The following is a 57,671-nucleotide window of genomic DNA, read 5'->3' as shown; positions in this document are numbered from 1 at the left end:
ACAAGAACACGCCATCTGGGTTCATTGCCAGTACGTCTTCTGCAGGCGTCTGCGCTGGCACAACCGTCAAGCGGCAACCGCGGTCAACCAACATACGAAGGATGTTGCGCTTCGCACCAAAGTCATATGCCACTACGTGGTATGGCAATTCGCTATCATCTTTCGCTTCTGGCAGGCCACCTTCTAGTGTCCATGAGCCTTGCTTCCACTCATACGCTTCAGCAGTCGTCACTTCTTTTGCCAGATCCATGCCTTTCAAACCTGGGAAATCTTTTGCTTTGGCGAGCGCCAGCGCTTCATCAATACTGTCGGCGGCAACGATACAACCATTCTGTGTCCCTTTTTCGCGCAGCAGACGGGTCAACTTACGCGTGTCGATTTCAGCGATGCCAACGATGTTTTGAGATTTGAGATAATCAGAAAGGGATTGCTGACTGCGGAAGTTTGAAGCCATAAGCGGGAGGTCGCGGATTACCAAGCCTTGAGCGTGGATTTTGGAGGATTCTTCGTCTTCGGTATTCGTACCGGTATTGCCAATGTGGGGATAAGTGAGAGTAACAATTTGCTGGGAATAGGACGGGTCAGTGAGAATTTCTTGGTACCCCGTCATCGAGGTATTAAAAACAACTTCACCAACAGCAGTTCCATCAGCACCGATGGATTCACCGTGGAATACAGTCCCATCTTCCAGGACTAAGAGCGCAAACTTGCTCAAGACAACCTCCAAATCAATAAAAATGCAAAAAAAATAGATAGTTTTGCATCAAGTCATTCCATAGAAATGCCTAGTTCCGAAAAGCGGAATTTAGACAAATTGCGCGCATTTTAGATATTGCGGTCGAAAGTGTCAACAAGGAGTGAAAAAAGAATATGCTTTATAGCCAATAGATGGCAATTAGCGCATCAAGCAGACAAAAGACAGGCTTAACCTCTATAACTCAGCGGTTTTACATCCACGGAGCTAACACTTTTACCTCTTTGTCGACCACGGCGGTAAAAACACAACCAGCTCACTCCGCAACCGTTTACATGTTACCACTAAAGCCAAACTTTTAGCCATCACAGCGAGGTATTATAGCGTAACCCAATAAATAGCAGGTCAATGAGAGTGATATTCAGACTAGCGGCAGTCACATACTTGAAGAGTCGTTAGGGACAGGAATATGCAGCAAGTATTCACTTACTGCATAGGTAGGCATTATAGCTGATCGAGTTCCAATACATCTTGCATGGTAAAAAAGCCCGTATCTTTAGCTGCAACCCACTTGCCAGCGCGTACAGCGCCATTGGCAAACGTCATGCGGTTTGAGGCCTTATGGGTAATTTCAACACGCTCGCCGATGTCAGCAAACATGGCAGTGTGTTCACCAACGATGTCTCCCGCGCGAATGGTTGCAAAACCAATTTCGTCGCGAGTACGTTCACCCGTTATCCCTTCACGGGCATAAACAGCAACATCGCTCAGTTTGTTGCCCATTGCTCCGGCAATAGCCTCGCCCATGCCGATTGCAGTACCAGATGGCGCATCAACTTTGTGGCGGTGGTGGGCTTCAATGATTTCAATATCGCAGTAGTCACCCATTACTTTGGCGGCTTTTTCTAACAGCTTAAAAACCAAGTTAACACCGACACTGTAATTAGGTGCCATCACTAACGCGACATCACTTGCTGCTGCATCTATTTCAGCTCGCTGCTCTTCAGAAAAGCCCGTTGTGCCGATCACCAGTTTTTTGCCATGCTCTCTGCACAATGCTAAGTTCGCGAGTGTTGCAACTGGCGCAGTAAAATCAATGATGACATCAAAGTCATCAGCAACTTTCGCGAGATTATCGACAATCGCTATATCGCGTTTGCCTATACCAGCAAGTTCGCCTGCATCCGCACCAATTAAGCTTGATTCAGAGCGCTCGCTGGCCGCAGTAAAGACAACGCCTTCCATTGCGTCCGTGGCTTGAATTAGCTGTCGGCCCATTCGACCTGCAGCGCCCGCAATTGCTATGCGAACCATCATTTTCCCCTTGTTAACGTCCTGTTCATGCCGGATCACCGACACCAAATAATAATTTGTTATTCACTCTACCCTTTTCGCCACACGATGTATATTGGTGACGAAATCAAGAAAAAGGGAGCCATTAGCTCCCTTCAAAATGCGTTGCGATGCTTATTGCACCTGCTTGACTTGCAGTTCACGAGGCACTTCAAAGAACATATTTTCTTCACGTCCTTTTAGCTCTTCAACTGACGTTCCACCCAAAGCTTCAATGCGCGCAATGATCAGATTAACCAGTTCTTCCGGCGCAGATGCCCCTGCGGTCACACCAATTTTAGCTTTGCCATCAAACCATTCCGGTATCACGTCTTCAGCACAATCAATCAAGTAACCCGGCGTACCCAGCTTTTCACTCAGCTCGCGCAAACGATTCGAGTTCGAGCTGTTTTTCGAGCCAACAACGACCAATACATCACACTGGGTCGCGAGATCGCGCACGGCATCTTGTCTGTTTTGGGTTGCATAGCAAATGTCATCTTTACGCGGGCCTTGGATATCAGGGAACACTTGACGCAGGGTATCAATGACATCCGCAGTTTCATCCACAGACAACGTTGTTTGGCTGACATAATGAAGATTGGTTGGGTCTTTGACGACGAGCTTATAGACGTCTTCTGGTCGCTCGACCAAATACATACCGCCAGTATCGCTTGCGTACTGACCCATGGTTCCTTCCACTTCAGGATGACCTGCGTGACCAATCAGAACCACCTCCATATCACGGCGGCTTGCGCGTGCGACTTCCATATGGACTTTGGTCACCAACGGACAGGTAGCATCAAACACGGTCAGGCTGCGTGATTTCGCTTCCTGACGAACGGCTTGAGATACACCATGCGCAGAGAAAATCACGATGCTGTCATCGGGAACTTCACTCAGTTCTTCAACAAACACTGCGCCACGAGATTTCAGGCCCTCCACCACAAAGCGGTTGTGTACCACTTCATGACGCACATAAATTGGCGGTTGATAAAGTTCGAGTGCACGTTCAACAATGCTGATAGCACGGTCTACACCGGCACAAAACCCTCTTGGGTTTGCAAGCATGATTTTCATTGGGTTGCCTTTTGACCAACTTGTACTTTAACTGACGCTGATGATTTCAACGTCAAAGATAACACGGTGTCCTGCCAATGGATGGTTGAAATCCACGGTAACTGATTCGCCAGCCACTTCGGTGATCACGCCGGGGATCTCTTGGCCGCCAGGACCTGCAAAAGCAATAATGGTGCCTTCTTCTGCAGACGCGTCACCAACAAATAGCGTGCGATCCATATGCTGAACGTTATCTGGGTTAGGCATGCCGAACGCATCGGCAGGTTCAAGTGTGAAACTTCCCGCTTCGCCTTCGCTCAGACCCAGCAAACATTTCTCAAAATTTTCAGTCAGGCTGCCATCGCCCATCACCATCTTAGCGGGCTTACCTGAGGTTTTCGTGCTGTCTGCGACAGAACCATCTTCCATCTTAATAGTGAAATGCATGATCACTTCACTGTTTGCGATAATTTGCGTCATTCACTCAGATCCTTGAATTAGAAGGTGCGCCAAACAAACGTAGAAACACCCAAAACCACAAAATATATTGGGTTTTAAAACACTCATTATAAGAAAGCGCCGCTCGCAATTGCGAGCAGCGCCATCAATGTATTAACAGTCGAAAAGCACGGTGCTTATTCGGCCTCAGCGTGCGGCTTTTTTGATGCTCTCACGCTATCCAACACGATTAACCCTGCACCTACACAGATTGCTGCGTCGGCAAGATTGAATGCTGGCCAATGGCTGTTGCCGATATAGAAATCAAGAAAATCGACAACATATCCATGAACGAGACGATCAAACAAATTACCAATGGCGCCGCCGATCACGAGGGCATAAGCTACGTTCAAAATTCTGTTACTGGCAGGCGTACAACGCATCCAGTAAATCAATAGTCCCGACACGCCAAGTGCAATCGCTGCAAAGAACCAGCGTTGCCAACCGCCTGCATCACTCAAAAAGCTGAACGCTGCGCCATAGTTATGAACATATAACAGGTTAAAGAAAGGCAAAATCTCAATGCGGTTTGCCCAACCATATCCCATGGTATCCATCACGAACAACTTGGTGCCAATATCGAGAACGAACACCAGAAGCGCTAGCCAAAGCCAACGTACCCCTGATTGTTTCGTTGTCAGATCTTTCATCCAACCTTCCTACTATCGTTGAGCAAAAAGCTGGTGAACCAAGTCAGCCAGCTTTTGTCTTTGCTACTGTGTGATTAAACGAACCCGCAATTACGCGAATTGACGTTTTTCGCCTTCACCATCGATGTTGCTCACGCAACGGCCACAAAGTTCTTCGTGCCCTGCAATCGTGCCCACATCAGGCACATGGTGCCAGCAACGTTCACACTTCGCCGCTTCTGATTTCTCAACGACAACCGCCAGCCCATCAACATCAGTGACAACGGCTGATTCAGGTGCGGCATCCGTCGCAACCACAACGGCTTTCGACGTCAACAGAACAAAACGCAGTTCATCACCCATGGCTTGCAATTTAGCAGCGAACTCAGGGTTTGCATAAAGCGTGATTTCCGCTTCAAGTGAGCCACCAATTTTCTTGTCGTTACGTGCTTGCTCCAACACTTTGTTGACCGCACCACGTACGCGAAGCAATTCCGCCCAGAACGCGTTGTTCAGTTGCTCGTCATCGCTCAAACCAAACAGACCGTCGTACCATACTTCTGTGAATACGTACTTAGCACGGTTACCTGGCATCTCGTTCCAGATTTCATCCGCTGTGAACGACATGATAGGTGCCATCCAGCGAACCAGCGCTTCCATGATATGGAACAAGGCTGTTTGACAGCTACGGTGTGCGAGACCACCTGCTTTCGCGGTGTACTGACGGTCTTTGATGATGTCCAAATAGAATGAACCCATCTCAACCGAGCAGAATTGCATCAAACGCTGTGTGACTTGGTGGAAGTTACACTCTTCAAATGCTTTCAGCATTTCTTCTTGCGCTTCTAGTGCTTTACCTACCGCCCAGCGATCTGCAATCACCATATCTTGTGCAGCAACCATGTCCGTTTCTGGGTTGAAACCATTAAGGTTCGCCAGAAGGAAACGCGCCGTGTTACGGATACGACGGTAAGCGTCAGCACTACGCTTTAGGATTTCATCAGACACCGTCATTTCACCGGTGTAGTCTGTTGAAGCAACCCACAAACGCAGAATGTCACCACCCAGTTTGTTCATCACTTCTTGTGGTGAAACCACATTACCGATCGACTTCGACATCTTACGGCCCTGACCATCAACGGTGAAACCGTGGGTCAGCACTTGCTTGTAAGGGGCGTGATTTTTAATCGCCACTGACGTTAGCAGTGATGATTGGAACCAACCACGGTGTTGATCAGAACCTTCCAAGTACATGTCCGCTTCGTGACCGTTAAATTCAGGACGCTGATTCACAACCGCATAGTGCGTTGCGCCTGAATCGAACCATACATCCAGCGTATCCAGCACTTTTTCGTAATGCGCTGCATCGTCGCCAAGCAGCTCGTCGATGTTAAGATCCCACCAAGCTTGAATGCCTGATTGTTCAACTTTTTGAGCCACTTGCTCAATCAATTCAACCGTATTCGGGTGCAGCTCTGATGTTTCTTTATGAACAAACAAAGCAATGGGTACGCCCCAAGTGCGTTGACGAGAGATACACCAATCAGGGCGACCATCTACCATCGATTCAATACGGTTTTGACCCCATTCAGGGATCCACTGTACATTTTTGATTTCTTCCAGCGCTTTCGCACGCAGACCCGCTTTCTCCATTGAGATAAACCACTGCGGGGTTGCACGGAAAATGATCGGCGTTTTATGGCGCCAGCAATGCGGGTAGCTGTGCTCAAACGCATGATGATGCAGCAATGCACCGTGCTCTTTCAGCACGTCAATCACGTTGTTGTTAGCTTTTAAAACGTGTTGACCCGCAAACAGCTCAGTGTCTGGCAGGTAAACGCCGTTGCTGCCAACAGGGTTTGCGACTTCTAGTCCGTATTTTTGACCAACAACAAAGTCTTCTTGACCGTGGCCTGGTGCGGTGTGAACCACGCCTGTACCTGATTCAGTCGTTACGTGTTCACCGCAAACAACTGGCACATCAAAGTTGTAGAACGGGTGGTTGAAGCGCAATAACTCCAACGCATCACCATTACAGAAACCCAGATTATGGAAGTGTTCGATACCGACACGATCCATCACTGACTTCACAAGTTCTGCAGCCATGATCAAACGACGTGGTGTTTCACCTTCTACCTGAACCAGCACATATTCCAGTGCACTAGCGACAGCAACCGCACGGTTAGCTGGCAGCGTCCAAGGTGTTGTGGTCCAGATAACGATAGACACATCGCCGTGACCTTCATGACCTTCCGCCAAGTTTAACTTAGACAGCACAGCCGCTTCGTCCGTGGCACGGAACATCACATCAATCGATGGTGACACTTTGTTCTCGTATTCTACTTCTGCTTCTGCCAATGCGGAGCCACAGTCTGTACACCAGTGAACAGGTTTGAAACCTTTGTGTAAGTGACCATTGCCAGCAATTTTGCCCAGTGCACGAATGATGTTGGCTTCGGTACCGAAGTCCATGGTCAAGTAGGGCTTGTCCCACTCGCCCAATACACCTAGACGTTTGAAGTCAGCTTTCTGGCCTTCAACTTGCTTGGCGGCATACTCACGGCATTTTTGACGAAACTCAGCAGCAGACACTTTTTGGCCTGGCTTACCGATTTTCTTCTCAACCATCAGTTCAATTGGCAAACCATGACAATCCCAACCAGGGATGTAAGGCGCGTCAAAATCAGACAGCGTTTTAGACTTAACAATAATGTCTTTAAGAATTTTGTTTACTGAGTGACCAATGTGAATATTGCCATTCGCATACGGAGGGCCGTCATGCAAAATGAAGGATTTCTTACCCTTCTTCGCTTTACGGATCTCGCCGTAAAGATCTTCCTCATACCAACGCTTAAGCATTTGTGGCTCGCGCTGAGCAAGATTACCTCGCATCGGAAACGCGGTTTCCGGCAGGTTTAAGGTATCTTTAAAGTCACTCATTGATTGTTCATTCCGTATATGGACATTATTTATTAGACGGCTCAGACAACCATGCACGCGCTGTCTGAGCATCAAGTTCAATTTGGGCTTTCAACTCGTCAAGCGAGCCGAATTTCATCTCGTCACGCAGCTTATGAAGAAGCTGGACTTCGATATGTCGACCATAGAGATCTTCCTCAAGGTCGAAAAGATGTACTTCAAGTTGTTGACGCACACCGTTAACTGTTGGCCGAGTGCCGACGTTAGCCACACCGCCTAGCCATTGGTTTGTTTCGATACCGCCAACCTTGACCACATAGACACCGGACACGGGTGTCACTCGGCGTTTCAATGGCACATTGGCAGTCGGGAAGCCAATCGTCCTCCCCAATTTTTTACCGTGTGAGACTCGCCCACTGATGCTGTAGGGTCTGCCGAGCATGTCCTCAGTAGCTAACTGATTACCATCCGCCAATTCATTTCGGATAGCGGTGCTACTCACACGCTGCGTAGAAACGGTAAAGCTTTGAGTGCTGACCACTTCAAAACCTACACTCCGCGCTTCATCTTGCAGATAACAAAAATCGCCCTGACGCTCAGCGCCAAAGCGAAAGTCATCGCCGACCACGAGAAACTTAACACCCAATTGTTCAGCCAACAAGCGATGAACAAAGTCATACGGTGTCATGGCAGCAAACTTCGCATTGAAATTCACCACCAATAGACGCTCAACGCCCAATTTGGCTAACTGGGTGTACTTATCACGCAAACGCGTCAGTCTAGCGGGCGCTTGCTCTTGGGAGAACAGTTCTCTTGGTTGAGGTTCAAATACCATCACGGTTGATGGCAGCCCTAGCCCACGTGCTTTTTCAACCACGCGTTTTAGCACTTTTTGATGCCCCAAATGCACACCATCAAAGTTGCCGATAGTCAGTACACATCCACGGTGCCTGTCTCGGATGTTATGAATACCTCGGATCAATTCCATAGTGCTAAAACTGCTTTCCCCTCAAAAAAACCGACGGATTATATACTAATCGCCTCAATCAATCAGCCTTCTATGCGAAGTTGATGGGGTCTTAGACCCAAAACCAGTAATGATACGAGGTAAGTGACTGCACCTGCGCCAATTATTCCTGACAGCATATAAATTCTCTGCCACAAATCCATTGCCAACCAGCGGTCATTTTCTGGCATCAATCCCAAAATCAGGCCCCCCATCAGCACCACCGCGATCATCAAACGTAACGTAAAGATCACCGTCTCTTTGCTAATGCGATAAACCCCCTGCTTGTGCAGTCCGCGATACAACAAACCTGCATTAATCAGCGCTGAGAGTGCCGTTGCCATTGCCAGCCCCACATAGCCATAGAAGTATGCAAATATTAGGTTAAAGACCATATTACTAACCATAGCAATAATGCCGTATCGAACGGGTGTTTTGGTATCTTGACGTGCGTAATATCCAGGGGCGAGAACCTTGATGAGCATAAAATTCAACAAACCTGATGAATAGGCAACCAGCGACAATGACGCGGCGTTGACATCATCCACTCCAAATTCACCGCGCATGAACAACACCATCAGCATGGGTTTGGCCAATATCATCATGCCAATCATCGCAGGAGCGCCCAAAAGCAGCACCATGCGAATGCCCCAGTCCATGGTGCTTGCAAACTGCCCCGATGTTTGTTCAACGTGCTTTTTGGATAACGCTGGCAAGATCACCGTTGCGATCGCGATGCCGAACAAACCCAGAGGAAACTCCAACAAACGGTCTGAGTAATACAACCAACTGATGGAGCCTGTTGCTAAGAAACTGGCAATAAATGTATCCAGCAACAAATTAATCTGACTTACCGACACACCAAACAGCGCAGGGATCATCAAGGTGCGAATTTTCACCACACCGGGATGTTTCCAGCCCCATTTAGGGCGGACAAGCATGCCTTCGCGATAAAGAAATGGGATCTGAAACGCAAACTGAATCAAACCACCCAGAAAAACGCCAATACCCAATCCGACTTCGGGCTGATCCATGCTGGGTGCTATCCAGATCGCGGCTGAAATCATCGCAATATTGAGAAATACTGGCGTAAAGGACGAAACTGCAAAACGGCCAAGGGTGTTTAAAATTGAACCCGCTAACGCCACAAAACTAATAAACCACAGATAGGGAAACGTGATTTTTAGTACCAGTGATGCCAATTCAAATTTATATGCCGACGGGCCATCATTCCACCAATCAACAAACCACCCCATACCAAAAAGTGCGGTAATCACTGGCGATGCGATGACACCAATCACCGTCACAATAGTGACCAACACACCTAATGTGCCTGAAACATAGGCAATTAATTCACGCGTTTTGTTTTTGTCATCACTGGCCTGATACTCAGCAAGTACAGGCACAAAGGCTTGCGAAAAAGCACCTTCGGCAAATAACCGACGCAAAAAATTAGGGATTTTATTAGCAAAAAAGAAAACATCTGCGGCGGCGCCAGCGCCCATAAGATTCGCAATAACAACATCACGAACCAAACCCATGACACGCGATACCATGGTCATAAAGCTGACAATCATCCCCGATCGAAGCAATCGCTTTGACACCTGTAACCCCTTAATACGAAAAATAAAGTAAGATGCATTCGACCGCTGATGTTAACACGTCTTTTTTTATTGAGTTTTAGACGTTGTGACAACTGCGAAAAGACAGATAAAAGGCTTACTTCATACTGAGAATGCTGGTAGAATCTGCCGCCATATTAACCGCGATGTTCGTCACATGCCATTGCAATGGCAATGCGGCGGATTATTGCACAAATGAATTGACAACTAGGGTAAAACGGGGCATATTCCTCGGCCTTAAATTGTCACCGAATATAAGATTTGGGAGTTAGACCCTTGGCGAATATCAAATCTGCTAAGAAGCGTGCAATCCAATCTGAGAAGCGCCGTCAGCACAATGCAAGCCGTCGCTCAATGATGCGCACTTATCTGAAAAAAACCATCACCGCTATTGCAGCTGGTGATAAAGAAGCAGCTACTAAAGCATTTGCTGAAGCTCAACCTATTCTTGACCGTATGGCTACTAAAGGCCTTATCCACAAGAACAAGGCCGCTCGTCATAAAGCTAGCCTAGTTGCTCAAATCAAAGCTCTGTAATAAGCGCTAAGATTTGAAATAAAAAAAACCGGCCTAAAGCCGGTTTTTTTTATTTCTATTTTCTACCGCGTCACTTATTTGTCTTTGCAATAGAGTTGATGCAAGGTCATCATAATGGTCTGCACCTCAATGCTCTTCAATGAGTAGTAGACCGTCTGTGCCTCTTTACGCGTTGCCACTAAGCCATCACGTCGCAACCATGCCAGATGTTGAGATAGAGCCGACTGACTCAGCTCAAGCTTATCACTGAGCGTCCCCACAGACATTTCCCCTTCCAGCAAATAACAAAGTATGAATAGTCTGCGCTCATTTGCCATTGCTTTAAGCAATTGCACTGCCTTGGGCCCAGTTTCCTGCATTTGTTTTAATTCCATACTTACTGCCTATTCACCTACATCTAAAAGGTTGTTCACGTTGATTTAAGTGTATCATTCAACATATGAGCAACAATGCCTTGCGTTTAAGAAATCCATTTCATAAGGTAAGACTAATGGAACAGTTTGCTAAAGTCAGCCTCACAGATGCGTTTTACCGCAGGATGTTGGATCATCCTTTCCGCAAATATAACGTAATACTCTTCTTTTAATTCCTCTACTTGGGCAATCTCTTGAATGTCCGGCAAGTCGAGTATGTCAGCCGAGTACAACGTTGGTGCAACAAACATTGCCCGATGATTCGCCCCAAAAGCTTTCATTAATGCGGCATCATCAAACTCACCCAGTATCGTTGGTGTTATACCTTGGCTATCAAACCAGTGCATCAGCTTGCGTCCCATCGCTGTCCGACTGCCAGGAATGAGCAACTTATGTTCTTCAATTATGGCAGGGAATCTTTCTTTTGATACAGCACCTGAGCAAAAGAAGCTCATGATGCTTTCGCCTATCTTTACGCTAAACAATCCAGGGCTTTGACTTGAATCCACTGGACAGTCAGACAAAATCATATCCAGCTTATGCTGCCTCAGTTGCTCAAGAAGCAGTTCATGGGTCGATTCATAGCAACGAAGGTGAATACCATCATCGTCGGGAATCGCTTTTAGCAGTACACGACTCACCAGGCTTTTCGACAATGCATCGGCCACGCCAACATCAAATAGCTCATTCTCTCGCTGACTATAGTTAATGATATCTAACATTTCGTAGCTAATACCGAACATCTTGTCAGCGTACTTGTAAACCAACTGACCGAGCTCAGTTGGTTCGACATGCCTACCTGAACGTTTAGTCAGTTTACCGTTCAGACGGTCTTCTAAGGTACGTATTTGGCCGGTTACTGTCTGCGGTGTCAGGAATAATGCTTCAGCCGCTTTTGAGACTGAGCCTTTTTTGCAGACCATCCAGAAATAATAGAGGTGGTTGTAGTTTAAATGCGACATAGCTTCTCAACGTAAAAAGCGCCTCACCACGAGGACGTAGTGATGGCGCTTTTTGATTAGGTCATGATCTGGTTTTCTTCAGTGAGGTTAGAGCCACAATAATGCTGACCTCACATGCTAATCTGCCTCAATGATCATCTTTACTCGATGCGTTTAACACAGCCAGTTTGAGTCAGCACAACCAGTCCTGCTATCAAAGATGCAGTGAAATACACGCTTTAATAATCAATACTCACTTTTTCCCCATCGCCATCTTCTTCCGCCGCTGGTGATTTAGGCAGTACCGCACTCAATAGTGCGTAGCCAGCAAGCGCGGAAACCGTAGACCCAATCAAAATACCCAATCGAGAGAACGTGATGTAGCTTTGGTCCACACCCACAAACGCGAGCGAAGAGATGAATATCGACATCGTAAAGCCGATACCACATAGCAGTGAAACCGCAAAGATTTGCTTAAAGTTGACGTTTTCAGGTAATCGCGCCACACCTGTTTTTACAGCAATCCAGCTGAAGGTAAAAATACCTAACGGCTTACCAATCAGCAGACCCAACGCAATCCCTAGCGGCAGCATGTTAGTCAGGCTTGCCAGTGACACACCTTCCAACGAGACACCCGCATTAGCAAATGCGAACAAAGGAAGAATCAGAAATGCCGCGTAGGGATGAATGGCATGCTCTAGCGTTTTTAGCGGGGATTTTCCGTCTTTGCCACCCGCCAGAGGGATAGCAAAACCAAGCACCACACCCGCCAACGTCGCATGCACGCCGGATTTCAACACACTGAACCAGAGAATCGCGCCAACCAGCAAGTACCATTTCACGCCAGTGACGTTCTTGGTGTTCATTAAGAACAATACGGCGGTAGAAATAAAGGCAACCACTAACGCAGTAATAGAAAGATCGCTGCTATAAAACAGCGCGATCACGACAATGACGCCTAAATCATCAATAATCGCCAGCGCGAGCAAGAAAACTTTCAGAGACAAAGGCACACGCTTACCGAGCAATGCCATCACGCCGAGTGCGAAAGCGATGTCTGTTGCTGCGGGGATAGCCCAACCATTTATGGTCACAGGATCTGAATAGTTAAATGCCAAATAAACCAAAGCAGGTGCCAGCATGCCACCTACGGCAGCAATAGCAGGAAAAATCGCTTTTTCTTTCGTATTAAGGGCACCCTCAATGAGTTCCCTTTTCACTTCGAGTCCGATCAGCATAAAGAAGATAGCCATCAGACCATCATTGATCCAATGCGCGACCGATAAACCAGCTATGTAGCTATGAAGAGCGCCATCATATAGCGGCTGCAAGGGTGAGTTGGCAATCACAATCGCCAATATTGCAGCAATGATCAGCACCAAACCGCCGGCTGATTCCATCTTCATAAACTGACGAATCGCATCAGTCATTTAAAGCACTCCGTTAAAATTAAGTAATCCCTATTAGTCTAGTCACCAATCATCATTAAAGAAAAATCGGTTCTTTGGAGATTAAACCTCGGAATATCCGAAGTTTCCACCAAAAAGTGACACTTTTTTCGTGGTGTGAAACATGACCCTGTCATAAATGCCCCTCAATGTGACATCTTTTACGATAAATATCGCGCGTTTGGGCGCTTTTTAACCACTTGAAAAATACCACACAAAAACAATTAAATCATTGTTTCTATTAATCAAAACACAGGATGAACATGTAGCTTTACACCTATTCTTATCATTGGTCAGCAGTCAGAATTAAAACTGTAATATTAGTGAAATATTTCCTACCTACTATTCGCTCAGATTAATTCATTGACACAAATCTGACATACAACTGTCTCGGAGATTTCCTTATGACATCCCAAGCTTCTACTGCTGCTCCAATTAACAGCTCTAAGAATTGGGTACGTTGGGCCAACCTGGCACTGATGCTTTATATTCTGCTTGTTGCAGTTTCCATGGTTGGTAGTGGTTTTAAATGGGCGGCAGGTGACGAAGCGAGAACCCTGTTTGAATTCGCCTCTCACCCTGTAGCGGGTCTGATGATCGGTATCGTTGCAACCGCACTGATCCAATCTTCAAGCACAGTCACATCGATTATTGTTGGTCTGGTTGCCGGTGGCCTACCAGTCGAAACAGCTATTCCTATGATTATGGGTGCCAACATTGGTACGACCGTAACCAATACCTTGGTGAGCCTAGGCCACGCGCGCTGTAAAGAAGAATTCCGCCGAGCATTCACCTGCGCAACCGTTCATGATTTCTTTAACTTAATGGCTGTCTCCATTTTCCTTCCTTTGGAAATGATGTTTGGTCTGTTAGACAAAATTTCGAGCTGGTTGGTTGCACCTCTAATGTTTGATGGCAACCTGAGCATGAAAGGTCTGGACTTCATGGGTCCATTGACTAAGCCTTTGGTTAACGGCACGAAAGGTCTGTTCTCTTCACTGCCTGGTGACTGGGGTGGCGTAGCGCTTATCTTCCTAGGTATTGCATTGATCTTTGCTGCTATTACCATGATGGGTAAATTGATGCGCAAACTAATGGTTGGTCGTGCAAAAGAGCTTCTTCACAATGCCATCGGTCGTGGCCCTCTGCACGGCATCGCATCAGGCACCTTAGTGACGATTCTGGTTCAGTCTTCTTCAACAACGACAAGCTTGATGGTTCCTTTGGTTGGCACCAATGTTCTCAAGGTACGTGATGTTTATCCCTTCACCCTTGGTGCAAACATCGGTACCTGTATCACTGCGCTACTTGCCGCGACAGCAGTGACGGGTCCTAACGCGGTATTTGCTCTGCAAATCGCGCTGGTACACCTTGTGTTCAACGTACTTGCTACACTGCTTATCTTTGGTACGCCATTCTTGCGCGAAATCCCATTGAAGTGCGCAGAGAAGCTGGGCGAGGTTGCAGCGAAGAACAAGCTGGCTGTGGTTGCGTACCTTGGTTTGGTATTTGTTGCGATTCCATCAATCGTTATGTTAGCGACACAGTAAGTCAAAACACATTCGATAAAACGCCCGCTGATGCGGGCGTTTTTTTTGGGGAAAATAGAGCAGGTCTTGGGTACTGGGTACTGCGATATGTTGATACCTGCATTTTCTACATTAAGCACTTGCTTGTGCTTTTCCTAGGATCTGAGTCCTGCTCCTCCTAGTCTCTGCGCTTTATTTCCCACAAAAAAACCGGGAAATCCCCGGCTTCTGAATACTTGCTGTTCAAACCTGACTGATTAAATCGCGATCGGCGCCTTAATGCTTGGCTGCGCGTCATATCCTTCGATAACAAAGTCTTCCAACGTGTAATCAAAGATTGAGTCAGGCTTACGTGCGATCGTTAGCGTCGGCTTGTTGCCAGGCACACGCTTGAGCTGCTCATAGACGATATCGTCAGTTAAATGGTTATGATAAAGATGCACATCACCGAAGGTATGCACAAAATCTCCCACTTCCAAATCACATTGCTGCGCAATCATATGCGTGAACAAAGCGTAACTGGCGATATTGAATGGCACACCGAGAAAGTAATCTGCACTGCGCTGATATAGCTGGCATGACAGTTTTCCGTCAGCCACATAGAACTGGAATAAACAGTGGCAAGGAGCCAGCGCCATTTTCCCCTGTTCGACATTGGCTTGAGGGCCTATGCTCTCATCCGGCAAATCTGCTGGATTCCATGCGGTGATAATATGACGACGTGAATTAGGTTTGATTTTAATTTGCTCAATGAGCTCGGCAATTTGATCAACAGTAGAGCCATCAGGACACGCCCACGAACGCCATTGAGCGCCATAGACAGGGCCAAGGTCACCGCTTTCTGTCGCCCACTCATCCCAAATACTGACATTGTTGTCCTGTAAATACTTGATGTTGGTGTCACCGTTTAAGAACCAAAGCAACTCTTGAATAATGGCACGCGTATACAGCTTCTTGGTCGTCAGCATCGGGAAACCTTCGCTGAGATCAAAACGCAACTGTCGACCAAAGACAGAGCGCGTACCCACACCCGTGCGATCGCCACGATCGCTGCCGTTATCAATGATATCCTGCATCAAATCAAGATACTGCTTCATGACTATTCCTTACATTACCCATCCACCAGCAGGCTGAATGGCAGATTAAAGACAAAGAAAACCGCAGACAGGCTGCGGCTTAAGAATGCAAAATTAGGCTGAGCGGGTCGCGTTTTTCGCGCGACGATATGCCCAAACCATCATGAGTGCCCCACCAATGATCATCGGTGTCGACAAAATTTGTCCCATGCTTATCCAATCACCAAATAGGCCGAGGTGCGCATCGGGTTCACGGAAGAATTCGACGATAAAACGGAACGAACCATACCCAATCAAGAACAAGCCTGATATTGCACCAGCAGGACGAGGATGACGCGCAAACCAGTTAAGGATCAGGAACAGCACCACACCTTCAAGCGCGAACTCATACAGCTGCGAAGGGTGACGCGCAATCGGACCACCCGTAGGAAATATTACGCCCCACGGTGCATCAGTAGCGCGTCCCCACAATTCACCATTGATGAAGTTACCCAGTCGTCCGGCGCCCAATCCAAATGGTACCAGCGGCGCAATGAAATCAGACACGGTGAAAAAGGTGCGCTTGGTTTTGCGTGCAAACCAAAACATGGCGGTAATAACACCGAGCAAGCCACCATGGAAAGACATACCGCCCGTCCACACTTTGAACAAAAAAATAGGATCAGCAAGGAAAGCATCAAATTGATAGAAGAGCACATAGCCAATGCGCCCGCCTAGCACAACGCCTAAGAATCCCGCAAACAGTAAGTCACTGACCTCATCACGTGTCCAGCCACTACCAGCCTTGTCAGCACGACGATTAGCTAACCAAAGGGCAAACGCAAAGCCCGCTAGATACATTAAACCGTACCAACGAATCGCAAGCGGGCCAATTTCAATCAGGATGGGATCAATTTGGGGAAATGTCAGAGACATAGAGTTGTCTTCCTTAGCTTAAAAACATACTTGCCCCAACCAAGAGCAAGAACACGGCAAAAACACGTTTAATGATTGGCGTCGGCAACCGTGAAGTCAGCCTCGCTCCATATCGCGTTGTAAAAACAGAGGTGACTACAATACCAATCAACGCAGGTAAGTAAACATATCCCACGCTGAACCTTGGTAAGGTTTCAGTTTGTGTCAGCCCAAAAAAGATAAAACCCGCCATACCTGCTAGCGCGAGAAAAACACCACATAAAGAGGCACTGCCGATCGCTTGGCGCATTTCAACGCCATAGTAATTGAGGTAAGGCACAGTCAGCGACCCACCTCCAATACCCGCAAGGCTAGCAATCATGCCTATCAGACCGCCACTGAACACATTTCTTACAGGCGAAGGGAACGGCTTAGCGGGCTTAACGCGTAATGACAGCGCCATTTGAAGCGCCAACAAAAGCACAATAACGCCAAACACACGAGGCAGGTATTCCGCAGGTAATCGATCGGCGATCGCGCTACCCAATAAACCGCCAAGCAATACGCCGGGCAACAGGCTTCGCACAACAGCAGGCAGTACATTGCCTAAACGGTAATGGGTATAAGCGGAAGAAGAAGAAGTAATAACAATGCTGGCCAGCGATGTGGCAAGTGCCATTGGCATAACCAATGAAGGTGTGATGCCCGCCCACGGCAAAAGTACCGATAGCGCAGGCACAACGATCAAGCCACCACCAATGCCAAGCAAACCTGCTAGCAAACCGACGCAGCTGCCGAGTACAAGGCATGCCCCGAACAGCCACAAGGTGGCATCAACCATGAAAATGTTCCTATTTGCCGACTCGGATGAGGCCACCCAAGCTATAACGTTCTAAAAAGTCTTCTGAGGCTTTTCGTATCTCGCCAGTTAAAGACAACTGCTGCATCGCGAGAACATGTTTCTGCAACGCCTCTGACGGGATATGACGAAGTACATATTTGATCTTGGCAACGCTACGCGTATTCATACTGAGCTGTCGATAACCCATACCCACCAGCAATGCAGCGCCTATGGGATCACCTGCGAATTCACCACACACGCTCACAGGTAACTTCAATCGTTGGCTGCTCATCAAGATCTGGTGAAGCACAGCCAGCACTGAAGGATGAAATGTATCATAGACGTCCGCCACACGGGCATTGTTTCGATCTACAGCTAACAGATACTGAGTCAAATCATTGGTACCGACAGACAGAAAATCGATATGCGGAGCAATTGCATCAAACTGGTAAAGCACCGATGGCACTTCAACCATAATACCAAGACGCGGCTTGTTGAGTTTCTTCCCTTGTGACACGGCTATTTCAGACACTTCATTAAATGCCCGATTCACCAGCGTTTTTGCTTCTAGTAGCTCCGAAAGCCCTGAAATCATCGGCAGAAGAATAGCGAGATTGTCTCGCCCAATACTGGCACGCAGCATGGCTCTGACTTGAATAAGGAAGATATCGGGGTGATCGAGCGTGAAACGAATGCCTCGCCAACCCAAAAACGGATTGTCTTCTTCGATTTTCAGATAAGGAAGCGGCTTGTCTCCGCCAATGTCGAGTGTTCGCATCACGACAGATTGCTTTGGGTAGCAATCCAGTATCGACTGGTACTGCTTTACCTGATCCTCTTCTGAAGGAAAGCTGCGTTGCATCAAGAACGGCACTTCCGTTCGGTATAAACCCACGCCGTCAACACCACGGTTAATCGCAATACTCGTATCGGCACTGAGCCCCGCATTGAGGTGGATCTCCACCCTCACGCCATCTGCAGTTTCTGTGCGCCGAGTAAACGCACTGTCCACCTCTTGTTGCAGCTCCAGTTCTTCATCGCGAAGGCGCTTGTACTCTTTAAGAATGTGCGCAGAGGGCTCAACCAGCACGCGACCTTTAAAGCCATCCAGCACCACTTTTTTCTGGTGAATGATTTGTGGGTTAAATTCCACCCCCATCACGGCAGGAATACCTAATGCTCGCGCTAAAATTGCAGCATGCGCATTCACCGCGCCCTCTTCTGCCACCACACCTGCCAAGCAGTCTCGTGGAATGGCAGCCAACATCGCCGCGGTCAGCTCTCGGGCAAACAAAATGACGGGCTCATCAAGGTTCCACTGCTTGGTTTCCTGATTCTCGAGGAAATACAACAAACGCTGACCAAGCTCTTTTACGTCATTAGCACGATCACGAAGATAGGGATCGGACATGTTTTGGAAACGTTCAGCAAAAGAATCAATCGTTTGCTTAACAGCCCACTCCGCGAGATCGCCCTGCTGAATGTGCTCGTTCATGGCTTTGCGAAGCACAGGATCGTTCAGTAAATGGATAAAAAGATCGAAGATCGCCAGCGTGTCTTGATTCAACTCATTGTCAAAACGCTTTCTCAGGCGACGGAAATCAGAAATCGCAGCACTTAACGCACCCTCTAAGCGATCACGCTCTTTTTGGTTATCCAGACAAGAAGCAGGAGAAACAAGATCGAGGCGAGGCTGGGAAACATCACACCACGCTTTTGCAATTGCGACACCGGGAGACGCTGCGGCACCTTCCAATAGCAAAGAGCCTTTGACATCGCTCGGCCACAAGCCTTGCGCTTTAGCATGGGCAAACACCACAGCCAACTGCGCAGCTAAGGTTACAAGAAAAGACTCTTCGCTTTCGTTGAACTGACGGGAATCTCGTTGCTGCACAACCAGCACACCGAGAACCTGACGACGATAAATGATTGGGGTGCCAAGAAACGCATTAAAAACGTCTTCACCGATATCAGGGAAATGTTTAAAGTCGACATGCCCACTGGCAAAGGCAAGATTGATGGGTTCTGCTCGACGGCCAACAAGGCCGATGAGACCTTCGTTGAAAGACAGCGCCACACGACGCGATTTCGCATTGAGGCCTTGGGTGGCCATCAATTCATAGACTTGGCGATCGTGATCGGCGATGTAAACAGAGCAACACTCTGTATCCATCGCAGAGCAGGTCTCACTCACTAAAGTATTGAGCGCTTGCTTAACGTCACTGGATGACGCCACGTTATTAACGATATCTCGCAGTTTCGTCAGCATCGGCGCCCTCTAAGCCTTCCTTTAGTTTTTAGCTGAGCCTCGTTTACCTTTACTGCGCTTCACTTTTCGCTCACGAAAAGGCATCGCAATCGCTGCAAACTCTTTCATTGCGCGTCGGTAAACATCGCGTTTAAACGACACCACCTGCCTGACCGGATACCAGTAGCTGACCCAACGCCAACCATCAAATTCTGGCGTACCACTCCGTTGCATGTTCACTTTTGACTCGTCACATTCCAGCTTGAGCAAAAACCATTTTTGCTTTTGCCCAATACACACTGGTTTTGAATCCCAACGAACCAGACGTTTTGGCAACTTGTATCGCAACCAATGGCGACTTGTCGCCAGGATCTTTACGTCTTTTTTCGAGAGCCCTACTTCCTCGTATAACTCTCGGTACATGGCTTGTTCCGGCGTTTCACCGTCATCAATACCACCTTGGGGGAATTGCCAGGAATGTTGTCCATATCGACGAGCCCAGAGAACCTGACCGTGGCTGTTGCATATTACTATCCCTACATTAGGACGGTAACCATCGCCATCTATCACTGGACGACCTCAAATATAAATCTCTATTAACAGTGATTTTTTCACACTATGTACACAGTGGTAAACAAACATTGTGAATGAAACGCATTTTTTGGGGAGTTCAACCGCCTTTAGGGATAAAACAAGCCCTCACCATAAGTTATAAACAACTTGATGAGACCAAGCGCACATTTATTCACGCTTTCTGTGGATAGATTTGTGAAGAACACCGTTTAAACTGTAATAAAGCATGATGTGATGGCCATACATGATTTTACGCCCATTTGAGAAACCAAAAATAAACCATTTAATATCAATGCTTTGAATGAGAAAAAAAACAAACCACATTCTATTTCCTCCTTGGAGAATCAATAAGATCTTAAAGTGCTCAAAGATCCACCAAAATGAGAGTTACCCACACCATTCGTACACTTCCTCATCAATAATGGACGATCGCTCTATAATCAACACATTAAAAGCACTGTATATGCATCCATGACACTAGGGAGTCATGATTATCGCTTGATCCTTGTGGATAACATTGGAAAATACTCATTACTGAGTGATCCCATTGTCAGTCCCATACAAACACTGGTGTTTTCAGTGTTTGGCTGATAGCGTTCTGACGATTAACATTGAATGGATAGCCCCATGATCCCCGCGCCAACAACCGAACAAGAATTGCTCGATCGTGCTTATGCTCTGGCAGGATTTACCCTTGGCGAGCTTGCTTCGCAACGAGACATTGCTTGTCCTGCCGATCTTCGTCGTGAAAAAGGCTGGGTCGGTATGTTGTTGGAAAACTGTCTGGGTGCGACAGCTGGGAGCAAGCCAGAGCAAGATTTTCAGGATCTTGGTATTGAGCTGAAATCGATCCCCATTAGCCACAGTGGTAAACCGCTAGAAACCACCTTTGTATGCGTTGCGCCGCTAACTGGTGTTCATGGACTGACATGGGAAAGTAGCCACATCCGCAATAAGTTGTCCAAAGTGTTGTGGGTGCCTGTTGAAGGCGAACGCGAAATCCCGGTGTCAGAACGCCGCGTTGGAATGCCGCTTATCTGGCAACCATCACAAGAGGAAGAGAAACAACTTAAGGCAGATTGGGAAGAATTAATGGAGTTTATTGTGCTAGGCAAGATCCACGAGATTTCAGCAAAACACGGTGAATTTATGCAGCTACGCCCGAAAGCGGCTAACAGCAAAGTGAAGACAGAAGCTTACGGGGCAAATGGTCAACCTATCAAAACGTTACCTAGAGGCTTTTATTTACGAACCCAATTCACCGCAAGGATACTCGCCCGACATTTCTTATTATCAGATAGCGAGTAACCGAAAGATACAGAGTCTATTGCAGTTGGCGTGTTCGTTGACCCGCTAGAGCGAGATCTCCATGTCTTCTTTGCACGAGGCATCGGCAGGACCAAATTCATCATAGGGGTCAAGTAAGCGCATCGTTACCTTTCTAATACCGAGCTTTTTCAGCTTGGCACTGACTTGCTCCATGTTGTCAAAGTGCATCACTTCATCGGTTTTATCATCTCTCAAAGGTTCTAGTTGATGCCTAACTTCCACTTCCACAATATGTTGTGCCCCGCCAGCATGTGCCACCACATAGCAATGCGGCACATTGTCAGGGTGAGCCTGTATCCAATTTTTCAATTGCTTTAATTTCATCTCGCCTCCCGCATTGTTAACCAAATGTTAATCCTAGTATAAAAATGGGGCTGACTGACAGATTATCTTGATGAAATTTCTGTTTATGCTGTGTGATTTTCACTCTTGGTGCATCTTGCTGACTGTCTTTTACTCAACGAGTTGAAGTCGTACAAGCTTTCACTGTTTTTGAAGCTTGTACCTGAGGCAGAATCTCCTAAGATGGAAGTTCAAACCTCTTCTCTCGACAATGAGCCAAATCAACCTCATTGGGCGATAAGCGAAATCCAAGGAGAACGGATGCAATTTCATACTCTTCCTCATACCAGCTTAGACGTCAGTAAAATATGCCTCGGTACCATGACGTTTGGTCAACAAAACTCAGAAGCTGATGCCCATGAACAACTGTCGTTAGCATTGGATCTTGGTGTGAACTTTATTGATACGGCCGAAATGTATGCCGTTCCCCCCACCCAAGAGACTCAAGGGTTAACAGAGAAATACATCGGTAGCTGGCTGCAAAAATCAGGTAAGCGCGACAAAGTGGTCATTGCAACCAAAGTGGCGGGGCCACGTGGTGTTCCTTACATTCGCGATAACATGTCGCTCGATCGCCGCAATGTACGTCAGGCGGTTGATGACAGTCTTGCTCGCCTACAAACTGACTACATCGACTTGTATCAAGTTCACTGGCCACAACGCCATGTGAATAGCTTCGGCCAACTTAACTATACACATCAAGATGAAAACTCAGGTGTCAGTTTGCTCGATACGCTAGATGCGCTATCGGAACTGGTGCGTGAAGGAAAAATTCGCTATATCGGTGTATCGAATGAAACGCCTTGGGGTGTCATGAGCTATCTGCGATTGGCGGAAAAACACAGCCTAACTCGCATTGTTTCAATCCAAAACCCTTACAACTTGCTCAACCGCAGCTTTGAAGTGGGCCTGTCAGAAATCAGCCATCAAGAAGGTGTTGAGTTGCTGGCTTATTCGCCACTGGCGTTTGGTGTACTCACGGGTAAGTATCTGAATGGCGCTCGTCCAGAAGGGGCTCGTTGTACCCGATGGGAACGGTTTGCACGTTATTTCACAGAGCAAGGACAAGCCGCAACAAAAGCCTACGTTGACCTCGCCAACGAGTTTTCGCTCGACCCCGCGCAAATGGCATTAGCGTTTGTGAACAGTCGTTCTTTCGTTGCCAGTAACATCATTGGTGCGACGACACTCGACCAGTTAAAAACCAATATCGAATCTATCGATATTCAATTGCCAGAAGAGCTGTTAATTCGCATCGATGAAGTGAGCGCGAAATACTCAAACCCTTGCCCTTAGTTCGCATCAGCAAGCGACTGCTTGGCTGAGTCATTCAGCACTGAGTCGCGTGGTGCTAATGAGCACAAGACGAGGCATAACTGGTTTGTCTTTAAGATAAGAAAAGCGCCAATTGGCGCTTTTTCTTTCGTCACACGCACATAGACTCAGCCGTCGAACACTATAATTGATGCCGACTTCACACAGGGTGGACAAGGCATGAAAGCAAATCATATCGGTGTATTTTGTATTTCCATATTGGCACTAGGAACAGCAGGTTGCACATCTCCAAACCCCTACGGCGATTCCTACGGCACAACAGATACACGTACCATTCAAGACGTGTATTACGGCACGGTGATTAAGGCAGAGCCAGTGACTCTCGACAGCTCTAGTCAAACCAATCTCATTGGCACCATCGCAGGGGCAGCCATTGGTGGAATACTAGGCTCCAAAGTTGGAGGCGGCACAGGCTCTGAAATCGCAGCGATTGGTGGGGGGTTGCTTGGCGGTTATGCCGGCAGTGAAGCTGCTGCAAAAGCTGGGGAAAGTAACGGGGTGAACCTCACGATTAAACTCGATGACAGTGGAAAGATCATTTCGATCGTTCAGGCGGTCAACCCAGATATGATTTTCCAAGATGGTCAGCAAGTGCAGGTCAATGTGGATGGCGATACAGCGCGGGTGGTTCCGCGCTAGCTATATATATGACTGGCTGCGACTCAGTGTCATTCATCACAGACTAAAAAGGATAGGGAGCCTTCCCAGCAAAGAAGGCTCCCTTTTGCTACGTGGTAGGGTTCAACCTCAACCGGCGACGCATACGTGCCACTTCGCGTTGTGCTTTAAACTGAGGCGCGACAGTGTGACCAATGGAAAAGCCATCTTTCTCGAAACCGATGTCACGCATTAAATGCTCAGACATAGGATCTCCAACGTAGCGGATACGTCGATGTGCTTTTCGCCATTGTGCTTCTTCATGCTTAATATCTAAACGAACGAACATAACGGCTAGACGAAGGTAAAGTGATTGGTTCATTGTGGACTCCATATTGTGTTTAGGAGGCCTTGGATAATCTGCGGGGAAATGAGAGTTGTTGCTTTCACATTTGGCCGCAGAAATATCCGCGGCCCACTTTCGAGGGGTGCGGAATTACTGTACAGGTTTTCGCATATCTGCGCACAAATTGGAGGCGCAGGTCATAACGGTTGTAAAAGTATGATTTTTCATTCGTTGCCTCCTTAAATTCGTTAACCTGAGTGATAACCGCGTTTGTAAATTCACTGTTAATATTAATGACAGAGATCAATATATCAACAAGTTATTTCATATAACGATCAATTTGAAGTCATTGTCTCCATTCAACATTCTGTACAAACTTTCACCATGCCATTCACTTTATTTTGCCTAATAATTGGTACATTTCACTGTTCGAGATTTATTCACTATCATTAGCTGTCTGCATCGTTTTTATTCGCTTTTTACTTCGAAAACATACGTCGATGATTGAATCGCTCATTTCAATGTCTTACTCATTATACTCCCCCTCTCATCAATCCGAATATCGGATAGGTTTTAACTTTTATCAATCTATTAATTGGATATTATGACACCATCTTTTAGGAGGAACGCTCAATGAGAACAATGACAGACCGTATTCGACATGCCATCGCATTTGAAGTGATTGGCTTGATTCTCATCGTCAGCATCCTGTCCCAATTTGGTTTTGATGCCGCCCACACAGGTGTGATGGGCATTGCGTTTTCAGTCATCGCGACAGGATGGAACTACATCTACAACGTGTGGTTTGACAAAGCGATGATGAAGCGGACAGGAACAACCAAGAAAACACAAAAACAGCGTATCTTACATGCCGTACTATTTGAGTTGGGTTTGCTGTGGATAACGCTTCCTGCAATGGCTTGGTGGCTAAACATTGGCTTGTGGCAGGCATTTGTCATGGATATCGGCCTTGTGGCTTTCTATCTGGTTTACGCTTACGTGTTCAACCTCGCTTATGACAAGTTGTTCCCGGTGCAAACAGAAGAACTGACAAATCACTAACAGCGAGCCCTATACTGAACAATAAAAAAAACCGCCTAGGGCGGTTTTTTTATTGCGGTTGAAACATGGGCTAATTAGCGAAAGCTACGAGGCGCAGGGATCAAGCTATGTTTGTTCAGCAGGCGATACATGGTCGCGCGCGATACTCCCAGCTCTTTAGCTGCTGCAGACACTTGACCATTGTTGCTTTCCAGCACGGCCAGCAAGGCATCACGTTCAGACTCTTCACGGATTTTGCGCAGGCTTTGCTTGTAATCCCCCTGACGTGGAAGATCCAAGTGCTCTGCTTCAATCACCAGATTATCTGCCAGCAACACCGCACGTTTTACCTGATTAATCAGTTCACGTACGTTACCTGGCCAGCTGTAGTTGGTCAGGATCTTATTGCCCTCTTCTGAGAAAGTGCGTGCCTGTGTGTTGTACTGGCGAGCAAATTTCAGCAGGAAGTGTTCAGCAAGGTCTGGAATATCAGCACTGCGTTCTTTCAAGGAAGGCACAGAGATGCGCAATACGTTTAGACGGTAGAATAAGTCTTCACGGAATAGACCTTCAGCAACCGCTTTTTCCAAATCCATATGTGTTGCCGCAATCACACGAACATCGATTTCTTTCGCGTATTTGTCATCATGGGATTCCACCGTGCCGTCTTGCAGCAAGTGAAGTAAGTTTGCCTGAAGGTTAAGCGGTAGGTCGCCAATTTCATCAAGGAACAACGTTCCCTGGTGCGCTTGCTGTACCTTCCCTTCGCTCGTACCATCACCAAATAGCTCTGATGAGATCAGCTTTTCTGGCAATGCACTGCATTTGACTGAAACAAACGGGCCTTTCGCGCGGGTAGAGGCATTATGAATTGCCATACCCACTAACTCTTTACCGGTACCGCTTTCCCCATGAATAAGCACGGAGACATCGGTCGGCGCAACACGACGCACTTGGTCACGCAGCTTCTTCATTACTGAGGTTTTGCCAAGCAAGCCCATGTCACTGTGATCGCCCAACTGCGGCCATACATGGCGCTCCAGTTTCAACATACCCAACTGGTGGCCAATGGTGCTCATCAACTGGCTATCTGGAATAGGAGACGTGAAGTAGTCGATGCAGAAGCTCACAATGAACTGACAAATTGCATCATTGTTGAGTTGATCTTCGCGGATAAGCGCCAGCCAACGCACTTGCTTATTACGGTTGACGAGAGACGCCACACCATTGAGACTAAAGTCATCGTGACTGATATCAACAATACCGATACAAGGACCGATATCTTGTAGAAGAGATTGAGCAGCTCTAAGGTCATAACAACGGTGGCAACGCCAACCCGCTTGCTCCAACGTTGCTAACCATGGTTCGTAGGTTCCCCCCACGACAACGAGAGAACTTGGAACTGCCTCAGATCTGAATTGCATACCCATAACGCCTGCCTTTAGTCATCCATTAACGACATGTGTTCAAAATGTTGTGAGTTCATTATATTTTGTAAGACAACTTAGTCTGTCTCAGTATAGATACAACCTAGCTCTCAATTCAGCTAGCATCCTAAAATAGACATTTCAGCTATCGCTAACCCTGACAAACAGACATCAAAAATCGACAACTAACCTTTTTAAATTCATCAGGTTAATTGATTGCACTGAACAATGGCGACTACATATTGAACATGGGATTTTTTGATGATCTCATTTATAAGAAAAAATATTTTCTCTTTTATTTTTCTTAAATCATAGACGATGACCCGCTTTCGTGAGGGTATCTATTGATAGAGAATCAGTGGAAAATCAAAACCGTGCCCCGATGAGACACGGTCTTTTAGTTAAGGCAGGGGAGTAAAGAGTTAAAGTGCTAGCGCACCTCTTCGCCGCTCGCAATGACAGTTTCACGCACTTTGTCTGCAAACAGCAACGCTTCTTCACGAACGGAATCTTCGTCTACGGTCAGTATGTCTCGGTTCTGCATTAAAACCTTACCATCGACAATGGCGTGTTTTACATTTGTCGCATAGGCCGAATACACCAATGCGGAGTAAGGGTTGTACATTGGCACCATATTTGGTGCTTGAGTATCAATGACGATGATATCCGCTAACTTGCCTATCTCCAGCGAACCGATCGTATCTTCCATATGTAGCGCTCGTGCCGCGCCAATGGTCGCCATTTCAATCACCTTAACGGGCGGCATAGCAGCGCGGTCTTGGTTCACCAACTTATGGACCTTTGCAACCTGATTGAATTCATCGATCGTACTCAAAGTATTGCCAGACATTGGCCCGTCGGTTCCTAACCCAATACGAAGACCATCATCAAACATCTTCAATGCCGGAGACACGCCTTTGGCAGATTTGATGTTGGCACTCATATTGTGCGCAATACCCACATCATATTTTTGCAGCAATGCAATATCAGCGTCGTCCACATTGATCACGTGAGCACCGACCAAGTTTGGCGTTAATGCACCAATGTCTGCCATATAGGCAACTGGCGATTTACCACCACTGCGCTCCGCAATCACTTCATTTTCACGGTCTGATTCAGCAAGATGGATCATCACAGGCACATCATGCTCTAGCGATAGCTTGGTGATTTTCTGCAGCACTTCCGTGGTGTTGGTATAGGGTGCATGCGGTGCAAACGCAGGGGTGATGCGTGGGTGATCTTTGTATTGCTCAATAAAATTAAGCGCGTACTGGATCCCTTCTTCTGCATTCGCAGCATCAGCAACCGGATACTTAATCACGGTTTCACCCAGCACAGCACGCATACCGATTTGATCGACGGTTTTTGCCACTTCATCTTCAAAGTAGTACATGTCTGCGTAAGTGGTCACGCCGCCTTTGAGCATTTCAACATTACCCAGTTGCGCACCAATACGCACCATGTCGCGACTCACCAACTTCTTCTCTAATGGGAAGATGTAACGGTGCAAGCGATCAGGCACATCGTCACCCAGCGAACGAAACACGGTCATCGACGCATGGGTATGAGTATTGATTAGGCCGGGCATCACGATGTCACCGTCGACATCTAATACACGTTTCGCTTTGTAGTCATCGGCAAGAGAGGCCTCCCCGACTGCAACGATCTTATTCCCTTTCACAGCAACAACACCTTGCTGATAAACCGTTTTATCGGCATTCATTGTCAGCACAGTCGCATCAGTGATCAGCAAATCAACATTTTCAGCGGCAAAGGCTGTTGTCGACATCATGGTCGCAAGCGCGACACTGGCAGAAAGTAGCGTTTTTTTAAGCATCATTTTCATCATCATTCAGCGGCAAGGGAAAACGCGAGCATCATGGGGGGCGAGGGACAAAAGCGGAACAAAAACGTTATTTGGATCGCAAAAAGTGTGAGCTATGCCAAACGATTGCTTATGGAATTTAGCGCATAAAAAAACACCGGATAAATCCGGTGTTTTGATGTCTCACAGACGTCTTAAATTCGTCTCACAACCAAGGCAATTACGCTTTGTTGGGGTTCTGTGGACGCATCGCAGGGAACAAAATCACGTCACGAATCGTGTGCGTGTTGGTAAACAGCATCGCCAAACGGTCAATACCAATACCTTGACCCGCCGTTGGTGGCAAGCCGTGTTCCAATGCAGTGATGTAGTCAGCGTCGTAGAACATCGCTTCGTCATCACCCGACTCTTTCGCGTCAACCTGTGCTTTAAAGCGCGCATCTTGATCTTCAGCGTCATTCAGCTCAGAGAAGCCATTTGCCACTTCGCGACCGCCGATGAAGAACTCAAAACGATCAGTGAAGAATGGATTGCTATCGCTACGACGCGCCAGCGGAGAAATGTCTGCTGGGTAGCCAGTGATAAAGGTCGGCTGGATCAACTTAGGTTCTGCGGTTTCACCGAAGATTTCTTCAAGCAGCTGACCACATGTCCAGAACTTCTCAACGTAGATTTCCAATGACGTCGCAATAGAAACCATCAGATCACGATTCTGAACACCTTCTTCATCCAATGCTTGGATAGCTTCATGCTCAGGATTGTATTGCTTGATCGCCTCTAGCATGGTCATACGCGCATACTTACCGCCGAACTCAACGGTATGCTCGCCGTAAGGCATGGCAGAATTACCAAGCACCTCGATGGCTACCGTGCGCAGCATGTCTTCAGTCAGATCTATCAGATCGTTGTAATCCGCGTATGCCATGTAGAATTCGATCATGGTGAATTCTGGATTGTGGCGCGGAGACAAACCTTCGTTACGGAAGTTACGGTTGATTTCGAACACACGCTCAAAACCGCCCACAACCAAACGCTTCAGGTATAGCTCAGGCGCAATACGCAGGTACATTTCCTGATCGAGTGCGTTGTGGTGAGTGATGAATGGACGTGCAGACGCACCGCCAGGGATCACTTGCATCATTGGCGTTTCCACTTCCATAAAGTCTTTTGACTCCATGTAGCGGCGAATCGCTGAAATGAGCTTTGAACGTACTTTAAACGCATTACGTGAATCTTCGTTCACGATAAGGTCAACGTAACGCTGACGGTAACGCGTCTCTTGGTCAGTCAAGCCGTGGAACTTTTCAGGAAGAGGACGCAGCGCTTTCGTCAGCAGCTCGAACTCTTCCATGTTCACGTACAGATCGCCCTTGCCTGATTTGTGCAAGGCACCTTTCACACCGATGATATCGCCGATATCCAGACCTTGGTATTTGTCTTTTAGTTCATTTTGAACGTCTTTTGCTGCGTACGCCTGAATGCGACCGCTTACGTCTTGAATCGCTAGGAATGGTCCACGTTTGGCCATCACTCGGCCAGCGATGCTGACTTTATGATCCAGTGTTTCTAGCTCTTCCTTGCTCTTTTCGCCGAATTCAGCCTGAAGGTCTGCAGCTTTGTGCTCACGACGAAAATCATTCGGGTGGCCGTTAGCGCTGCAGTTTTGACGAATGTGGTTCAGCTTGGCACGACGCTCCGCAATCAGCTTGTTTTCGTCTAGTAATTGGTCAGTCATAGTGAACCTTTAATTAACTTAAAAAATTACAAACCAGATTTCAGGCTGGCTTCAATAAATTTGTCGAGATCACCGTCAAGCACCGCTTGAGTATTGCGGTTTTCAATGCCGGTACGCAGATCTTTAATACGCGCGTCATCCAACACGTATGAGCGGATTTGACTGCCCCACCCAATGTCAGATTTCGAATCTTCGTTGGCTTGCTTCTCTGCATTCTGTTTGTGCATTTCGAGCTCAAACAGTTTTGCGCGAAGCTGCTTCATCGCCTGATCTTTGTTTTTGTGCTGGCTACGGTCATTCTGGCACTGCACCACGGTATTCGTTGGTATGTGCGTAATACGTACCGCAGATTCAGTGGTGTTGACGTGCTGACCGCCCGCGCCCGAAGCACGGTATACGTCAATACGTAGATCAGAAGGATTGATGTCGATTTCAATGTTGTCATCAACTTCTGGGTAAATAAACGCAGAAGCAAACGAGGTATGACGACGACCGCCTGAGTCAAACGGGGATTTGCGCACCAAACGGTGAACACCGGTTTCAGTGCGCAGCCAGCCGTAAGCGTATTCGCCGCTCACGCGAACCGTCGCTGATTTCAATCCAGCCACATCACCTGCTGACACTTCAATCACTTCAGATTTGAAGCCTTTCGAATCTGCCCAGCGCAAGTACATGCGCAATAGCATCGATGTCCAATCTTGCGCTTCTGTGCCGCCCGATCCTGCTTGCAGGTCGATATAGCAATCAGCACCATCATGGTCGCCTGCAAACATACGACGGAATTCAAGCTTTTCTAGCTTGGCTTCTAAGTCGCTCAGTTCAGGTTCAATTTCATCGAAGGTGTCTTGGTCGCTTTCTTCAACGGCCAATTCCAGCAAATCGTTGATGTACCCACCACCCTGGTCTAGCTGATCGATGGTTTCTACCACCGCCTCAAGCGACGCACGCTCTCGACCTAGCGTTTGAGCACGCTCAGGTTCAGCCCAGACGTCAGGTTGTTCAAGTTCAGCATTAACTTCTTCTAGACGTTCTTTCTTGGCGTCATAGTCAAAGATACCCCCTAAGGACATTTGCGCGTTCGGCAATGTCCGCTAGGCGGTTTTTGATTGGATTGATTTCAAACATGGTCACTTATCTAAGTTCAGAATGAGTTTTAACCGCCGAATTCTACAGAATTGCGGACGGAATATACAGAGTGTGATGAGGATCAAAGGTGAATATTTAGATAAAAAGAAGGAAAGAAACAAAAGCAATGCGCGAAAAAGCATAGAGAGAGCACAGGTAATGGAACGTAGGAGCTGCACGTCCTACGTCCTAGAGCCGCTTTTTTATTACACCGCCACCACATGTTCTACCATAAGCTGCACAGTTCGGTTACCGCGAAACTCATTCACATCAAGCCGATAAGCCAACTCGACCTTCTGAACTGATGGGTCAGGCCAGCGACGTAGATCAACGTTAAATGCGATAGCATCCACCATTTGCCCGCCCAATGCAGGTTCTAGCATCATTTTCAGGTGTTTTCCGCCCACCAGCTTTTGATGCAGCAATTTGAACGTACCGTCAAACAATGGCTCAGGGAAGCCTTGTCCCCATGGGCCACCTGCGCGCAGTATTTCGGCTACGTCCATGCTGATTTCTTCTGGCAACAGTTCACCATCAGATAACAACACACCTTTAAGCTGATCTTCGCTAATGATGTTTTGTACCGCTTCATCAAACAAACGTGAGAAGCGCTCGTAGTCTGCTTCTGCGATGGTTAAGCCCGCCGCCATGGCGTGCCCACCGAATTTTTTAATCAACCCTGGGTTTTGCGTATCAATTAAGTCCAAGGTATCGCGCATGTGAAGGCCTTGGATAGAACGAGCTGAACCTTTTACCTCACCTTCATCACCGGCGGCAAATGCAATCACAGGGCGATGGAATTTGTCTTTAATGCGCGAAGCGACAATCCCAATCACGCCTTGGTGCCACTCGCGTTGGAACAGCGCGAGGCCACTCGGTAGACGAGTATCTTCACCAAACTGCAATCGCTCACAGATAGCCATGGCTTCTTCTTTCATGCCTTGTTCAATGTCTTTACGGCTTTGGTTCAGCGCATCCAACTCGCTCGCCATTTGACGTGCAGCAGGTAAACTTTCACTCAATAAAAGCTCAATACCGAAAGACATATCATCCAAACGCCCTGCCGCGTTAATGCGAGGGCCGAGCGCGAAACCAAAATCGCTCGCCACCAACGTTGCCATGTTGCGATTGGCGACTTCAATCAGCGCTTGAATACCCGGTCGGCATTTTCCTGCGCGTATACGCATTAGCCCTTGGTGCACCAAAATACGGTTATTGGTGTCCAGCGCGACCACATCCGCCACCGTACCCAGCGCGACCAAATCCAGCAGATCGGCCAAATTAGGCTCAGCCATTTGACGCTCGACAAACCAGCCCGTTTCACGAAGGTGCGCCCGAAGGGCGAGCATTAGATAAAACGCCACGCCAACACCCGCGAGCGATTTGGATGGAAAACCACACTCATCAAGATTTGGGTTCACCATGGCATCGGCATCAGGCAACACATTGCCTGGCAAGTGGTGATCAGTCACGACGACCTGAATGCCACGTTCTTTTGCAGCGGCAACGCCTTCAATCGATGACACACCGTTATCCACGGTCATGATAAGTTCCGCGCCTTTTGCCGCCGCTTGCGCGACCACGTCTGGGCTTAGGCCATATCCATCATCAAATCGGTTCGGCACCAAGTAATCAACGTTGTGACAGCCCATCATACGAAACGCGGTCACTGATAGTGCAGAACTCGTGGCACCATCAGCATCAAAATCCCCCACCACAATAATGCGTCGCCCTTGCGCCATCGCATCTGCCAGCAATTGTACGGCTTTCTCAATGCCATACAATTCGCTGAAGCTGTGAAGCCCTTTTGCGCTGCGTTCTAGCTCGCCTTCACTGGTGATCCCGCGGTTGGCGTAAATACGTTGAAGTAAAGGTGGCATTGAGGCAGGAAATTCTGCATCAGGTGTGGATTGGCGACGTTTGATTTCAATCATGGGAACAAGACCTGTCTGTGGCGGTGTATACACCGACGACTGTAAGAATGCGGATTGAGGAACTCATTGTAACGAGATGGGGGTAAAGCGAAAGCCTCACGGGCAGTTTACTCGGGCTTAGAACGCAAAAAGGCGCAGACTGTCGCCTGCGCCTTTTTGGGGAAACGGAGGTTTAGCCTTTTTGCTGAAGCACTTCTAGCAACTTAGGTGCTGGCAAGTAACCTGATAGCATGGTGCCATCTTGCAGCATAATCGCGGGCGTGCCGCTCACACCCATCGAGGTGCCGAGCGCCATGTGACGACGAACCAAATCATTACATGCATCTGTTTCTTTATTAAAATCGCCTGCTTTCGCTGCATTCATTGCGACAGCTCTGTCATCTGCACACCAAATCGCACTCATTTGTTCCATATTTGGTGAACGCTCACCAGAACGAGGAAACGCCAAGTAACGAACAGTAATGCCGAGATCGTTATAGTCTTGCATCTCACGGTGCAGCTTCATGCAATAGCCGCACGTCGTATCGGTATATACATTCACGATATGCTTTTCATTTTTTGCTGGGTACACGATCAACTCTTTCTCAACGCCTGCGGCATCAAACAGTTTTTTGTTGCGTTTAGCCTGAGCAATCTCGGTGAGGTTGATCGATTCTTTTTCGTTGGTGTGGAACAATTGACCGTAAATAAAGTAAGAACCGTCTTTGTTGGCGTAAACCACACCACCATTCGTGATCACTTCAAAAAGCCCCTCAACAGGCGACGCTTCAATGCTTTCAATATTAAGTCGATATTGTGCTAACACATCAGAAATGGCAGCTTTATCCGCCCCTTCTACTGCCTGAGCACCAAAAGAAAACAAGGCTGAAGAGAGCATGACACCCGCAAGCAGTTGTTTGAAATTCATCGTGTTTTTATCCCATTTATCTACAAAGGCCCACAAGACGCAGGCATACCATTACTCTTTCAGACCGGAAAACCAGAAAAAAATCCCTGAATAGGCAAAAATATTTTTTCCACCCACTGTTTTAAAACCGTCCAAGCCATTTTAACAGCCGCCTTATGACCACGGTTAAATATACTATTATGCCCGAGGATGATGCTCTTGGTGCAATTGTTTTAATCGCTCAGTCGCCACATGCGTATAGATCTGAGTGGTCGACAAGTCGCTATGCCCGAGCAACATCTGCACCACTCGTAAATCAGCACCGTGATTGAGTAAATGCGTCGCAAATGCATGGCGTAATACGTGCGGCGATAGCAGTTCGCTATCAATGCTTGCCAACGCGGCATAAAACTTAATACGGTGCCAGAAAGTCTGTCGGGTCATCATTCGCCCGCGACGACTAGGGAAAAACACATCGGACGTTTTCTCTCCCAGCAATCCTTGTCGGGAATGAGCAAGATAGTGTTCTAGCCAATCAATGGCCGATTCCCCCATTGGCACCAAGCGCTCCTTGCCACCTTTACCGATCACTCGCACAACGCCTTGTCGCAAGCTGACGTTTTCCGTGGTCAAACTGATCAATTCAGTGACACGTAGTCCCGTCGCATACAGCAGTTCCATCATGGCTTTGTCGCGCAGTTCCAGCATATCGTCCGTATCAGGCGCATCCAGCAAAGCGTCCACCTGTTCTTCGGAGAGATCTTTTGGTAAGCGTTTCGGCAACTTGGGGCTGATCAAGGTGGCGGAGGGATCGTCTTCACGCTGCTTTTCACGATAAAGATATTGGAACAAGCGACGCATGGCGGACAACATACGAGCGCGGCTCGTCTGCTTAAAATCTTGATCAAATAGCCAGTGCTGATAATCCTGCAAAGTGGGGGTCGTGACCGTTGTTAGCTGCACATTATCTTGCGATAACCAATGGCACAGCTTCATTAAATCATTGCGATAGGAAATCAAGGTGTTTTCTGACAGCCCTCGTTCCATCCACATCGCATCTAAAAACTGCTCAACCAAACTGGTATTTTGTTCCACGATTCACTCACTTAACGACGCAATATTGCTTTCTTCAAACTACCTCAGTTTACTATGAATGCAAGCGTAGCCCTTGTTTTAAGGTGTTTCACGAGTATTTGTTCAGCAAAGATAGCGCGATGAGTAAACTCTGGGGTAGAGAAGCCGCCCCGTGACAGGTAAAATCGCGCCAAGCGCAACAGCAGGAAATAGGCATGAAGATAGGTTTGTTCTACGGCTCGACGACGTGTTACACCGAAATGGCCGCGGAAAAGATCCGTGATATTTTGGGTGACGAGTTAGTGGACGTTCACAACATCAAAGACGCCCCCGTGAGCGATATGAACCAGTACGATCTCCTATTACTGGGCATTTCCACGTGGGATTTTGGTGAACTGCAAGAAGACTGGGAAGCGGTTTGGGACCAGCTTGAAGGGCTTAAACTTCAAGGAAAAACCGTGGCACTGTTTGGATTGGGCGACCAAGAAGGCTACGCAGAATGGTACCTTGACGCCATGGGTTTGCTTCACGATCAATTGCTCCCAACCGGACTGAATTTCGTTGGCTACTGGCCTGTTGAAGGCTACACCTTTGACGCATCCAAAGCCCTGACCGAGGATGGAAAGCACTTTGTCGGCCTGGCGCTAGATGAAGACAGTCAATACGAATTAAGTGATGAGCGCATCGCCACTTGGTGTGAACAAGTGCTCACCGAATACCAAGCCTTGCTTTAATTTTAGCGCCCAATCACCGTCCTCTTTTCGGCATAAAAAAACCACCGCATGCGGTGGTTTTTTTGACGCTGAAAACTAACGCTTCAACGCATACATCACATCACTTAGGCGTGAGACGACTCGCCTTTCTGTGCGGGTGCAAAACGAACAGCCACTGTCGCAATCACGGTTGGCAACAGCCATGCCATACCAAAGTTAAACAATGGTAGCGCTTTAAGCACAGACATATCCATACCCGCCACTTTCGCCGCATCCAACAATGCAAATACCAGTGACACACCCAATACCACTCGGTAAGCCAGTGCAGGATTAGGCATGAAACGGCGCAGGAAGGTCAGCGCAATCAACGCAATCGCAACAGGGTACAGTGCAAACAATACAGGCACTGAAATCGCAATCAATTGGGTCAAACCAACATTCGCCACAATGGCACACGCCACTGACAAAATCACAACCCATTGACGATAAGAGACTTTCACTAAAGTGCTGAAGTAATCCGCACATGCTGACACCAAACCAATGACCGTGGTTAAACACGCCAGAATGATAATCGCAGACAAAATGATTTGACCAGCAGGGCCAAACAACGCCATCACATACGCCGACAGAATCGCACCGCCATTCGCCGCTCCTGCTGCCACACCCGTTGCTGTCGCGCCGAGATAGAACAGAGAAACATAAACAAACGCCAAGCCTGTCGCGGCAATCACGCCAGCATAAATCAGGTATTGGCAGGTTTTTGCGTCAGACGTGATGCCTTTCTTACGGATCACATCAACAATCAGCATACCGAACATCAGTGCCGCAAAGGTATCCATGGTGTTGTAGCCTTCGAGGAAACCCGTTGCGAATGCTTGATCAACATACGCGCCTTGCGCTGGTGCTACATCGCCCTGCGGATTAACCACAACAGCAATCGCCAGAACCACCAATGCCGCAAACAATGCCGGTGTCAGTAGTTTACCAATGGTATCAATCAGTTTGCCTTGAGACAGGGAGAAGAACATTGCAACGGCGAAGAACACCACAGAGAACAATGATAGTTCCCACTGACCTGCATCGGTCAAAAACGGCTTAAAGCCCATTTCATAGGCAACGAGGCCCGCACGAGGCGCCGCAAATGCAGGACCAATGATGATGAAAATCAGCACAGCCATCAGTGTTGCTACTGACGTTGGAAGATCACGCGTTAAGCCTTTCCAACCACCACCAGCAACAGCGACGGCAATAATACCGATAAGAGGCAAGCCCACTGCCGTGGTCAAAAAGCCCAGCATGGCAGAAAAAGTATGATCACCAGCAAGAAAGCCTGCTTGCGGTGGGAAAATGATATTGCCTGCCCCGAGGAAAAACGCAAAGGTCATAAAACCTAGCGCGAGTATGTCGCTAACCTTTAAACTCTCTTTCACTATTTACTACCTATGTGTGTTTGCAGATGTGTATTTGCCAATACGTGTAATCAATCGGTTAGCCTTTTGGTTTTTTTTACTGAGCTTTACCGTGTAGACAGGATAATGACGAAGTTTCACCATGCAGACAATAGGGCAGTAAAAATCAGGCTATTAATTCAATTTATAATAAAAAATAAGTATTAAATGCCAATAATTGATCATTAACCAAAACTATCAAAAGAATATGGCACACAAAAACAGTAACAACACAGCAACATTATCATCTATTTTTTGAGCAATTTAAGATAATCACGTGGCGGAGATAAAGTGAGTAAAGGCTTTCAATTCAAACAGTTTTCGATTGATAACGCCGACTGTGGCATGCCAGTGAGTACCGATGGCGTGCTGCTTGGCGCTTGGGCTGACGCCGAAAATCGCGACAACGTGTTAGATATTGGGACGGGAACAGGTTTACTGTCTTTGATGATGGCGCAACGATTTCCTCACGCCCACATCACCGCCCTCGACATTGATCAACAAGCCGCAGAGAGCGCGCGTCTCAATGCAGAACAATCTGCTTGGAACAAACGCATCATTGTCATGCACCAAGACATTACGCAATGGCAGGACGCGGTCAAATTCGACACCATTATCTGCAATCCGCCCTACTTCAACTCCGGGGAACAAGCGACAGATTCGAAGCGAGCGATGGCGCGTCATACCGACACGCTTTCTCATGACAGCTTATTAAAAGTGATAAAAACGCACCTTTTCCCGAACGGGCATGCGCATTTGATCTTACCCTCAGTGGAAGCCGAACAATTGATCACGAAAGCGATTCATTACGGTCTGTATTGCCAAAGGGTAACGTCGGTAAAGCCCACATCGACTAAACCAGTGAGCCGAAAACTCATCACCTTTTCGCCTATAGAGCAGGAAAAATGCCTGCAAACCACGCTGGTGATCCAAGAGAATGGCGCGTATTCAGACGACTTTGTGGCACTAACAAAAGATTTTTACCTCAAGATGTGATGGCCGCACTTGAAATTATCTTAACTATCTATGTCAGTTAATCTCGTTGAACGATGCATCTTGAGGATGTTTGGGTATATAATCCGCCCCCTAACTTTGAGTGGAGAAACAACGCGTGCGAACTTTTGCAGAACTAGAACTGGATCCTAAACTGCTAATGGCGCTGGATGACATTGGCTTCGAGCGACCAACCGCTATCCAGGCTGACGTGATCCCTCATGGTATGGATGGCCGTGATGTATTGGCGTCTGCGCCAACCGGAACAGGTAAAACCGCAGCATTTGTGCTGCCTTTGTTGCAGCACTTACTGGACTTCCCGCGCCAAGACCCAGGCCCTGCACGCGCACTGATCCTCACTCCAACTCGTGAGTTGGCGATCCAAGTCGCAGACCAAGCACGTGCGCTGGCGAAAAACACAGATTTAAAAATTATCACCATTACGGGTGGTATTTCTTATCAAGAACACGCCGAAATTCTGGGTAAAACACAAGATATCGTGGTGGCAACACCAGGTCGCTTGATGGAATATGTAGAAGGCGAACGCTTTGATTGCCGCGCCATTGAAAGCTTGGTGCTCGATGAAGCCGACCGCATGCTAGACATGGGCTTTGGCCCTGCCGTTGAGCGTCTGTCAAATGAATGTCGCTGGCGTAAGCAAAGTATGCTGTTCTCAGCAACGCTCGAAGGCAAAGGCATTCAGGGCTTTAAAGAGACGCTGCTGACCGATCCTGTCGAAGTGACCGCAGAGCCGCCTCGCCGCGAACGCAAAAAAATCACCCAGTGGTATTACCGCTGTGATGACATGAACCACAAATACGCATTGTTGAAGTCCATTCTGGCAGATCAAGCCAACCGTGCGATCATCTTTGTGAAAACCCGTGAGCGTCTTGCTGCCCTTCGCGAAGAACTGACCAGACAGAAGATAAGCTGTGCGTGGATCCAAGGTGAAATGGCACAAGCCAAACGCACCAATGCGATTGAGCGATTCTCAAGCGGTGAGATCAACTTCCTGCTCGCAACAGATGTTGCCGCGCGCGGTATCGATGTACCAAACATCAGCCACGTCATTAACTTTGATTTACCACGCAAAGCGGATGTGTACTTGCACCGTATCGGTCGTACTGCGCGCGCGGGTAAAAAAGGGAATGCCGTTTCGCTGGTCGAAGCACACGATCAAGCCATGATGGATCGTATTTGTCGTTACATGAATGAAGACGTCAAAGAGCGCCATATCGAAGGTTTGAAGCCGTCGCATAAAAAGCCTGCCTTCAAGAAGAAAAAAGTCAAAGCACCGAAGAAGGTCTTAAAAGCTAAAGCTAAAAAAGTAGCAAAGAAAGTGGCGAAAAAAGCAGCGAAAACAACGGATAAATCGTAAATAAATAGATTTTACATCCTAATAACGTTAAAAAAGGAGGCTGAAAGCCTCCTTTTTTTGTTCCTTGCGATCACTCGCAGCAAAAAATGCTAATCAGCCAAGGGAATACAGGCTGAAGACCGGGCTCACAAAGCGCCACATTATTAACACAAAATGTTAACAATACAGCTCTTTTTGAGATTATCCTGCCTCTGGATAACAATTAACCTGTTCAATATTTTTCATTAAAGGGATCTTATAATGCAATCTGTTGTTGATTTTTTAAACAGCATCATCTGGAGTCCAGTCCTTATATACCTATGTTTAGGTGCAGGTCTGTTTTACTCCATCGCGACGCGTTTTGTGCAAGTTCGTCAATTCAAAGAAATGACCCGCCTACTGTTTTCTGGCAAAAGTTCTGACAAGGGCATTTCATCATTTCAAGCACTCGCCGTTTCACTGTCGGGTCGAGTCGGTACCGGTAACATTGCAGGTGTGGCCGCAGCTATCGGCTTTGGTGGTCCAGGTGCCATCTTCTGGATGTGGGTCGTCGCGTTCCTAGGCGCTGCAACGGCATACACCGAATCAACACTGGCGCAAATCTACAAAGAAGAAGACAACGGAGAGTTCCGTGGTGGTCCGGCTTACTACATAGAAAAAGCCATGGGTCAGAAGTGGTATGCATGGATCTTTGCTATCGCAACTATCTTCGCATGTGGCGTATTGCTGCCAGGCGTTCAATCAAACAGTATCGGTAACGCAATGGAAGCCGCGTTTGGTCCTGGAGAGATGATTGAAACGGCACTGGGCACATTTAGCACAGCCAAAATCATCACAGGTGCCATCATCTCTATCCTGCTTGGTTTCATCATTTTTGGTGGCGTTAAGCGAATTGCAAACTTTACCCAAGTGGTTGTGCCGTTCATGGCACTGGCTTACATCATCATCGCGTTCGTCATCATTTTGCTGAACATCACTGAAATCCCGGGCATCATTGCGATGATCGTGGGTGATGCCTTCACGCCAATGGCAGGCTTTGGTGCAGCCATCGGTTGGGGTGTTAAGCGCGGGGTTTACTCGAACGAAGCAGGTCAAGGCACGGGTCCTCATGCTGCCGCTGCCGCTAACGTGCAACACCCAGCACAACAAGGTTTGGTGCAATCGTTCTCAATTTACATTGATACCCTGCTGGTATGTTCAGCAACGGCGTTTATGATTTTGATCACTGGCGCATACAACGTGCACGGCGCAGGCGAAGCCTTCATCGTTCAGAACATTGCTGCGGATATTGCCGCGAATGGTCCTGTGTACACGCAAATGGCCATTGAAAGCACCATGCCTGACTGGGGCAAACCCTTCATTGCTGTTGCTTTGTTCTTCTTCGCCTTCACCACCATTTTGGCGTACTACTACATTGCAGAAACTAACATCGCGTACATCCGTCGTACCTTCAACGTATCGGGCATGATGTTTGTGCTGAAGTTGGTTCTGATGTCGGCAGTCTTCTATGGCACCGTCAAAACGGCAAACCTTGCTTGGGCAATGGGTGACGTTGGCGTAGGCTTGATGGCATGGCTGAACATCACAGGTCTATTAATTATCTTCTTCCTAGGCAGACCTGCTCTGGTCGCACTTCGCGATTACGAGCGCCAGCAAAAAGACGGGGTGGAAGAGTACACGTTCGATCCTGTTAAGCTGGGTATCAAAAATGCCGATTACTGGGAACAACGTCTGGCACGTCGAACCCAAGATAACGAAGCGGAAAGTGTTTCAGGTAAACCTGTAAATCCCACGGCGTAATCTAGACGTAAAGACAGCAGACAAAACGAAAAAGGTTAGCGAAAGCTAACCTTTTTTATTGCCTCACATCGACATCAAAAGCGCTACTGCTCTTCGCGTTTGAACACCAACTCTTTGTCGTTAGATTCTTCTGCGCTGAACCAGTAACCCGCTATATCGAATGCCTTCAGGCCTTCAACAGAATCAATACGGTTGTCGATGATATAACGCGCCATCATGCCGCGCGCTTTCTTGGCGTAAAAGCTGATCACTTTGTACTGACCGTTTTTACGATCTTTGAAAACAGGTGTAATGATCTGCCCTTTCAACTTGGCAGGCTTCACCGACTTGAAGTATTCGTTCGATGCCAAGTTTACTAAAAGAGTATCGTTTTGTGCTGCCAGAGCCCCGTTAAGCTCACCTGTGATGATGTCACCCCAGAACTGATAGAGGTTACTCCCACGCTCGTTCGCAAGCTTAGTGCCCATTTCAAGGCGATAAGGCTGCATCAAGTCCAATGGTCTCAGCAAACCATACAGGCCCGAAAGCATCCGCAGATGATCTTGCGACCAACTAAAGTCTTCGTCACTCAGGGTTTCGGCTTTAAGGCCGGTATACACATCCCCTTTAAACGCCAAAATCGCAGGACGCGCATTGTCTGGGGTGAATGTCGGTGACCATTCTGAAAAGCGCGCGGCATTGAGGCCTGCAATTTTATCGCTCACCTTCATCAAACTGCCGATATCACCCGGCGTTAGTTGACGACACACTTCAATCAGTTGTTGTGAATGCTCGATCAACGCGGGCTGCGTGAAACGCTCCGTCGCCAGTGGTGATTGGTAATCCAAGGTTTTGGCTGGAGAGACCACAATCAACATAATGTTATTCCCTTCAAACTGTTATTAACGAAAGAGTACCATTAGGCACAAAAAAAGCCACGCGATGCCGCATGGCTTTTTCCAATCATTGTCATTGGTGAAACCGAATCAATTAGCCCTTAGAGGGTAGGCTTTCCGATACGTTCTCGTTCGGTTTACCCCACACGCCTGGCTCAATTTGAGTGAGCATTTCTGGGTGATGACGGCTATTGAAGGTCGGTACTTTTCCACTATCGAGTTGCTGATTATAATCCTTAGCCAATTTCACGACCGTGCCGGACAGCAGCAAAATCGCCACCATGTTGACAATCGCCATTAGCCCCATGGAGGTGTCGGCCATGATCCACACCACAGGCAATTCAGCCATCGCACCAAACATCACCATGCCAAGCACAATCATGCGGAAGACATTCAAGCCCGCCTTGTGGTTGTGCTCCAGAAAAATCAGGTTCGTTTCTGCGTAAGAGTAATTAGCAATAATCGAGGTAAACGCGAAGAAGAAAATGGCGACGGCCACAAAAATCTCGCCCCACGCGCCCACTTCACTCGACAATGCACGCTGCGTCAGTTCAATACCCGTGATCTCACTGCCCGGCATGTATTCGCCTGACATTAAGATAATGGCGACTGTCGCGGTACAAATCACGATGGTATCGACAAACACGCCCAGCATCTGAACATAGCCCTGTGATGCAGGATGAGGAGGATACGGTGTGGCACTGGCCGCAGCATTCGGCGCTGAGCCCATGCCCGCCTCATTTGAGAACAAACCACGTTTAATGCCCTGCACCATGCCTTGCGCAATGGTGTAACCCAATGCGCCTGATGCCGCTTCTTCTAACCCAAATGCACTGCGGAAAATCAACGCGAACACGTCGGGTACTTTCTCTAGGTTGGTCAGCATGATGTAGAAGGCCAACAGCAAGTAGAGCGTCGCCATCACAGGCACAATCAATTCCGCCGTGCGGGCAATTTTGCGAATGCCACCGAAGATGACAAACGCAGACATCAGAACCAGTGCAATCCCTACATAAAGTGGGTCGAAACCAAAGGCAACGTAGGCGGCTTGCGTGATTGAGTTAGCTTGAACAGAGTTAAATACCAGACCAAAAGCCACGATAAGCAAGATGGAGAAGACGACGCCCATCCAACGCATACCCAGCCCTTTTTCCATATAGTAAGCAGGGCCGCCTCGGAAGTTCCCGTCATCATCACGGGTTTTGTAAAGCTGCGCCAACGTACTCTCAGCAAACGCTGTCGCCATGCCCAATATAGCAATTAGCCACATCCAGAAAATAGCACCAGGGCCACCTAGCGTTAGCGCAACAGCCACACCAGCCATATTACCCGTACCCACACGGGCTGCGAGGCTAGTACAAAGTGCTTGGAAGGAGGAAATACCTTCGCTATCTGACTTGCGGCTATTCTTCATCACCTTAAACATGTGGCCAAAATGACGGATCTGGATGAAGCCAAGACGCAATGTAAAAAAGATCCCGCCACCGATAAGTAGATAGATGAGCACCGATCCCCAGATGAGATCGTTCAAAAAATTAATCAGACTTACCACGCCTACCTCTCTTTACGCATAAACATTCTCGCAGCGACTAAGTCTCCGTATTGGAGCGTGCGATTTGAAACAACCAACAAACACTAGAACATGCTCGCGTCGGTCGAAATAGATGAGGAGCTTTTGAACAAGAAAAGGGTTCAAAACTCCAAAAAAGTGTTGTTTGTGTCTTGGTATTGCGGAGGGTTCCCGCTATTTGAGGCGAGATGATGAAGGTTGCCAACCTAAAAATCAATATGAACTCAAGCGCATAACGGTGTGATATTTATTGCGTCACAAGATGTTGAGAAGTCAATAAATATGCATTCCATCAACATAAACGAAACATTTCCCCAAGAAAATAACGCCTCTGTTTCTCGTGTTCTCACACTGTGACTGTTTTGTCTGTGGTGCAAGTCTGTTGCTATGACAGGACTTTTCGCGCATTCCTCGCAACCGCTTGCAATAAGCGATGCCAAAGCACACTAACGCACTGCAACTGTGCGCATTTTGTGCAACGCACTTATAATAGTGATTGACCTCTCATGAAAACTTCACCGAGGTGTAACAAATGAGAAACACTTCAATTTTATTTTATGAAAGGTTTGATACTTAATGAGTAACCGCTAGGGATAACGAGGTGAATTTATGGATAGCTTTGCCTTTGACAACATTTTCGAACAAGAACGACCACAACGTGGTGGACGCACTAAACAAGCTAAACGGAAATGGAGAGAGATTGAAGCGCTGAAAGACCAACAGCGCCTGCGTAGAGAGCTTCAAGATATTGATATGCTCGGCGACTTCAGCAGCAGCGAGTTTGAGCTTTAGGCTGAATACCCATTTGGTTTCTAACCCTCCCACGCACAGGATTGTGCGCTAGACGGAATCGTGAAAAAGGCACCCACTCGGTGCCTTTTTATTGTCTTTGAATAACGGTGTTGATGAGATATTTATAGCGCGGCAGCCAACTCTTTAAAGCGCACCGCCACTTGCTCACCAAACAGCGGATCTTGCTCCTCTTCCTCCCATTGCGATTGCAAAGAGTTCCAGTCATCCGTCGTCAGCGTTTTCTCAATGGCTGGCAACACAGAACTTTCTTCCAACTCCAAATGACTGCGCTGCTGCTCAACAAACTTGTTGAGTCTGTCCGCGAACAGATCGAGCGGGATGACGGCATCCATCAATATCATTTCAACCGTGTCAGCGAATTCCGCTGTGAGTACTGCCAATTCCTCGTGCTCAGCATCCAGCTTTGCAACACCTTCGTGATCGTCATAATGCGAGACATAATAGTGGTAGATCAGATCTTCTTTCGGGTGATGGTATTTTTCCGCATACTCCTGCAAATACATTACCGTGTCGCGGATCTGCCCAAAGTTCACAGGCTTCTCATCACGAATAGCTCCCAAGTTTTGGGTCAGTAATCTAAGCAATCGGCTTATGTTACTGTGATCTCTATGAATGCTTGCTACTAACATAGCGCCTCCTTTCTTCATTCACTCGACCCTTTCAGTCTAAACCTCCCGAGTAATGAGAACTTGCGCATGGTCATTTTTTGTTCAGTTAATGTCTGGCATGAATTGAGCAAAAAAATAGCCCGCGATCCGTTTCACGAATGCGGGCGATATTGTTGTGCTTTAGCTATCAGTTATCAGTTATCAGTTATCAGTTATCAGTTATCAGTTATCAGTTATCAAGAGAAGGTTGCCAGTTAATCGGAGATTTACCCATCTCTTCCAGTAAAGTGTTGGTGGCAGAAAAATGCTTACAGCCAAAGAATCCACGATAAGCTGACAGTGGTGACGGGTGAGGCCCTTCAAGCACATGGTGACGAGTGCGATCAATCGCTCTCCCTTTTTTGCGTGCATGTGCTCCCCACAACAAGAAGACCACACCCTCTCGATGCTGATTCACAGCATCAATGATGCGATCCGTGAAGGTCTCCCATCCCAAGTGCGCGTGCGAATTCGCATTACCTTGTTCCACCGTGAGGACGGTATTCAAGAGCAGTACCCCTTGATCCGCCCAACTTTTCAAATAGCCGTGATCAGGGACAGTAAAGCCTTCAATATCTTGTTCTAGCTCTTTATACATATTCACCAAAGACGGCGGTGTTTTAATGCCCGGGAGGACAGAAAAGCACAGGCCATGCGCTTGATTAGGCCCGTGATAAGGGTCTTGCCCCAAGATCACCACACTGACATCAGCAAACTCAGTGAAACGAAAAGCATTGAAGACATCTTCTTGGGGTGGGTAAATCACTTTCCCCTGTGCTCGCGCTTGTGCGACCGTATCCAACGTTTGTTTTAGATACTCTTGTTCTTTTTCCTGACCAATAACGTCATCCCAAGTGACTGACTGCGTCATGCTGACCTCGCGTGTGTGAATTTACGAACCTAAGCGTGCTATACCGTCGCTACATAGCAACAGGCGCTGTTGCCGCAGCCTCAAACTGACGTAACAAGCGTATTTCATCTGCCCAACGCTCTGGCTTAATGGTTTCCAAAATAAGCGGTATCCCGTTGAAGCGCTGATCTTGCATGATCACCTCGAAACACGGTAGGCCAATTTCACCATCTCCTAGTGCCTGATGACGATCCACGCGACCACCAAGCGGCGTTTTCGAATCGTTCAAGTGCATTGCACGCAGATAATCAAACCCCACTAAATGATCGAACTCCGCAAATGTCGCCTCGGCAGCACTGTGTGTTCGCAGATCATACCCTGCAGCAAAGGCATGGCAGGTATCGATGCAGACACCCACGCGAGATTTGTCACTCACCTGCGAGATGATCGAAGCGAGTTGCTCAAACGACCAACCCATGTTGGTTCCCTGCCCTGCGGTGTTTTCAATAACAGCAACCACATTTGGCACCGCGTCATGGGCAAGGTTAATGGATTCAGCAATCAACGATAGGCACGCTTCTTCGCTGATTTTTTTCAGATGACTACCCGGATGAAAATTAAGCAAAGGCAGACCGAGGGTTTGGCAGCGTTCCATTTCGTCGATAAAGGCATCGCGAGATTTAATCAGCTTGTCTTCTTCTGGCGCACCCAGATTAATCAAGTACGAGTCATGGGGAAGAATTGCCTCAGGCACAAAGCCCAATGCTTGGCATTTCGCCTTAAACGCTGCGACGGTCGAGGCCTCTAACGGTTTTGCCTGCCATTGACGTTGATTCTTGGTAAACACCGCGAACGCGTTTGCGCCAATTTCAGCAGCATTCATGGGTGCTTTATCTACCCCTCCTGCAGCCGAAACATGCGCTCCAATAAATTTCATAACATTTCTCACTTTGTTTATACCCAAACAAGCATCTTGCGGTTGCTTGGGTATAGTAACTGACAACAGTTTAAGTTACTTAATCCAAGATAAAAGCGGAATATTTACCGTAAACCGCCCCTTAAAATGTAGTAATAAAATTACAAATGTAATTTTTGGCCAATCTTTAGCTTGTTACCGAATTGTTTTAAATACAGATAGTTAAGTTTTTATTGATTAAGCGCAAGAAATCAAAGGCGACAATTGGGCATATTTTGATTGTATTTTGACTAAAATCAAAATAACCTTACGGATAGTAAGGTATACAAGTACCCAGCTCATCAAATGATGGAAAATTAAAACCACCAAGCCTATCAAGGGGAAAGAATATGATCACTGGTATTCAAATCACGAAAGCCGCTAACGACGACCTACTGAATTCTATCTGGCTGCTGAACAGCGAGACCAATGAAGCACGTTGCATCGCTGCTAAAGCAGGCTTCGAAGCAGACCAAGTTATCCCAGCCGCCGATCTGGGTGAGTACGAAAGCCGCGATATCGCGATTGAAGTACCAGCGAAAATTGAAGGTGGCCAACACCTGAACGTTAACGTCCTGAAGCGTGAAACACTGGAAGATGCTGCTAAGCACCCAGAAAAGTACCCACAGTTGACGATTCGTGTATCAGGTTATGCTGTTCGCTTTAACTCGCTGACCACTGAGCAGCAACGCGACGTTATCGCACGTACTTTCACTAGCTCTCTGTAATAGATACTTCTATATACAAATCGCTAGAATGAAAAAACCGGCCAATTGGCCGGTTTTTTATTTTTCAGCAAAGGCTTATCAGCCAGCTACCTTCATCAGGTATGCGCGAAGCTGTGCAAATTCTGCATCTTGCTCCACTGACAACAAATCCATCACGGCATGTTTCGCCAAAGGACCCGGCAACGGAATGTCTAGCCCCAAGATCTCATCCACCGACTCTTTGAATTTCGCAGGGTGTGCCGTACAAAGGAACAGGCCATGCTCGCCATCTTGCAGTTGCTCGTTCAACGCACGGTATGCAATAGCACCATGTGGCTCACACAGATAACCCGCATCAAACATCGCTTTCAACGTTTCTGCCGTTTCTTCATCGGTTACCGCCGCTGAACCCAACTCATTCAAGCCCCAGCCTTGCAACTGACATAGCTCTTCGATACGCGGCCAGTTGTTTGGCTGGCTCACATCCATGGCGTTAGACAACGTGGCGATAGTTGGTGTTGGCGTCCATTCACCCGTTTTTAGGTAACGTGGCACGGTATCATTTACGTTGGTCGCGGCAATAAAGCGTTTAATTGGCAAGCCAATCGCTTTCGCCAGCAAACCTGCAGTGAGGTTACCGAAGTTACCACTTGGTACGGCAACCACGAGGTTCTCGCGCTGCGCTTTCGTCAGCTGTGATGCCGCTTCGAAGTAGTAACAAATCTGTGCCATCAAGCGGCTGATATTGATTGAGTTTGCTGAGTTAAGGCCAATAGCAGCGCGAAGCTCTGCATCGTCAAACGCATCTTTTACCATGGCCTGACAATCATCAAACGTGCCGTTGATTGCCACGGTGTGGATATTACCACCTAGGGTACAGAACAGTTTTTCCTGCAGCGGGCTGATCTTGCCTTTCGGGTACAAGATAACCACTTTGATGTTTTCCATGCCAAAAAATGCATGGGCAACTGCCGCTCCTGTATCACCGGACGTGGCCGTCAGAATAGTCACTTTGCCACCGTCAGAAACAGCCGCGAGTGATTGCGCCATAAAACGGCCGCCAAAGTCTTTGAACGCCAGCGTAGGGCCATGGAACAGCTCCAACGCGCTAACGGTGTCAGTGACTTTTTCAACGGACGCAGGGAACTGAAACGCGTTTTCGACCATGCTGCGCACAGTGTCTGGCGTTAGTTCATCGCCGATAAGCGCTGACAAGATTTCACTGCTACGTGTGACAAAGTCTTTGTCTAGCAGCGCATCAATGTCATCAAATTTTGGTAATTCACTTGGGAAGAACAAGCCTTGATTACGGCCAAGCCCTTGTTTTACAGCCTGTCCGAATGAGACCTGCTCGTCGTTTTCCTTGATATTGTAAAGCTTCATAGTTCACTTCCTGTCACTGTCGATCCCTTCACATCCAATCGACAGATGTGGACAAATCCTTCTTCATTTTGAACATAGTGGTCTTGCAACCACTTGGCGACACGCTCAGCAACCTCTTTGTCATCGGTAATACTGAACAGCGTCGGGCCAGAACCAGAGATGCCGGTTGCTAGCGCGCCAGCTTCTTGTGCATAACGTCTTGCATCCGCAAAACCCGGCAGCAATTTTTCGCGATACGGTTCAGCCACCACATCTTTGATCATACTCGCTGCCAATTGCGGCTGACCAGAGTAACAGCCATGGATAAAGCCTGCCAGATGACGACCGTGATTAATCACATCCTGGCGACGATATTGCGCGGGTAAAATGGCTCGTGCTTCGGCGGTAGGCACTTTAATGCCGGGATACGCCATCACCCAATACCATTCATCAAAGCAAGGCACTTGCTGACTAATGATGCCCATCTGCTCGACCATCAGTTGCAAGCCACCCAAGTAACACGGCGCGACGTTGTCGTAGTGCAAACTGCCTGAAATTGCCGCTTCCATCTCACCCATCAGAGCAAGAAGCGTGGTTTCATCGAGCGCTTCATCATGGAATTTATTGATCGCATCCAATGCCGCCACAATAGAACATGCACTTGAACCCAAACCGGATCCAATCGGCATATTCTTTTCCAGCGTCATGACGATGTTGCGAACAGGCTCGCCACGCTTTTCCATCTCACGACAGAAAACAAGGTAGCTTTGATAAACGATGTTTTCTTCTTGATCCGCAGGCAGCTTATCAACAAAGCTGCCAACACAATGGAGAGTGAATGGCACATTTCCGCCATCCGCGACCATGACACGATCACCGAGTAGAGAGCCATCAATTGGAGAGACTGCTGCCCCTAAAACATCAAACCCAACACTCACGTTGCCGATAGACGCCGGCGCGTAAACAACAACACTCATGATTACACTCCCAGCTTCCAGCCAAGTGTACGCATCAAGTCAGCGAACACACCCGCCGCAGTCACCTGAGTGCCTGCACCGTAACCACGTAATACCAATGGAATTGGTTGGTAATAACGACTGTAGAAAGCCAGTGCGTTTTCACCCTCTTTGATCTTAAACATTGGGTCATCAGCATCGACGGCTTGAATTTTCACCGAGCAATGACCTTTATCAATACAACCGATGTAGCGCAGCACTTTGCCTTCCGCGCGCGCTTCCGCTGCAATCTTATTGAAGTAAACGTCAGCTTCTGGCAGCTTGGCCATGAAGGCATCAACATCGCCAGATGAGTCAAAACCCGGTGGCAATGCAGGCTCAACGTCAACATCTTCAAGTTCAAGGTTCATGCCTGCTTCACGAGCAAGGATCAATAGCTTACGCGCCACATCCATCCCCGAGAGATCGTCACGTGGATCTGGCTCGGTAAAGCCGCTATCACGGGCAACAGAGGTTGCTTCACTAAAGCTTTGACCTTCATCGAGCTTACCGAAGATATGAGACAGTGAACCGGACAGGATACCCATGAACTTCTCAAGCTCATCTCCCGCAGAGATGAGGTTTTGCAGGTTTTCAATTACAGGCAGGCCAGCACCTACTGTGGTGTCGTACATGAACTTACGACGGCTTGCGCGCGCAGATTTACGCAGCTGTTGGTAATAAGCCATGCTCGCGGTGTTGGCTTTTTTGTTCGGTGTGATGACATGGAAACCTGCCGACAAGAAATCTGCATATTGATCAGCAATTGATTGATCAGAGGTACAGTCGATAAACACGGGGTTGATGATGTGGTTTTGCTCCACCAAACTCACCAAGCGAGACAAGTTAAACGGTTCATTGATGTTTGTCAGTTCGTCGCGCCAGTTGTCAAGATCAATACCTTTGCTGTCTAGCAACATGCCGCGGCTGTTTGCTAACCCGCAAACTCGAATGATAATGCCTTGGCCTGCTAATTTGCTCTGCTGGCGCTTCACCTGCTCGACCAGCTCACCGCCCACACCGCCAACGCCAACAATAAATACATCAAGGTAGTGATTACTGTTAAATAGGTTCACGTGACACGCTTTCACGGCTTCCGACACACGGTTGTCCGGAATAACCGCCGAAATAGAGCGCTCAGAAGAACCCTGTGCAATCGCGACGATGTTGACGTTCACTTCCGCTAAAGAGGTAAAGAACTGAGATGCCACCCCTTTCGCAGTGCGCATCGCATCACCCACCAATGAGACAATCGCGACGTCATCGACAAAATCGACAGGCTCAAGCAGACCGTCTTTTAGCTCAAGTTCAAAGTTCTCTTGCAGTGCACGCTGTGCCAGTGGCTTGTCTTGCGCTTCAATACAAAAACTGATGCTGTATTCAGACGATGACTGAGTGATCAATACAACAGAAACGCCCGCTGCTGACATGGCGCCGAATACACGTGCTGCCATGCCTACCATGCCTTTCATGCCAGGGCCAGACACGTTAACCATGCTCAGCTCACTCAAGGTAGTGATGCCTTTTACTGCAAGGTTGTCTTCACCGTTGTCGAAACCAATCAAGGTGCCTGCACCCTGAGGGTTTGCCGTGTTTTTAATCAGGCATGGGATGTGAAAGCGAGCAATAGGAAGAATGGTTTTCGGGTGCAAGACTTTCGCACCGAAGTAAGACAGTTCCATTGCTTCTTGGTAGCTCAATGATTTCAATAGTTGTGCATCTGGTACTAGGCGGGGGTCACAGCTATAAACACCATCCACATCAGTCCAAATTTCACAGCATTCTGCTCGCACACATGCGGCCAAAACGGCTGCCGAGTAATCCGAGCCGTTACGGCCCAAGGTCACCAATTCGCCTTGCTCATTCGACGCCGTAAAGCCCGGCATCAAGCCAATGTGTTTCGCTGGGATAGGTTCTTTGCTGAAGTTGTCAGAAGAAACTTCGATATCCACCATGGCTTCAAGGTAATCACCTTTAGCCTGAAGGTAGTGAACAGGGTCGATCACGAAGGTGTTGTGACCACGTGCTTGTAGCAACGCTGACATGGTGGCAATAGAGAGACGCTCACCTTTACTGATAATGCGTGCATAAATGTTGTCAGGACACAGTCCCAGCAACGCAATGCCGTGAATATATTGCTTAAGCTGATCAACTGAGCACGCTAATTCAACATACAGCGCTGCTTTGTCAAAATCCGCTTCCATTTCGGCAAGACCGTCAAACAGTGCCGAGAAAATCGACTCAATCAGTGCAACCTGACTGTCTGCTTCGCCATGTTTCACTGTGTGATCAATCACATCAACTAAGGCATTCGTGATTTTTGCCGGCGCAGATAATACCGCTGACACGTCACCCTGACAGGTATTGCTTGTGATGATTTCTGCTGCGCGGCTAAAACGTTCCGCATTGGCTAATGATGTGCCACCAAACTTTAAAACTCGCATCCTTACCTCCAACTCCTTCCTGAACCCGAAAATTCAATAACAAATAAGCGAAAAAAAAGCCCGCACATCTTTTTAGTGCGGGCTTTTTTTTAAATTTCTGTGCATGTCAGCCCGCACCTTCACCCATGGTGATGGTAATAATGGTGATAATGGTTGTAGTGCCGACTGTATGAAGCATCGCTTTGGACCTTCCGTGCTGCGTTTTTATAACCTTTACTCAATGCAGGGTATCAGGTCAACAAAAATTTAAGTTATCTATCAAAAAAACGCCATAATTCGCAAGATTAAATTAACACAATTAAAAGATGAGAAAGCGCAGCATTCCGCCCCTTGATGCTTGCGATTGTGAAAAGAGCACGACATAGTGAATTAAATTGAGCAGAAAAGCAGCAATAACAAAGGAGGGAACCATGGCGGTTGAAATGGAGGAATTGGTTGCGCAGACTATATTACAGGGCTCAGACGCTATGTATGGTCGATTTTTGGATGTGACTGCAGGCGCACAAGAACGTTTTGAGCAGCGCGACTGGAAAAATGTGCAAAGCGCTTTAAAAACCCGCATCAATTTTTATGACCACCATGTGGCACTGGTTAGCCAGCAATTGAAAACCATGTTGGATAAACAACACGCGACTCGATCTTTCCTTATGGCAGTCAAAGAATCCTACAGCCATCTGCTGGATGACTACCCACGCTATGACATTGCAGAAAGCTTCTTTAACTCTGTGTATTGTCGTATGTTCGACCACCGAAATATTCGCCGTGACAAACTGTTTGTGAATAGCTCGCAGGGAGGACGAATTCCTAAGTACCCCACACCTTTGCTAAAACGCTATCCCTCTCAAAAAAACTTGATCCAAACTGTCGAACGCATTCTCGATGACACCCCCTTCACGCTGCCTTGGGTCAATAAAGCACGCGATGTCCATCGTATTGTTGAGGCCATGCAGCAACGTTTAGGACCCCAACTGACCAATGAAGTCACCATCGACATGATCCGTGAGCCTTTTTTCCGCAACAAGGCCGCGTACTTGATTGGTCGCATTGATATGGCGAATCAGACTCGCCCGTTGGTTTTACCCATTCTTGTCAATTCGCAGGGTGAATTGTATGTCGATGCCTGCATCACCGACTCTGATGATGTCAGCGTGATCTTTGGCTTCGCGCGTTCTTATTTTATGGTTTACGCGCCAGCACCTGCCGCATTAGTCGATTTTCTCAATCAGCTGATGCCACACAAAACACCCGCACAACTCTACACAGCGATAGGTTGTCAGAAACACGGGAAAACTGAACTCTATCGCGAGTTTCTACAACATATTGACAGCTCAGATGATCAGTTTGTTGTCGCGCCCGGCATTAAGGGCATGGTGATGTCCGTGTTCACCCTCCCCTCATATGGCTTCGTATTTAAGATCATTAAAGACAAATTCGCCCCGCAAAAAGACGTCACGCATGCCATTGTAAAAGAAAAATATCAGCTGGTTAAAGAACACGACCGCGTGGGTCGCATGGCAGATACTCTCGACTATCGAAACTTCATCTTTCCTCGAGATAGATTTAGCGATGAACTCATTAAAGAGTTGCTAGAGGTTGCTGAATCCAACATCAAACTCACCAGCAAAGAAGTTCACATTCGTCACCTGTACATGGAACGACGAATGATCCCCCTCAATATTTATCTCGAGCAGGCGGATGACGATGAACTTCGTGAGGCGGTTCAAGGGTATGGCGATGCTATTAAACAATTGGCGGCGGCGAACATTTTTGCAGGCGACATGTTGTTTAAAAACTTTGGGGTATCACGCCATAGCCGTGTCATTTTTTATGATTACGATGAAATCTCCTACCTGACAGAAGTGAACTTCCGACACATTCCGCCACCGCGCTTCCCTGAGGACGAAATGGCCGCTGAACCTTGGTACAGCGTGGGAGAATACGATGTTTTCCCAGAAGAATTTCGCACCTTCTTGTTGATCAACCCCAAGATCCGCGCCTTGTTTGATGAGCTGCATTCAGATTTATTTGATGCGGAATATTGGAAAAGCCTTCAGACCAATATCCAGCAAGGTCAGTTTAATGATGTGTTCCCATACAGCGAGGAGTCACGTTTCTCTAACCTCTGAAAGTGAGACCAAGAACAGCCACTGACAAAAAATTGTCGCTATATGGGCACAAGATTTGCTTTATTTTTAACCACCTTTTAGTGACAGCAACGCAAGGCCGTTGTCATTTCGAGAGGTGAGTTAACAATGGCGAAAAATTCATGACAGTCCGGTAACAAAATTAAGACGAGTGGACTAGAATGATTACGCTGTCTAATAAAAACGAACCAGGGAGGGTAGTAAATGAATCGAATCTTGCTCGCCATTACCCTGCAATCAGTGGCTTTTTTCACATTCGCGCAGGGTTCGTTACCGCTGTATGAATACATCGAGGAAGATAACCGTGATCCTTGGTTTTCCCACTCAATCTCAACGGGTGGCCAAAGTTTTGACAGTTGGACGATAAGCTCTGGCTATCACTATCCTGTTCTCAAAAAAATCAATGTCTATCTGGCGACAGAAATGACGACTGAGTCCGACTACAACGCTAGTGCCAAAGGGATACTTAGCGGTCTCGAATACAATTTCAACGATGCTTTGAGCTTTGGCAGTAACGTTCAAGCCGAGCGCGTCAACGAAGAGACCATCGGCAGTGTGGGCATGAGCAGTCAATATAAGCTCACTGACAAGCTAAATCTCCAAGCCAAGTTTGACTACAGTGTAAGCCAACAACCTGCGGCATCAGCTAACTATCAACTCGGTGTCGGATACCGCTTCTAGCGTTATTGTTACTGTTCACCAAACTCAATGGGGTGTTGGCTGACCATCACCCCGTTTAAATCGGCAAACAAATAATCCCCAGGTGAAATCGGCACATCATGAATGCGCAAAGGAACATCTTCATCACCCGCGCCGCGCTTTTCCGTCTTAATCGGACAAACACCAAGCGCTTTAACACCTAATGGCATCTTGCTCAGCGCACTTGCATCTCGCACTGCACCAAAAACCACAATCCCTTCCCAGCCATTGGTAACCGCTCGCTCAGCTAACAAATCGCCCAACAACGCCTTGTTTAAGTTACCGTGCCCATCCACCACCAATACTCGTCCTTCTCCAGGCTTGCCCAGTATGTCTCTGACTTTTGAGTTGTCTTCAAAGCATCTCAATGTTTCCACACGGCCGGAGAATGCAGAACGTCCGCCGAAATCACGCCATTGAACGGGGATCCAATGAACATCGTCACCGTGCGCATCACTAATATCTGGCAATAAATCTTCCATGCTGTTCCCCTCTTGTTGCAGTCCATACCACACTAAAGGTAGCAACCTCGCAGTGTTATGTAAGGTCATTCACCTCAAAATGGAATTTCTTCTGCAGGTCGCAATGTCAACTCAACGCACCATACCCTTCGTCTAACATCACGCTCTAATGCAATACTTTGTTCAAAATCAAAAGCCAATCCATTGATTTTACTCAGTAGTTCTCAGTGCGTGACGATGCACGTTTTCAGGCAATCTAGATGCCCTCATCTACGCTCTCACAGTGAAATGGTTGACCCCCTATAAACAAAATGGTCTGATACCCTTGAGTTGTTACACAATTTTCACACCTGTTGTAATAGTACGAAATAGATTAAACTCACTAGTAATATTTGAGACATTTTTTGGCGCAATATTCCATGATTTGCGACCACAAAGGCTGAGATTGACGTATATCAATAAAGATTAAAAAAAGTTGCGTTGATTTATTACTAAATATTGTTAGCACGCTGTTAAATGAATACAATCAGCCCTATCCAAAGGATTTGCTGGCCAAAATGATTTGACTAGTAGCATGCAGCGCGTTTAAACGCATCTGCAATCACCTTCTCTAAGGATGGCGTTTGTATCAGGGAAGTATGCCGAATAGGCAAGCAAAGTACTTTTGATATACTTTTCCTGTTTGTAACTTTTATTCATAGAGTCTGAGTACTCTGTGAGTGTTAATACCAGATTCCTTAAAGAAATTAGGTAACGCCAATGCAAACCCCTCATATTCTGATTGTTGAAGACGAACACGTAACTCGTAACACGCTGAAAAGCATCTTTGAAGCGGAAGGTTATACCGTTCTAGAAGCCAATGATGGCGAAGAAATGCATCAAGTGCTATCGAACAATCAGGTTCACTTGGTCATTATGGACATTAATCTTCCAGGTAAGAATGGCCTGCTGCTTGCACGTGAATTGCGTGAACTTGGCGACATGGCACTGATGTTCTTAACTGGCCGTGACAACGAAGTGGACAAAATCCTGGGTCTGGAAATCGGTGCGGATGATTACATCACCAAACCATTCAACCCACGTGAACTGACTATTCGTGCTCGCAACCTTCTGACACGTGCAATGAGCCAAGGCGCACTGCCAGAAGACAAGCGTTCAGTTGAAAGCTACGCGTTCAACGGCTGGGCACTGGATATCAACAGTCGCTCACTGATAAGCCCAGACAACGAGCAGTTCAAGCTGCCACGTTCTGAGTTCCGTGCACTGCTGCATTTCTGCGAGAATCCGGGAAAAATCCAGACTCGCGCAGATCTGCTGAAGAAAATGACTGGCCGTGAGCTTAAGCCACATGACCGCACCGTTGATGTCACAATCCGTCGTATCCGTAAGCATTTTGAGTCTTTTGGTGACACACCAGAAATCATTGCCACGATTCACGGTGAAGGCTACCGCTTTTGTGGCGAGTTAGAAGATATCTAACTCCCCCTCACATCTAGCGTTATCAACACCGATGAAAAAGGCCTGCATTTGAAGTGACCCCGTAAAGTTGGACATTTCTGTTAAGCGGCTTTCAAGGCCTGATT

General features: G+C 47.5%; 50 protein-coding genes and 1 other annotated feature (1 of these 51 running past the window's edge). Of the genes, 15 read left to right on the top strand and 35 right to left on the bottom strand.

All coding sequences use genetic code 11. From position 1 onward, the window contains the following. The 8 genes from carA to murJ all read right to left on the bottom strand — a co-directional run. Window positions 1-715, bottom strand: the 5' portion of a protein-coding gene (gene carA / locus ACED36_RS17095; protein WP_016961674.1) for a glutamine-hydrolyzing carbamoyl-phosphate synthase small subunit. 425 nt of this gene lie to the left of the window's left edge; 715 of the gene's 1,140 nt are visible here — the first part of the coding sequence; its start codon is at window positions 713-715; its stop codon lies off the left edge, out of view. A gap of 483 nt (window positions 716-1,198) precedes the next feature. Next, window positions 1,199-2,008 carry a 4-hydroxy-tetrahydrodipicolinate reductase gene (gene dapB / locus ACED36_RS17090; RefSeq protein WP_016961675.1) on the bottom strand — a complete coding sequence of 270 codons (810 nt, stop codon included), beginning with the start codon at window positions 2,006-2,008 and terminating at the stop codon, window positions 1,199-1,201. A gap of 153 nt (window positions 2,009-2,161) precedes the next feature. After that, window positions 2,162-3,106 carry a 4-hydroxy-3-methylbut-2-enyl diphosphate reductase gene (gene ispH, locus ACED36_RS17085; RefSeq protein ID WP_371733564.1) on the bottom strand — a complete coding sequence of 315 codons (945 nt, stop codon included), beginning with the start codon at window positions 3,104-3,106 and terminating at the stop codon, window positions 2,162-2,164. 27 nt (window positions 3,107-3,133) lie between these two features. Next, complete coding sequence (gene fkpB / locus ACED36_RS17080; RefSeq protein ID WP_371733563.1) at window positions 3,134-3,565, bottom strand: FKBP-type peptidyl-prolyl cis-trans isomerase; 432 nt, start codon at window positions 3,563-3,565, stop codon at window positions 3,134-3,136. A gap of 155 nt (window positions 3,566-3,720) precedes the next feature. After that, window positions 3,721-4,233, bottom strand: a complete 513-nt coding sequence (gene lspA / locus ACED36_RS17075; protein ID WP_016961679.1) for a signal peptidase II — start codon at window positions 4,231-4,233, stop codon at window positions 3,721-3,723. A gap of 90 nt (window positions 4,234-4,323) precedes the next feature. Next, on the bottom strand, window positions 4,324-7,152 hold the full coding sequence (ileS, locus tag ACED36_RS17070) for an isoleucine--tRNA ligase (protein ID WP_371733562.1): 2,829 nt from the start codon (window positions 7,150-7,152) through the stop codon (window positions 4,324-4,326). Between the two features lie 25 nt (window positions 7,153-7,177). Beyond that, the gene (gene ribF / locus ACED36_RS17065; protein WP_016961681.1) at window positions 7,178-8,119 is read right to left on the bottom strand and encodes a bifunctional riboflavin kinase/FAD synthetase; all 942 of its coding nucleotides are present in this window, start codon (window positions 8,117-8,119) and stop codon (window positions 7,178-7,180) included. 62 nt (window positions 8,120-8,181) lie between these two features. Then, the gene (gene murJ, locus ACED36_RS17060; protein WP_371733561.1) at window positions 8,182-9,741 is read right to left on the bottom strand and encodes a murein biosynthesis integral membrane protein MurJ; all 1,560 of its coding nucleotides are present in this window, start codon (window positions 9,739-9,741) and stop codon (window positions 8,182-8,184) included. A 294-nt stretch (window positions 9,742-10,035) separates the two neighbouring features. On the opposite strand from murJ, the gene rpsT reads away from it, so the two are divergent. Further along, window positions 10,036-10,296, top strand: coding sequence for a 30S ribosomal protein S20 (gene rpsT / locus ACED36_RS17055; RefSeq protein WP_016961683.1), 261 nt, complete (start codon window positions 10,036-10,038; stop codon window positions 10,294-10,296). Window positions 10,297-10,370: 74 nt separating this feature from the next. On the opposite strand, the gene ACED36_RS17050 is transcribed toward rpsT, so the two are convergent. The 3 genes from ACED36_RS17050 to nhaA form a co-directional block, all read right to left on the bottom strand. After that, window positions 10,371-10,670, bottom strand: a complete 300-nt coding sequence (locus tag ACED36_RS17050; RefSeq protein WP_017005838.1) for a metalloregulator ArsR/SmtB family transcription factor — start codon at window positions 10,668-10,670, stop codon at window positions 10,371-10,373. 113 nt (window positions 10,671-10,783) lie between these two features. Continuing rightward, window positions 10,784-11,671 carry a transcriptional activator NhaR gene (nhaR, locus tag ACED36_RS17045; RefSeq protein ID WP_016961685.1) on the bottom strand — a complete coding sequence of 296 codons (888 nt, stop codon included), beginning with the start codon at window positions 11,669-11,671 and terminating at the stop codon, window positions 10,784-10,786. 218 nt (window positions 11,672-11,889) lie between these two features. Next, a complete protein-coding gene (gene nhaA, locus ACED36_RS17040) occupies window positions 11,890-13,080 on the bottom strand; it encodes a Na+/H+ antiporter NhaA (protein WP_016961686.1) in 1,191 nt (396 codons plus the stop codon). Between the two features lie 422 nt (window positions 13,081-13,502). Between nhaA and ACED36_RS17035 the strand changes: the two genes are divergently transcribed. Then, on the top strand, window positions 13,503-14,648 hold the full coding sequence (locus tag ACED36_RS17035; RefSeq protein WP_017004586.1) for a Na/Pi symporter: 1,146 nt from the start codon (window positions 13,503-13,505) through the stop codon (window positions 14,646-14,648). A gap of 236 nt (window positions 14,649-14,884) precedes the next feature. On the opposite strand, the gene ACED36_RS17030 is transcribed toward ACED36_RS17035, so the two are convergent. The 5 genes from ACED36_RS17030 to rppH all read right to left on the bottom strand — a co-directional run bounded on the left by ACED36_RS17030 (window position 14,885) and on the right by rppH (window position 20,256). Then, window positions 14,885-15,724 carry a thymidylate synthase gene (locus tag ACED36_RS17030; RefSeq protein WP_017004585.1) on the bottom strand — a complete coding sequence of 280 codons (840 nt, stop codon included), beginning with the start codon at window positions 15,722-15,724 and terminating at the stop codon, window positions 14,885-14,887. Window positions 15,725-15,817: 93 nt separating this feature from the next. Continuing rightward, window positions 15,818-16,618, bottom strand: coding sequence for a prolipoprotein diacylglyceryl transferase (gene lgt / locus ACED36_RS17025; protein WP_017004584.1), 801 nt, complete (start codon window positions 16,616-16,618; stop codon window positions 15,818-15,820). A gap of 13 nt (window positions 16,619-16,631) precedes the next feature. Next, window positions 16,632-17,438, bottom strand: a complete 807-nt coding sequence (locus ACED36_RS17020) for a sulfite exporter TauE/SafE family protein (RefSeq protein ID WP_016961690.1) — start codon at window positions 17,436-17,438, stop codon at window positions 16,632-16,634. Window positions 17,439-17,448: 10 nt separating this feature from the next. Then, the gene (ptsP, locus tag ACED36_RS17015) at window positions 17,449-19,707 is read right to left on the bottom strand and encodes a phosphoenolpyruvate--protein phosphotransferase (protein ID WP_017004583.1); all 2,259 of its coding nucleotides are present in this window, start codon (window positions 19,705-19,707) and stop codon (window positions 17,449-17,451) included. Window positions 19,708-19,728: 21 nt separating this feature from the next. After that, on the bottom strand, window positions 19,729-20,256 hold the full coding sequence (gene rppH / locus ACED36_RS17010; RefSeq protein ID WP_026024019.1) for an RNA pyrophosphohydrolase: 528 nt from the start codon (window positions 20,254-20,256) through the stop codon (window positions 19,729-19,731). A 630-nt stretch (window positions 20,257-20,886) separates the two neighbouring features. Here rppH and mutH point away from each other — a divergent pair. Next, a complete protein-coding gene (gene mutH / locus ACED36_RS17005; RefSeq protein ID WP_016961694.1) occupies window positions 20,887-21,567 on the top strand; it encodes a DNA mismatch repair endonuclease MutH in 681 nt (226 codons plus the stop codon). A gap of 45 nt (window positions 21,568-21,612) precedes the next feature. Here mutH and ACED36_RS17000 read toward each other — a convergent pair whose 3' ends face one another. Beyond that, window positions 21,613-21,912: a DUF6482 family protein gene (locus ACED36_RS17000; RefSeq protein ID WP_016961695.1), complete on the bottom strand. Its 300-nt coding sequence runs from the start codon at window positions 21,910-21,912 to the stop codon at window positions 21,613-21,615. Window positions 21,913-22,191: 279 nt separating this feature from the next. Here ACED36_RS17000 and ACED36_RS16995 point away from each other — a divergent pair, with 279 nt between their 5' ends. Then, complete coding sequence (locus ACED36_RS16995; RefSeq protein ID WP_017004581.1) at window positions 22,192-23,226, top strand: NADP(H)-dependent aldo-keto reductase; 1,035 nt, start codon at window positions 22,192-22,194, stop codon at window positions 23,224-23,226. A 198-nt stretch (window positions 23,227-23,424) separates the two neighbouring features. Then, window positions 23,425-23,904 carry a glycine zipper 2TM domain-containing protein gene (locus ACED36_RS16990; protein ID WP_016961698.1) on the top strand — a complete coding sequence of 160 codons (480 nt, stop codon included), beginning with the start codon at window positions 23,425-23,427 and terminating at the stop codon, window positions 23,902-23,904. An 88-nt stretch (window positions 23,905-23,992) separates the two neighbouring features. On the opposite strand, the gene ACED36_RS16985 is transcribed toward ACED36_RS16990, so the two are convergent. Further along, window positions 23,993-24,244 carry a hypothetical protein gene (locus ACED36_RS16985; RefSeq protein WP_016961699.1) on the bottom strand — a complete coding sequence of 84 codons (252 nt, stop codon included), beginning with the start codon at window positions 24,242-24,244 and terminating at the stop codon, window positions 23,993-23,995. Window positions 24,245-24,841: 597 nt separating this feature from the next. Here ACED36_RS16985 and ACED36_RS16980 point away from each other — a divergent pair. Further along, the gene (locus ACED36_RS16980) at window positions 24,842-25,270 is read left to right on the top strand and encodes a PACE efflux transporter (RefSeq protein ID WP_026024017.1); all 429 of its coding nucleotides are present in this window, start codon (window positions 24,842-24,844) and stop codon (window positions 25,268-25,270) included. Between the two features lie 74 nt (window positions 25,271-25,344). On the opposite strand, the gene ACED36_RS16975 is transcribed toward ACED36_RS16980, so the two are convergent. The 7 genes from ACED36_RS16975 to xerD all read right to left on the bottom strand — a co-directional run bounded on the left by ACED36_RS16975 (window position 25,345) and on the right by xerD (window position 35,276). After that, the gene (locus ACED36_RS16975; protein WP_016961701.1) at window positions 25,345-26,679 is read right to left on the bottom strand and encodes a sigma-54 dependent transcriptional regulator; all 1,335 of its coding nucleotides are present in this window, start codon (window positions 26,677-26,679) and stop codon (window positions 25,345-25,347) included. 427 nt (window positions 26,680-27,106) lie between these two features. After that, window positions 27,107-28,516, bottom strand: coding sequence for an amidohydrolase (locus ACED36_RS16970; RefSeq protein ID WP_017004579.1), 1,410 nt, complete (start codon window positions 28,514-28,516; stop codon window positions 27,107-27,109). Window positions 28,517-28,721: 205 nt separating this feature from the next. Then, complete coding sequence (gene lysS / locus ACED36_RS16965) at window positions 28,722-30,236, bottom strand: lysine--tRNA ligase (protein WP_017004578.1); 1,515 nt, start codon at window positions 30,234-30,236, stop codon at window positions 28,722-28,724. 26 nt (window positions 30,237-30,262) lie between these two features. Beyond that, a protein-coding gene (gene prfB / locus ACED36_RS16960; RefSeq protein WP_139128050.1) for a peptide chain release factor 2 occupies window positions 30,263-31,361 on the bottom strand; the annotation gives its coding sequence in 2 pieces (ribosomal slippage) (window positions 30,263-31,285 and window positions 31,287-31,361; 1,098 coding nt in all). Window positions 31,362-31,567: 206 nt separating this feature from the next. Then, complete coding sequence (recJ, locus tag ACED36_RS16955; RefSeq protein ID WP_016961705.1) at window positions 31,568-33,295, bottom strand: single-stranded-DNA-specific exonuclease RecJ; 1,728 nt, start codon at window positions 33,293-33,295, stop codon at window positions 31,568-31,570. Window positions 33,296-33,467: 172 nt separating this feature from the next. Beyond that, a complete protein-coding gene (gene dsbC / locus ACED36_RS16950; RefSeq protein ID WP_016961706.1) occupies window positions 33,468-34,202 on the bottom strand; it encodes a bifunctional protein-disulfide isomerase/oxidoreductase DsbC in 735 nt (244 codons plus the stop codon). Window positions 34,203-34,379: 177 nt separating this feature from the next. After that, a complete protein-coding gene (gene xerD, locus ACED36_RS16945; RefSeq protein WP_016961707.1) occupies window positions 34,380-35,276 on the bottom strand; it encodes a site-specific tyrosine recombinase XerD in 897 nt (298 codons plus the stop codon). 194 nt (window positions 35,277-35,470) lie between these two features. On the opposite strand from xerD, the gene fldB reads away from it, so the two are divergent. Then, entirely contained in the window at window positions 35,471-35,989 is a 519-nt protein-coding gene (fldB, locus tag ACED36_RS16940; RefSeq protein WP_016961708.1) for a flavodoxin FldB, read from the top strand. A 104-nt stretch (window positions 35,990-36,093) separates the two neighbouring features. Here the strand turns inward: fldB and brnQ are convergent, their stop codons facing one another. Beyond that, window positions 36,094-37,398, bottom strand: coding sequence for a branched-chain amino acid transport system II carrier protein (gene brnQ / locus ACED36_RS16935; RefSeq protein WP_083252372.1), 1,305 nt, complete (start codon window positions 37,396-37,398; stop codon window positions 36,094-36,096). Between the two features lie 363 nt (window positions 37,399-37,761). Here brnQ and ACED36_RS16930 point away from each other — a divergent pair, with 363 nt between their 5' ends. The 3 genes from ACED36_RS16930 (at window position 37,762) to ACED36_RS16920 (ending at window position 41,566) form a co-directional block, all read left to right on the top strand. After that, entirely contained in the window at window positions 37,762-38,412 is a 651-nt protein-coding gene (locus tag ACED36_RS16930; RefSeq protein ID WP_241823389.1) for a tRNA1(Val) (adenine(37)-N6)-methyltransferase, read from the top strand. Between the two features lie 115 nt (window positions 38,413-38,527). Beyond that, window positions 38,528-39,787 (top strand): ATP-dependent RNA helicase SrmB, encoded by a 1,260-nt coding sequence (gene srmB / locus ACED36_RS16925; RefSeq protein ID WP_017004574.1) that lies wholly within the window; start codon window positions 38,528-38,530, stop codon window positions 39,785-39,787. Between the two features lie 240 nt (window positions 39,788-40,027). Continuing rightward, window positions 40,028-41,566: a sodium:alanine symporter family protein gene (locus ACED36_RS16920; protein WP_017004573.1), complete on the top strand. Its 1,539-nt coding sequence runs from the start codon at window positions 40,028-40,030 to the stop codon at window positions 41,564-41,566. A gap of 83 nt (window positions 41,567-41,649) precedes the next feature. Here the strand turns inward: ACED36_RS16920 and yaaA are convergent, their stop codons facing one another. Continuing rightward, the gene (yaaA, locus tag ACED36_RS16915) at window positions 41,650-42,423 is read right to left on the bottom strand and encodes a peroxide stress protein YaaA (protein ID WP_016961713.1); all 774 of its coding nucleotides are present in this window, start codon (window positions 42,421-42,423) and stop codon (window positions 41,650-41,652) included. A 112-nt stretch (window positions 42,424-42,535) separates the two neighbouring features. Next, the gene (locus tag ACED36_RS16910) at window positions 42,536-43,993 is read right to left on the bottom strand and encodes a sodium:alanine symporter family protein (RefSeq protein ID WP_016961714.1); all 1,458 of its coding nucleotides are present in this window, start codon (window positions 43,991-43,993) and stop codon (window positions 42,536-42,538) included. 627 nt (window positions 43,994-44,620) lie between these two features. Here ACED36_RS16910 and ACED36_RS16905 point away from each other — a divergent pair. Then, window positions 44,621-44,803 carry a DUF3545 family protein gene (locus tag ACED36_RS16905; RefSeq protein WP_016961715.1) on the top strand — a complete coding sequence of 61 codons (183 nt, stop codon included), beginning with the start codon at window positions 44,621-44,623 and terminating at the stop codon, window positions 44,801-44,803. A gap of 122 nt (window positions 44,804-44,925) precedes the next feature. Here the strand turns inward: ACED36_RS16905 and ACED36_RS16900 are convergent, their stop codons facing one another. The 3 genes from ACED36_RS16900 to nfo all read right to left on the bottom strand — a co-directional run bounded on the left by ACED36_RS16900 (window position 44,926) and on the right by nfo (window position 47,258). After that, window positions 44,926-45,453: a hemerythrin domain-containing protein gene (locus tag ACED36_RS16900; RefSeq protein ID WP_016961717.1), complete on the bottom strand. Its 528-nt coding sequence runs from the start codon at window positions 45,451-45,453 to the stop codon at window positions 44,926-44,928. A 208-nt stretch (window positions 45,454-45,661) separates the two neighbouring features. Continuing rightward, on the bottom strand, window positions 45,662-46,342 hold the full coding sequence (gene ung, locus ACED36_RS16895; protein ID WP_016961719.1) for a uracil-DNA glycosylase: 681 nt from the start codon (window positions 46,340-46,342) through the stop codon (window positions 45,662-45,664). 49 nt (window positions 46,343-46,391) lie between these two features. After that, window positions 46,392-47,258 carry a deoxyribonuclease IV gene (nfo, locus tag ACED36_RS16890; protein WP_371733560.1) on the bottom strand — a complete coding sequence of 289 codons (867 nt, stop codon included), beginning with the start codon at window positions 47,256-47,258 and terminating at the stop codon, window positions 46,392-46,394. A gap of 368 nt (window positions 47,259-47,626) precedes the next feature. On the opposite strand from nfo, the gene grcA reads away from it, so the two are divergent. Next, window positions 47,627-48,004 (top strand): autonomous glycyl radical cofactor GrcA, encoded by a 378-nt coding sequence (gene grcA, locus ACED36_RS16885; RefSeq protein ID WP_016961721.1) that lies wholly within the window; start codon window positions 47,627-47,629, stop codon window positions 48,002-48,004. Window positions 48,005-48,082: 78 nt separating this feature from the next. On the opposite strand, the gene thrC is transcribed toward grcA, so the two are convergent. Genes thrC through thrA form a run of 3 tightly spaced genes read right to left on the bottom strand, consistent with a single transcriptional unit; the run spans window position 48,083 to window position 52,784 of the window. After that, a complete protein-coding gene (gene thrC / locus ACED36_RS16880; RefSeq protein WP_017004568.1) occupies window positions 48,083-49,366 on the bottom strand; it encodes a threonine synthase in 1,284 nt (427 codons plus the stop codon). After that, window positions 49,363-50,322: a homoserine kinase gene (thrB, locus tag ACED36_RS16875; RefSeq protein ID WP_016961724.1), complete on the bottom strand. Its 960-nt coding sequence runs from the start codon at window positions 50,320-50,322 to the stop codon at window positions 49,363-49,365. Before thrB ends, thrC begins: the two co-directional genes overlap by 4 nt. A gap of 2 nt (window positions 50,323-50,324) precedes the next feature. Beyond that, a complete protein-coding gene (gene thrA, locus ACED36_RS16870) occupies window positions 50,325-52,784 on the bottom strand; it encodes a bifunctional aspartate kinase/homoserine dehydrogenase I (RefSeq protein WP_016961725.1) in 2,460 nt (819 codons plus the stop codon). A 49-nt stretch (window positions 52,785-52,833) separates the two neighbouring features. Next, window positions 52,834-52,952, bottom strand: a sequence feature (Thr leader region). Between the two features lie 242 nt (window positions 52,953-53,194). Here thrA and aceK point away from each other — a divergent pair. Together aceK and ACED36_RS16860 are read left to right on the top strand one after the other, a co-directional pair. Then, window positions 53,195-54,910, top strand: coding sequence for a bifunctional isocitrate dehydrogenase kinase/phosphatase (gene aceK, locus ACED36_RS16865; RefSeq protein WP_016961726.1), 1,716 nt, complete (start codon window positions 53,195-53,197; stop codon window positions 54,908-54,910). 222 nt (window positions 54,911-55,132) lie between these two features. Continuing rightward, complete coding sequence (locus ACED36_RS16860; protein WP_017006922.1) at window positions 55,133-55,609, top strand: hypothetical protein; 477 nt, start codon at window positions 55,133-55,135, stop codon at window positions 55,607-55,609. 8 nt (window positions 55,610-55,617) lie between these two features. Here the strand turns inward: ACED36_RS16860 and ACED36_RS16855 are convergent, their stop codons facing one another. Further along, on the bottom strand, window positions 55,618-56,109 hold the full coding sequence (locus ACED36_RS16855; RefSeq protein WP_016961728.1) for a putative 4-hydroxy-4-methyl-2-oxoglutarate aldolase: 492 nt from the start codon (window positions 56,107-56,109) through the stop codon (window positions 55,618-55,620). A gap of 738 nt (window positions 56,110-56,847) precedes the next feature. On the opposite strand from ACED36_RS16855, the gene arcA reads away from it, so the two are divergent. After that, window positions 56,848-57,567 carry a two-component system response regulator ArcA gene (arcA, locus tag ACED36_RS16850; protein WP_016961729.1) on the top strand — a complete coding sequence of 240 codons (720 nt, stop codon included), beginning with the start codon at window positions 56,848-56,850 and terminating at the stop codon, window positions 57,565-57,567. The last annotated feature ends 104 nt before the right edge of the window (window positions 57,568-57,671 follow it).

The sequence above is a fragment of the Enterovibrio sp. FF113 genome, assembly GCF_041439165.1.
Lineage (GTDB): Bacteria > Pseudomonadota > Gammaproteobacteria > Enterobacterales > Vibrionaceae > Enterovibrio > Enterovibrio norvegicus_A.
The sequence above is the reverse complement of the archived record's forward strand: the minus strand, read 5'-3'. Positions and strand labels throughout refer to the sequence as shown.

Bases quoted from the DNA above. Each gene is read 5' to 3' on its own strand.
- dapB (WP_016961675.1), bottom strand. From the start codon at position 2,008: ATGGTTCGCATAGCAATTGCGGGCGCTGCAGGTCGAATGGGCCGACAG.
- ispH (WP_371733564.1), bottom strand. From the start codon at position 3,106: ATGAAAATCATGCTTGCAAACCCAAGAGGGTTTTGTGCCGGTGTAGAC.
- fkpB (WP_371733563.1), bottom strand. From the start codon at position 3,565: ATGACGCAAATTATCGCAAACAGTGAAGTGATCATGCATTTCACTATT.
- lspA (WP_016961679.1), bottom strand. From the start codon at position 4,233: ATGAAAGATCTGACAACGAAACAATCAGGGGTACGTTGGCTTTGGCTA.
- ileS (WP_371733562.1), bottom strand. From the start codon at position 7,152: ATGAGTGACTTTAAAGATACCTTAAACCTGCCGGAAACCGCGTTTCCG.
- ribF (WP_016961681.1), bottom strand. From the start codon at position 8,119: ATGGAATTGATCCGAGGTATTCATAACATCCGAGACAGGCACCGTGGA.
- ACED36_RS17050 (WP_017005838.1), bottom strand. From the start codon at position 10,670: ATGGAATTAAAACAAATGCAGGAAACTGGGCCCAAGGCAGTGCAATTG.
- nhaR (WP_016961685.1), bottom strand. From the start codon at position 11,671: ATGTCGCATTTAAACTACAACCACCTCTATTATTTCTGGATGGTCTGC.
- nhaA (WP_016961686.1), bottom strand. From the start codon at position 13,080: ATGACTGATGCGATTCGTCAGTTTATGAAGATGGAATCAGCCGGCGGT.
- ACED36_RS17035 (WP_017004586.1), top strand. From the start codon at position 13,503: ATGACATCCCAAGCTTCTACTGCTGCTCCAATTAACAGCTCTAAGAAT.
- ACED36_RS17030 (WP_017004585.1), bottom strand. From the start codon at position 15,724: ATGAAGCAGTATCTTGATTTGATGCAGGATATCATTGATAACGGCAGC.
- lgt (WP_017004584.1), bottom strand. From the start codon at position 16,618: ATGTCTCTGACATTTCCCCAAATTGATCCCATCCTGATTGAAATTGGC.
- ACED36_RS17020 (WP_016961690.1), bottom strand. From the start codon at position 17,438: ATGGTTGATGCCACCTTGTGGCTGTTCGGGGCATGCCTTGTACTCGGC.
- ptsP (WP_017004583.1), bottom strand. From the start codon at position 19,707: ATGCTGACGAAACTGCGAGATATCGTTAATAACGTGGCGTCATCCAGT.
- mutH (WP_016961694.1), top strand. From the start codon at position 20,887: ATGATCCCCGCGCCAACAACCGAACAAGAATTGCTCGATCGTGCTTAT.
- ACED36_RS17000 (WP_016961695.1), bottom strand. From the start codon at position 21,912: ATGAAATTAAAGCAATTGAAAAATTGGATACAGGCTCACCCTGACAAT.
- ACED36_RS16995 (WP_017004581.1), top strand. From the start codon at position 22,192: ATGCAATTTCATACTCTTCCTCATACCAGCTTAGACGTCAGTAAAATA.
- ACED36_RS16990 (WP_016961698.1), top strand. From the start codon at position 23,425: ATGAAAGCAAATCATATCGGTGTATTTTGTATTTCCATATTGGCACTA.
- ACED36_RS16985 (WP_016961699.1), bottom strand. From the start codon at position 24,244: ATGAACCAATCACTTTACCTTCGTCTAGCCGTTATGTTCGTTCGTTTA.
- ACED36_RS16980 (WP_026024017.1), top strand. From the start codon at position 24,842: ATGAGAACAATGACAGACCGTATTCGACATGCCATCGCATTTGAAGTG.
- ACED36_RS16975 (WP_016961701.1), bottom strand. From the start codon at position 26,679: ATGGGTATGCAATTCAGATCTGAGGCAGTTCCAAGTTCTCTCGTTGTC.
- ACED36_RS16970 (WP_017004579.1), bottom strand. From the start codon at position 28,516: ATGATGCTTAAAAAAACGCTACTTTCTGCCAGTGTCGCGCTTGCGACC.
- lysS (WP_017004578.1), bottom strand. From the start codon at position 30,236: ATGACTGACCAATTACTAGACGAAAACAAGCTGATTGCGGAGCGTCGT.
- recJ (WP_016961705.1), bottom strand. From the start codon at position 33,295: ATGATTGAAATCAAACGTCGCCAATCCACACCTGATGCAGAATTTCCT.
- dsbC (WP_016961706.1), bottom strand. From the start codon at position 34,202: ATGAATTTCAAACAACTGCTTGCGGGTGTCATGCTCTCTTCAGCCTTG.
- fldB (WP_016961708.1), top strand. From the start codon at position 35,471: ATGAAGATAGGTTTGTTCTACGGCTCGACGACGTGTTACACCGAAATG.
- ACED36_RS16930 (WP_241823389.1), top strand. From the start codon at position 37,762: ATGCCAGTGAGTACCGATGGCGTGCTGCTTGGCGCTTGGGCTGACGCC.
- ACED36_RS16920 (WP_017004573.1), top strand. From the start codon at position 40,028: ATGCAATCTGTTGTTGATTTTTTAAACAGCATCATCTGGAGTCCAGTC.
- yaaA (WP_016961713.1), bottom strand. From the start codon at position 42,423: ATGTTGATTGTGGTCTCTCCAGCCAAAACCTTGGATTACCAATCACCA.
- ACED36_RS16905 (WP_016961715.1), top strand. From the start codon at position 44,621: ATGGATAGCTTTGCCTTTGACAACATTTTCGAACAAGAACGACCACAA.
- ACED36_RS16900 (WP_016961717.1), bottom strand. From the start codon at position 45,453: ATGTTAGTAGCAAGCATTCATAGAGATCACAGTAACATAAGCCGATTG.
- ung (WP_016961719.1), bottom strand. From the start codon at position 46,342: ATGACGCAGTCAGTCACTTGGGATGACGTTATTGGTCAGGAAAAAGAA.
- nfo (WP_371733560.1), bottom strand. From the start codon at position 47,258: ATGAAATTTATTGGAGCGCATGTTTCGGCTGCAGGAGGGGTAGATAAA.
- grcA (WP_016961721.1), top strand. From the start codon at position 47,627: ATGATCACTGGTATTCAAATCACGAAAGCCGCTAACGACGACCTACTG.
- thrC (WP_017004568.1), bottom strand. From the start codon at position 49,366: ATGAAGCTTTACAATATCAAGGAAAACGACGAGCAGGTCTCATTCGGA.
- thrB (WP_016961724.1), bottom strand. From the start codon at position 50,322: ATGAGTGTTGTTGTTTACGCGCCGGCGTCTATCGGCAACGTGAGTGTT.
- thrA (WP_016961725.1), bottom strand. From the start codon at position 52,784: ATGCGAGTTTTAAAGTTTGGTGGCACATCATTAGCCAATGCGGAACGT.
- aceK (WP_016961726.1), top strand. From the start codon at position 53,195: ATGGCGGTTGAAATGGAGGAATTGGTTGCGCAGACTATATTACAGGGC.
- ACED36_RS16860 (WP_017006922.1), top strand. From the start codon at position 55,133: ATGAATCGAATCTTGCTCGCCATTACCCTGCAATCAGTGGCTTTTTTC.
- ACED36_RS16855 (WP_016961728.1), bottom strand. From the start codon at position 56,109: ATGGAAGATTTATTGCCAGATATTAGTGATGCGCACGGTGACGATGTT.
- arcA (WP_016961729.1), top strand. From the start codon at position 56,848: ATGCAAACCCCTCATATTCTGATTGTTGAAGACGAACACGTAACTCGT.